Source organism: Dactylosporangium sp. NPDC049525 (assembly GCF_040676755.1).
Lineage (GTDB): Bacteria > Actinomycetota > Actinomycetes > Mycobacteriales > Micromonosporaceae > Dactylosporangium.
Genome location: NZ_JBFAPO010000019.1, coordinates 115,344 through 170,741, shown reverse-complemented (window position 1 = coordinate 170,741; position 55,398 = coordinate 115,344). Strand labels below are relative to the sequence as shown.

Annotated in this window: 54 protein-coding genes and 1 tRNA gene (2 of these 55 running past the window's edge); 34 read left to right on the top strand and 21 right to left on the bottom strand. The window is 69.5% G+C overall.

Annotation, left to right across the window (positions count from 1 at the left end):
* Window positions 1-284, top strand: the 3' portion of a protein-coding gene (locus AB0K00_RS26785; RefSeq protein WP_363525012.1) for a hypothetical protein. The gene continues 115 nt to the left of window position 1, outside the view; 284 of the gene's 399 nt are visible here — the last part of the coding sequence; its start codon lies off the left edge, out of view; its stop codon occupies window positions 282-284.
* Between the two features lie 12 nt (window positions 285-296).
* On the opposite strand, the gene AB0K00_RS26780 is transcribed toward AB0K00_RS26785, so the two are convergent.
* From AB0K00_RS26780 to AB0K00_RS26765, 4 genes are all read right to left on the bottom strand, one after another.
* Complete coding sequence (locus AB0K00_RS26780; protein WP_363525009.1) at window positions 297-938, bottom strand: restriction endonuclease subunit S; 642 nt, start codon at window positions 936-938, stop codon at window positions 297-299.
* The gene (locus AB0K00_RS26775) at window positions 926-2,671 is read right to left on the bottom strand and encodes an N-6 DNA methylase (protein ID WP_363525006.1); all 1,746 of its coding nucleotides are present in this window, start codon (window positions 2,669-2,671) and stop codon (window positions 926-928) included. The genes AB0K00_RS26780 and AB0K00_RS26775 overlap by 13 nt, the downstream gene beginning before the upstream one ends.
* Window positions 2,664-2,873 carry a hypothetical protein gene (locus tag AB0K00_RS26770; RefSeq protein ID WP_363525003.1) on the bottom strand — a complete coding sequence of 70 codons (210 nt, stop codon included), beginning with the start codon at window positions 2,871-2,873 and terminating at the stop codon, window positions 2,664-2,666. Before AB0K00_RS26770 ends, AB0K00_RS26775 begins: the two co-directional genes overlap by 8 nt.
* Window positions 2,874-3,680: 807 nt before the next feature.
* Window positions 3,681-5,351, bottom strand: coding sequence for a pentapeptide repeat-containing protein (locus tag AB0K00_RS26765; RefSeq protein WP_363525000.1), 1,671 nt, complete (start codon window positions 5,349-5,351; stop codon window positions 3,681-3,683).
* 672 nt (window positions 5,352-6,023) lie between these two features.
* On the opposite strand from AB0K00_RS26765, the gene AB0K00_RS26760 reads away from it, so the two are divergent.
* Window positions 6,024-7,460: a hypothetical protein gene (locus AB0K00_RS26760; RefSeq protein WP_363524997.1), complete on the top strand. Its 1,437-nt coding sequence runs from the start codon at window positions 6,024-6,026 to the stop codon at window positions 7,458-7,460.
* Between the two features lie 509 nt (window positions 7,461-7,969).
* Here the strand turns inward: AB0K00_RS26760 and AB0K00_RS26755 are convergent.
* The gene (locus tag AB0K00_RS26755) at window positions 7,970-9,028 is read right to left on the bottom strand and encodes a DUF3644 domain-containing protein (protein ID WP_363524994.1); all 1,059 of its coding nucleotides are present in this window, start codon (window positions 9,026-9,028) and stop codon (window positions 7,970-7,972) included.
* A gap of 275 nt (window positions 9,029-9,303) precedes the next feature.
* On the opposite strand from AB0K00_RS26755, the gene AB0K00_RS26750 reads away from it, so the two are divergent.
* A complete protein-coding gene (locus AB0K00_RS26750; protein WP_363524987.1) occupies window positions 9,304-9,432 on the top strand; it encodes a hypothetical protein in 129 nt (42 codons plus the stop codon).
* Between the two features lie 571 nt (window positions 9,433-10,003).
* Here AB0K00_RS26750 and AB0K00_RS26745 read toward each other — a convergent pair.
* The 3 genes from AB0K00_RS26745 to AB0K00_RS26735 form a co-directional block, all read right to left on the bottom strand.
* A tRNA-Arg gene (locus AB0K00_RS26745) sits at window positions 10,004-10,075 on the bottom strand.
* Window positions 10,076-10,119: 44 nt separating this feature from the next.
* The gene (locus AB0K00_RS26740; RefSeq protein ID WP_363524984.1) at window positions 10,120-10,749 is read right to left on the bottom strand and encodes a DUF305 domain-containing protein; all 630 of its coding nucleotides are present in this window, start codon (window positions 10,747-10,749) and stop codon (window positions 10,120-10,122) included.
* A 10-nt stretch (window positions 10,750-10,759) separates the two neighbouring features.
* A complete protein-coding gene (locus AB0K00_RS26735; RefSeq protein ID WP_363524982.1) occupies window positions 10,760-11,683 on the bottom strand; it encodes a DUF3105 domain-containing protein in 924 nt (307 codons plus the stop codon).
* 178 nt (window positions 11,684-11,861) lie between these two features.
* Between AB0K00_RS26735 and argS the strand changes: the two genes are divergently transcribed.
* From argS to thrC, 4 genes are read left to right on the top strand one after another with little or no spacing between them, the layout of a single operon-like run.
* Entirely contained in the window at window positions 11,862-13,520 is a 1,659-nt protein-coding gene (gene argS, locus AB0K00_RS26730; RefSeq protein WP_363524979.1) for an arginine--tRNA ligase, read from the top strand.
* Window positions 13,521-13,523: 3 nt separating this feature from the next.
* Window positions 13,524-14,909, top strand: coding sequence for a diaminopimelate decarboxylase (lysA, locus tag AB0K00_RS26725; RefSeq protein WP_363524976.1), 1,386 nt, complete (start codon window positions 13,524-13,526; stop codon window positions 14,907-14,909).
* An 8-nt stretch (window positions 14,910-14,917) separates the two neighbouring features.
* Entirely contained in the window at window positions 14,918-16,189 is a 1,272-nt protein-coding gene (locus AB0K00_RS26720; protein WP_363525070.1) for a homoserine dehydrogenase, read from the top strand.
* A 4-nt stretch (window positions 16,190-16,193) separates the two neighbouring features.
* Window positions 16,194-17,243: a threonine synthase gene (gene thrC / locus AB0K00_RS26715; protein ID WP_363524973.1), complete on the top strand. Its 1,050-nt coding sequence runs from the start codon at window positions 16,194-16,196 to the stop codon at window positions 17,241-17,243.
* A gap of 554 nt (window positions 17,244-17,797) precedes the next feature.
* On the opposite strand, the gene AB0K00_RS26710 is transcribed toward thrC, so the two are convergent.
* Genes AB0K00_RS26710 through AB0K00_RS26700 form a run of 3 tightly spaced genes read right to left on the bottom strand, consistent with a single transcriptional unit; the run spans window position 17,798 to window position 20,099 of the window.
* Window positions 17,798-18,010 carry a hypothetical protein gene (locus AB0K00_RS26710; protein WP_363524971.1) on the bottom strand — a complete coding sequence of 71 codons (213 nt, stop codon included), beginning with the start codon at window positions 18,008-18,010 and terminating at the stop codon, window positions 17,798-17,800.
* Between the two features lie 11 nt (window positions 18,011-18,021).
* Entirely contained in the window at window positions 18,022-18,873 is an 852-nt protein-coding gene (locus AB0K00_RS26705) for an SPFH domain-containing protein (RefSeq protein WP_363524968.1), read from the bottom strand.
* A gap of 29 nt (window positions 18,874-18,902) precedes the next feature.
* Window positions 18,903-20,099, bottom strand: a complete 1,197-nt coding sequence (locus AB0K00_RS26700) for an MFS transporter (RefSeq protein WP_363524965.1) — start codon at window positions 20,097-20,099, stop codon at window positions 18,903-18,905.
* A 47-nt stretch (window positions 20,100-20,146) separates the two neighbouring features.
* On the opposite strand from AB0K00_RS26700, the gene thrB reads away from it, so the two are divergent.
* The 3 genes from thrB (at window position 20,147) to AB0K00_RS26685 (ending at window position 25,499) form a co-directional block, all read left to right on the top strand.
* Window positions 20,147-21,088, top strand: a complete 942-nt coding sequence (gene thrB / locus AB0K00_RS26695; RefSeq protein ID WP_363524963.1) for a homoserine kinase — start codon at window positions 20,147-20,149, stop codon at window positions 21,086-21,088.
* Window positions 21,089-21,378: 290 nt separating this feature from the next.
* Window positions 21,379-23,550: a transcription termination factor Rho gene (gene rho, locus AB0K00_RS26690; RefSeq protein WP_363524960.1), complete on the top strand. Its 2,172-nt coding sequence runs from the start codon at window positions 21,379-21,381 to the stop codon at window positions 23,548-23,550.
* Window positions 23,551-23,987: 437 nt separating this feature from the next.
* Entirely contained in the window at window positions 23,988-25,499 is a 1,512-nt protein-coding gene (locus AB0K00_RS26685; protein ID WP_363524958.1) for a carbohydrate-binding protein, read from the top strand.
* A 71-nt stretch (window positions 25,500-25,570) separates the two neighbouring features.
* Here AB0K00_RS26685 and AB0K00_RS26680 read toward each other — a convergent pair whose 3' ends face one another.
* From AB0K00_RS26680 to AB0K00_RS26670, 3 genes are read right to left on the bottom strand one after another with little or no spacing between them, the layout of a single operon-like run.
* Window positions 25,571-26,470 (bottom strand): AAA family ATPase, encoded by a 900-nt coding sequence (locus tag AB0K00_RS26680; RefSeq protein WP_363524955.1) that lies wholly within the window; start codon window positions 26,468-26,470, stop codon window positions 25,571-25,573.
* A complete protein-coding gene (locus AB0K00_RS26675; RefSeq protein WP_363524952.1) occupies window positions 26,470-27,528 on the bottom strand; it encodes an RNA ligase in 1,059 nt (352 codons plus the stop codon). The genes AB0K00_RS26680 and AB0K00_RS26675 overlap by 1 nt, the downstream gene beginning before the upstream one ends.
* 43 nt (window positions 27,529-27,571) lie before the next feature.
* Complete coding sequence (locus AB0K00_RS26670; RefSeq protein WP_363524949.1) at window positions 27,572-29,611, bottom strand: histidine kinase; 2,040 nt, start codon at window positions 29,609-29,611, stop codon at window positions 27,572-27,574.
* An 86-nt stretch (window positions 29,612-29,697) separates the two neighbouring features.
* Between AB0K00_RS26670 and AB0K00_RS26665 the strand changes: the two genes are divergently transcribed.
* The 6 genes from AB0K00_RS26665 (at window position 29,698) to AB0K00_RS26640 (ending at window position 33,411) form a co-directional block, all read left to right on the top strand.
* Window positions 29,698-30,354: a response regulator transcription factor gene (locus AB0K00_RS26665; RefSeq protein WP_363524946.1), complete on the top strand. Its 657-nt coding sequence runs from the start codon at window positions 29,698-29,700 to the stop codon at window positions 30,352-30,354.
* A 336-nt stretch (window positions 30,355-30,690) separates the two neighbouring features.
* Entirely contained in the window at window positions 30,691-30,852 is a 162-nt protein-coding gene (locus AB0K00_RS26660) for a hypothetical protein (protein WP_363524943.1), read from the top strand.
* A 12-nt stretch (window positions 30,853-30,864) separates the two neighbouring features.
* Window positions 30,865-31,539, top strand: coding sequence for a DUF998 domain-containing protein (locus tag AB0K00_RS26655; protein WP_363524940.1), 675 nt, complete (start codon window positions 30,865-30,867; stop codon window positions 31,537-31,539).
* Window positions 31,540-31,629: 90 nt separating this feature from the next.
* Window positions 31,630-31,863 carry a 50S ribosomal protein L31 gene (gene rpmE, locus AB0K00_RS26650; RefSeq protein WP_363524937.1) on the top strand — a complete coding sequence of 78 codons (234 nt, stop codon included), beginning with the start codon at window positions 31,630-31,632 and terminating at the stop codon, window positions 31,861-31,863.
* 105 nt (window positions 31,864-31,968) lie between these two features.
* Entirely contained in the window at window positions 31,969-33,075 is a 1,107-nt protein-coding gene (gene prfA, locus AB0K00_RS26645) for a peptide chain release factor 1 (protein WP_363524935.1), read from the top strand.
* Window positions 33,076-33,165: 90 nt separating this feature from the next.
* Entirely contained in the window at window positions 33,166-33,411 is a 246-nt protein-coding gene (locus AB0K00_RS26640; RefSeq protein WP_363524932.1) for a hypothetical protein, read from the top strand.
* 150 nt (window positions 33,412-33,561) lie between these two features.
* On the opposite strand, the gene AB0K00_RS26635 is transcribed toward AB0K00_RS26640, so the two are convergent.
* Entirely contained in the window at window positions 33,562-35,100 is a 1,539-nt protein-coding gene (locus tag AB0K00_RS26635) for a GGDEF domain-containing protein (RefSeq protein WP_363524930.1), read from the bottom strand.
* An 85-nt stretch (window positions 35,101-35,185) separates the two neighbouring features.
* Here AB0K00_RS26635 and prmC point away from each other — a divergent pair, with 85 nt between their 5' ends.
* The 3 genes from prmC to AB0K00_RS26620 are packed head-to-tail and all read left to right on the top strand — an operon-like array spanning window position 35,186 to window position 37,229.
* A complete protein-coding gene (prmC, locus tag AB0K00_RS26630) occupies window positions 35,186-36,013 on the top strand; it encodes a peptide chain release factor N(5)-glutamine methyltransferase (RefSeq protein ID WP_363524927.1) in 828 nt (275 codons plus the stop codon).
* Window positions 36,014-36,020: 7 nt separating this feature from the next.
* Window positions 36,021-36,656, top strand: a complete 636-nt coding sequence (locus AB0K00_RS26625) for an L-threonylcarbamoyladenylate synthase (RefSeq protein WP_363525067.1) — start codon at window positions 36,021-36,023, stop codon at window positions 36,654-36,656.
* Window positions 36,657-36,659: 3 nt separating this feature from the next.
* Window positions 36,660-37,229 (top strand): phosphotyrosine protein phosphatase, encoded by a 570-nt coding sequence (locus tag AB0K00_RS26620; RefSeq protein ID WP_363524924.1) that lies wholly within the window; start codon window positions 36,660-36,662, stop codon window positions 37,227-37,229.
* Here the strand turns inward: AB0K00_RS26620 and AB0K00_RS26615 are convergent.
* Window positions 37,219-38,715 (bottom strand): SDR family oxidoreductase, encoded by a 1,497-nt coding sequence (locus tag AB0K00_RS26615; RefSeq protein WP_363524921.1) that lies wholly within the window; start codon window positions 38,713-38,715, stop codon window positions 37,219-37,221. The two genes, AB0K00_RS26620 and AB0K00_RS26615, sit on opposite strands and share 11 nt — an antisense overlap.
* Window positions 38,716-38,758: 43 nt before the next feature.
* Between AB0K00_RS26615 and glyA the strand changes: the two genes are divergently transcribed.
* Window positions 38,759-40,009 carry a serine hydroxymethyltransferase gene (glyA, locus tag AB0K00_RS26610; RefSeq protein ID WP_363524918.1) on the top strand — a complete coding sequence of 417 codons (1,251 nt, stop codon included), beginning with the start codon at window positions 38,759-38,761 and terminating at the stop codon, window positions 40,007-40,009.
* The gene (locus AB0K00_RS26605; RefSeq protein ID WP_363524915.1) at window positions 40,006-40,404 is read left to right on the top strand and encodes a hypothetical protein; all 399 of its coding nucleotides are present in this window, start codon (window positions 40,006-40,008) and stop codon (window positions 40,402-40,404) included. The genes glyA and AB0K00_RS26605 overlap by 4 nt, the downstream gene beginning before the upstream one ends.
* Here the strand turns inward: AB0K00_RS26605 and AB0K00_RS26600 are convergent.
* On the bottom strand, window positions 40,401-40,850 hold the full coding sequence (locus AB0K00_RS26600; protein WP_363524912.1) for a hypothetical protein: 450 nt from the start codon (window positions 40,848-40,850) through the stop codon (window positions 40,401-40,403). The two genes, AB0K00_RS26605 and AB0K00_RS26600, sit on opposite strands and share 4 nt — an antisense overlap.
* A 235-nt stretch (window positions 40,851-41,085) precedes the next feature.
* Between AB0K00_RS26600 and AB0K00_RS26595 the strand changes: the two genes are divergently transcribed.
* The 8 genes from AB0K00_RS26595 to atpD all read left to right on the top strand — a co-directional run bounded on the left by AB0K00_RS26595 (window position 41,086) and on the right by atpD (window position 47,882).
* Window positions 41,086-41,301, top strand: coding sequence for an AtpZ/AtpI family protein (locus AB0K00_RS26595; protein ID WP_363524909.1), 216 nt, complete (start codon window positions 41,086-41,088; stop codon window positions 41,299-41,301).
* Between the two features lie 32 nt (window positions 41,302-41,333).
* The gene (gene atpB / locus AB0K00_RS26590) at window positions 41,334-42,110 is read left to right on the top strand and encodes a F0F1 ATP synthase subunit A (RefSeq protein WP_363525064.1); all 777 of its coding nucleotides are present in this window, start codon (window positions 41,334-41,336) and stop codon (window positions 42,108-42,110) included.
* Between the two features lie 95 nt (window positions 42,111-42,205).
* On the top strand, window positions 42,206-42,436 hold the full coding sequence (gene atpE, locus AB0K00_RS26585; RefSeq protein ID WP_363524906.1) for an ATP synthase F0 subunit C: 231 nt from the start codon (window positions 42,206-42,208) through the stop codon (window positions 42,434-42,436).
* A gap of 44 nt (window positions 42,437-42,480) precedes the next feature.
* The gene (locus AB0K00_RS26580; RefSeq protein WP_363525061.1) at window positions 42,481-43,029 is read left to right on the top strand and encodes a F0F1 ATP synthase subunit B; all 549 of its coding nucleotides are present in this window, start codon (window positions 42,481-42,483) and stop codon (window positions 43,027-43,029) included.
* Window positions 43,029-43,847 (top strand): F0F1 ATP synthase subunit delta, encoded by an 819-nt coding sequence (locus AB0K00_RS26575; protein ID WP_363524903.1) that lies wholly within the window; start codon window positions 43,029-43,031, stop codon window positions 43,845-43,847. The genes AB0K00_RS26580 and AB0K00_RS26575 overlap by 1 nt, the downstream gene beginning before the upstream one ends.
* A 40-nt stretch (window positions 43,848-43,887) precedes the next feature.
* Window positions 43,888-45,525, top strand: coding sequence for a F0F1 ATP synthase subunit alpha (gene atpA, locus AB0K00_RS26570; RefSeq protein ID WP_363524900.1), 1,638 nt, complete (start codon window positions 43,888-43,890; stop codon window positions 45,523-45,525).
* 3 nt (window positions 45,526-45,528) lie between these two features.
* The gene (locus AB0K00_RS26565) at window positions 45,529-46,455 is read left to right on the top strand and encodes a F0F1 ATP synthase subunit gamma (RefSeq protein ID WP_363524897.1); all 927 of its coding nucleotides are present in this window, start codon (window positions 45,529-45,531) and stop codon (window positions 46,453-46,455) included.
* On the top strand, window positions 46,455-47,882 hold the full coding sequence (atpD, locus tag AB0K00_RS26560; RefSeq protein ID WP_363524894.1) for a F0F1 ATP synthase subunit beta: 1,428 nt from the start codon (window positions 46,455-46,457) through the stop codon (window positions 47,880-47,882). The genes AB0K00_RS26565 and atpD overlap by 1 nt, the downstream gene beginning before the upstream one ends.
* 64 nt (window positions 47,883-47,946) lie before the next feature.
* On the opposite strand, the gene AB0K00_RS26555 is transcribed toward atpD, so the two are convergent.
* A complete protein-coding gene (locus AB0K00_RS26555; RefSeq protein ID WP_363524891.1) occupies window positions 47,947-48,837 on the bottom strand; it encodes a calcium-binding protein in 891 nt (296 codons plus the stop codon).
* Between the two features lie 217 nt (window positions 48,838-49,054).
* Between AB0K00_RS26555 and AB0K00_RS26550 the strand changes: the two genes are divergently transcribed.
* The 3 genes from AB0K00_RS26550 (at window position 49,055) to AB0K00_RS26540 (ending at window position 51,461) form a co-directional block, all read left to right on the top strand.
* Window positions 49,055-49,339 (top strand): F0F1 ATP synthase subunit epsilon, encoded by a 285-nt coding sequence (locus AB0K00_RS26550; RefSeq protein ID WP_363524889.1) that lies wholly within the window; start codon window positions 49,055-49,057, stop codon window positions 49,337-49,339.
* A 16-nt stretch (window positions 49,340-49,355) separates the two neighbouring features.
* Window positions 49,356-49,811, top strand: a complete 456-nt coding sequence (locus AB0K00_RS26545) for a DUF2550 domain-containing protein (RefSeq protein ID WP_363524886.1) — start codon at window positions 49,356-49,358, stop codon at window positions 49,809-49,811.
* Window positions 49,812-49,901: 90 nt separating this feature from the next.
* Complete coding sequence (locus AB0K00_RS26540) at window positions 49,902-51,461, top strand: PQQ-binding-like beta-propeller repeat protein (RefSeq protein WP_363524883.1); 1,560 nt, start codon at window positions 49,902-49,904, stop codon at window positions 51,459-51,461.
* Here the strand turns inward: AB0K00_RS26540 and AB0K00_RS26535 are convergent.
* Window positions 51,449-52,030, bottom strand: a complete 582-nt coding sequence (locus AB0K00_RS26535; RefSeq protein WP_363524880.1) for a cob(I)yrinic acid a,c-diamide adenosyltransferase — start codon at window positions 52,028-52,030, stop codon at window positions 51,449-51,451. The two genes, AB0K00_RS26540 and AB0K00_RS26535, sit on opposite strands and share 13 nt — an antisense overlap.
* A 28-nt stretch (window positions 52,031-52,058) precedes the next feature.
* Here AB0K00_RS26535 and murA point away from each other — a divergent pair, with 28 nt between their 5' ends.
* Window positions 52,059-53,342: a UDP-N-acetylglucosamine 1-carboxyvinyltransferase gene (gene murA, locus AB0K00_RS26530; RefSeq protein ID WP_363524877.1), complete on the top strand. Its 1,284-nt coding sequence runs from the start codon at window positions 52,059-52,061 to the stop codon at window positions 53,340-53,342.
* 331 nt (window positions 53,343-53,673) lie between these two features.
* Here murA and AB0K00_RS26525 read toward each other — a convergent pair whose 3' ends face one another.
* Window positions 53,674-53,988, bottom strand: coding sequence for a hypothetical protein (locus AB0K00_RS26525; protein WP_363524874.1), 315 nt, complete (start codon window positions 53,986-53,988; stop codon window positions 53,674-53,676).
* An 88-nt stretch (window positions 53,989-54,076) separates the two neighbouring features.
* Between AB0K00_RS26525 and AB0K00_RS26520 the strand changes: the two genes are divergently transcribed.
* Window positions 54,077-54,928: a 3-hydroxyacyl-CoA dehydrogenase family protein gene (locus AB0K00_RS26520; RefSeq protein WP_363524871.1), complete on the top strand. Its 852-nt coding sequence runs from the start codon at window positions 54,077-54,079 to the stop codon at window positions 54,926-54,928.
* On the opposite strand, the gene AB0K00_RS26515 is transcribed toward AB0K00_RS26520, so the two are convergent.
* Window positions 54,913-55,398, bottom strand: partial view of an ATP-binding protein gene (locus AB0K00_RS26515; protein WP_363524868.1) — the final stretch only. It continues 1,707 nt past the right edge of the window; the window shows 486 of its 2,193 coding nt (coding positions 1,708-2,193); its start codon lies beyond the right edge, outside the window; it ends in the stop codon at window positions 54,913-54,915. The two genes, AB0K00_RS26520 and AB0K00_RS26515, sit on opposite strands and share 16 nt — an antisense overlap.

Below are 55,398 nucleotides of genomic sequence, written 5' to 3'. Positions count from 1 at the left end.
CCGTGAACCGGCCGGCTGTCGGTGAGTTCGTCAAGGTCGACCAGGACGGCGCTGTCGCGCTCGCGGAGGAGATCCTGCGCGGTGCCGGCCAGGACATCGTGGCGCGGCGGTTGCGGCCTCGGCCGTTCGGTGCGCGGGGCGCGAGCTACAACCCGAATACGTGCACCGGCTGCGACATGCAGCCGGACTGGCATGACTTCGACGCCGTGGTGGACAGCGCGATCTACGGTGGGCGTGTCGAGATGGCGCGCGGACGGGTCGGCGTGCGCGAGTCTGATGACTGAGGTCACGACCCCCTACAAGGCTGTGACCTCACCGGAAACAAGCTGCGGGATCAGCGCGTCTCGGAGTTGGCGTGCGGCTTGGATGACCTGTTCGTGCGCCTGGATCTTGTCGTGAATGGCTGTGGCGACCTCGACCACGCTGTTCTGGATCTCCAGCGGGGGTAGGGCGAGGGGTAGCCTGCTGACGATTTCGCTGGTGAGGCTGGGCACGAGGCCTTGCTGGATCTGGCGGGTGAGGAACTCGTGGACCGATGGGTGTCTCAGGTAGCAGTCGAGGTAGCGCGGTAGGAGAGCCGAGCGGGCGGCGTCGGTGACGCGGATCCGGATGGTGGAGCTGCCCATCAGCCACCGCGATTCGGCTGTGGTGATAAGGGCGTGGCTGGTGGTGGCGCGGAGCCGGGCGAGCAGGATGTCGTCTTCGGCAAGCTCGTACCGTTTGAGGTGTAGTTCTGCCTTGTCATGGCTCACCATGTAGGTCGGTGTTGGCGTGATGCGGCCGTCGCTGATGTCGGTGGTGTTGACGACAGGGATGCCGGAGGGGACCCGGTCTGTGGCCTTCAGGACTGACCCGCCGGGTCCGGTTTGCACGGTGCATACCTCGTCGAGTCGCCGATGCTGCCAGTTGGCGGGGGTGGGGCTGATCAGTGGTTCCATGGGTGCAACCGATCGAGATGGTGGTCCAGGGCGCGGTCGGCGGCGGCGGCCGCGATGTCGAGCGTTCGGAGGTTGGCGCGCAGGTCGACGACGGTCGTCGCTCGCGGTTCCTGCGCGGTGTCCGGCACGGCAGGGCGGAGGTAGGCCGCGGCCCGTAGGTCGTAGCCGGTCGGTTCGAGTCGGTCGAGGGCGACCGCCGTCGCGGTCACGTTGTTGACCCGCTGGAGCAGGTCGCCGCCGCCTTCGAGCCATTCCTGGTAGAGGTCGACGATGGTGTCGCTGCCGAGGTCGGTTAGGACACGGTGTGTGGCGCCGTCGGGTTCTGTGGCCGCTTTCCCGTCGATCAGCAGGACCTCATGGTGCGGTCGCTCCTCGGGACGGCCGAGAATCCACAGCGTGATCGGGCTCGCTGTCTCCCGGAACAATCGGCCCGGCAGTTCGATGACGCAGTGCACGGCGCCTCGCGCCACCATGGTGGCGCGGATCTGCTTGTCCTTGGGGTTCCGGCTGGAGGCTGCGGTGTTGGGCATGACGACGACGGCCCGGCCTGCCGGAGCCAGGGCCGTTACGGCTAGTTGCAGCCAGGCGAAGTTCGCGTTGTGGCGGGGCGGCTCGCCGTAGGACCAGGCTGCCGCCGGGAAGCCTGCCGAGGGCTGCCAGTCGTCCATCTTGAACGGTGGGTTCGTCACGATGACGTCGTAGGAGCCGACACCCATGTCGATCACGGTGGGGTGGTCGGGCGGCTGGTCGCCGAGGTCGATAGGCGCGCCGTGGACTGCGGCATTCATGACGGCGAGCCGCCAGGTCCGTGCGGCTAGGGCGCGACCGCTGACCCAGCCCGGCGACATTAGGCCGAGTCCGGACCGTCGCTGATGTGCCAGCACCGCAGTCAGGATCTCGCCGGAACCGCAGCACGGGTTGTACACCCGGTCGACCGGCTCGGGATCAGCGAGCCGCGCCATCAGCCGGGCCACTTCTGCCGGGGTCAGATATTCGTCGGTGCTGCGGTGGCGGGCTTGCGCGAACCGGTCGAGGAGGAAGTCAAACGTGTCTGGCGCTGTCATCCGGCCGGCCTTCTCGAGCGGTTGCGGATCAAGGCCGGGCAGGACATGCCTCCGCAGAGCGTTGACGATGGCGCTGAGACGGTTTTGCCGCCACCCGTCCTCCGTAATCTTCTTCATCATGTCGGTGCGCATGATGTGGGCAAACGGCTGCGCATACCACACGTGACGGAAGTCCTCAGAGATCCGCTGCGCAGGCGCGGTCGCGATCCGTGCCCATCCCTCCGGAGTGACCGCCTGCACGCAGACCAGCGACATGACCAGTTCCTGGTACATGCCGGGGTCTTCGCTCTGGTTGTAGCCGGATTCCAGGAGTTTCCACAGGCCAGCCTTGAGCCCGGCGACCGGTGTGCGGACTGCGGGTTCCGCGCGGAGAACGGCAATATGAAGGCCGGCCGCGCCGCGGAACCGGTGACCATACGTCACGCCGGGTGCCTCGTCCGCCCACAGGTCACCCTTCTGGACCTTGCGGCTGTCCAGCCATACCGCGACGTCGACGGCGGGAAACGCCATCTGCTGATCTCCCTGGATCGGCTTGGGAAAGTCGGGGTGCCGATGCGCCCAGTTGCTGACGGCCTGCTCCTTGACCCCGGCCGCCTGGGCGATCTGCGCCCGGGTCATCAACGGCTGTTCTCTGGGGTTCTCCGGCACGCGCCGGCTGCGGTCAGCCATCGTCGCTGTCTCCCTTGTTCGGACCTCGGAAGGCGCGGATCAGCCGCTCCAGGCGGTGGGTGCGACCCTCGTTCAAGATCACCCACCCGAGGAAGCCGACGAGCAGCACCACCATCGGGACAACAGTCCGTGCGTCAACGGTCCCCATCACGTCGATCAATCTGGCAACCATGCCTGGCTCCTCCTCTGATGTGCTTGCCACGGAGTTGACCGTAGGCAAAGCAGCCTCACGCGGCGAGCGCGCAGCCATAGTACGCGGCAAATCTGTTTCCTCACCGAGCCGAAGCCGAGGCCGTTCATTCCAGTCGCCGTCTGTGCAAACGGGCGTTGATGCACCCAGCTGCGGCAGTTGGGCGCAGCTGGGTCAGGTCATTCGCCGATGACCCTCACGGTGATGTTGCCTCCGTTCGGGCCTGGGAAGGCTGATTCGACGATCAGCTTCCCAGTGCTGGCCGGCGGCTGTACCCGCGCCCGTCCATCCGGGTAGACGATCAGCGTCCAGCCGTCGAGCCGGACTCGGCGGTTTCCTTGGGGAGTGAGCTCAACATCGCTCGACTCCTGACGCAGTTTTTCGGTGTCGACGAGCTTGACAGGGTTTGCCTGTCCCTAACGTCGACGAGGGTGAGGCCGAGCCGGGTGTGGAAGACAGTGAGCCCCGGGCGCGGCGGGTTCGAGCGCGCGGCAGACCCGCGAACCTCTGCGGAATGCTCCGGATCATGAGGCAGGCGCGAGGATGCCCCGGGATTTCTCCCGGGGCATCCTCGTTCGTTAGTTCATATGATCGCGAACGCTGCTTCTACGATTAGTGATTTACCAGCTACGTTGTGCGTTTGCAGTTCTGTGACGTGCCCCCGGCAAGAGACAAACCTGCACCAGTCAAGCGTGCCCTGAGTTGGTCTGAACTGCACTTTCAGAGTAGATGGCCTGCGATTTCAGCGTTTCTAGCGGTTGCAGGTTGGTCCTTCTGGTCGTCTTGTCTCCGATTTTTGAAATTTGACCCCTTTTGGGTCTACGGTCTGGTAAGACGGCGGGTGAGGCCCGCTATAGCGGTTGTGGCGAGGAGCCAGCCGGTGAGTGTGCTGGCCCAGGCGACCCATTGTGTGGCGCCGACGGGTACGAAAGCGCGTTCTTGGCGTAAGTCGAGGACGGGCAGGATGAGGTCCAAGGCGTAGACAACTGGCTGGAACGGTGGTCCGCTGGGCTGGGCCGGTTGTGGCGGATTTGCGGCGAACACGACGGTTACGGCTGCGGTGAGTGCCGTGAGCCAGCCGAGCGCACGGTTGGCCCGGTATCCGTAGCCGATGGTGGCGTCTTCGATGTAGCCCCAGAAACGCCGTATTGGTGGAAGGCCGTTGCGGCGGCGCTGGTGGCGGGCGACGGCGGTGGTTCGCGCCTCGTCGTCGTGGCCGATGCGGCGGTAGTGATTGGCGAGTTCTTCGTAGGGCTGCGGGTGGTACGGGTCGGCTGTTCGTTGCAGCCAGGTCAGTCGCTCCGTTGCCGGCAGCATTGGGTGCAGCGTCTGGTAGGTGCACATGGCGAACCTGATGTGTGTCGGCCAGGCGGTCGGATCATCGTCGATGGTGCCGACAGCGGCGTTTCTGAGGTCCAGGACGGCCGGTGGAGGGCTGAGCGCGGTCATGTCCAGCTTGCCGACGACGGCGTGGCGGAGGTCGACGGTGCTGTCCTCGGTGAATTCGACGGTCGCGAAGCTGAGGGTGCCGTTGATCTCGCTGCGGGAGAGGGTGACAGCGCCAGCGATGCGGGAGCGGTCGTCAAGGGACATCCGTCCGCCAATTCGGATGGCGGGTGCGCTCAGCGCTTGCCGGTGTTGACCTGTCAGGGTAGCTGCGGGGAGTTCGATGGAGGCGCCGATCGAGGCGCCAGCCAGATCGATGCCGCCGTCAGCGGTCAGGCCGCGCCCGTAGATATTGCCGCCTACGGTGAGCATGGGGGCGTGGACGGCCCAGCCATTCGCGTTGCGAAGGGCGGCGTGTTCGAACCGTAGCTGGCCGCCGATCTTGGCGCCGAACAGGTCGACACCGCCATCGGTGATGCTCAGGTGGCTACCTTCGAGGTTCTGTTCGAGTTGGATGCCGGTCGTCCGTAACGCCAGGCCGTCGTCGGAGGCTAGCGACGCGTGGTCCAGTTCAAGGGTGAAGGCGCGTGCGCCCCAGAGGTTCACTCGTCCTCGGGCGTTCATCGATTTGGCGTAGATGCCGCCTTTGACGGTGAGTTGCGGACCTCTGAGGGGACCGTCGATGTGTGCGCCGGTAAGCCACAGGTTGCCTGCGACGTTCGCGCCGAACAGCGAGACCAGACCGGTGTTGACGTGGTGGAGGGTCAGGTCGCCGTCAATCCGGAGCCCGTCAGCTTCGAGCGCTGGGAACTGGCTGCCGGTGAAGTCCATGGCCCGCACCGTGGCGCCGTCGAGCTGCACCGGCTGGTCGAACCGGCAGTTCGCGATGGTGACCGGCACATCGATCGACGCGTAACGCATGCACAGGTGCCCGGTGACATGCGCACCGATGAGATGGAGTGCTCGGACCGCGCCGGGGACAGCGGTCGGTGGTTGAAGGACCAAACGCATCAGAACTTCCGCGGCGATTTCGACGGCGCCTTCGCCAGGACCGGTCGGGCCCGCTTCACCTGTCGTCAGGTCGAGTGAAACACCCTCCCGCATGGCTTGCCATAGCCTGCCTTCGGCAGCGGACCAACCTGAAGGCGGAGATGAGGGCATTGTCCTTCTGTACACCGCCCGCGGCCGGGTCACAATCCGTTAGCCCGCTGCTCGTCACGCACAGAGAGGCTTCACGTGCGACGGCGCAGTGACGCGGGCACTCCGTTTGCTGCTCAAGAGCTAAACGTGAGGATAGCTCGGAACCCTATTTTGCCGTGCAAGGCCGCCGGCGCAAGATCGTAAGCCCGCTCGTGGGGGAGCGGAATGGAGCCGAACTGCCGAAACCGACCATCATCCGAGCGTGGAAGCGAGCGCGCGAGCGCGCGTTCACCGAGTCAATCGCGGCAACTCCATTGGCGAAGACCCCATACGACCTTCGTCATGCGGCGGTGTCGACATGGCTCAACGGGGGAGTGCCTGCGACCCAGGCGGCCGAATGGGCCGGCCACTCCGTAGAAGTCTTGCTAAAGATCTACGCCAAGTGTCTGGATGGAACCGGGTATCAGCTTCGACAGCGGATCGAGCAGGCGCTTGGCTCCTAGGTTGGTACGGAAACGTTCCTAACGTAAGGGTCGAAGTTGGGGGCGTCTAATGGTGTCGTAAGTACATTCGCATGCCGGTACCCTGTCCTGGGTGCGCCTGGCGTCGTGGGGTGCCGGTTGAAGGGAACGCAGCGTGTATGAAGATGGCGGCGAGGTCGTCGGCGACGAAACTGTTGTCGTGGGAACGCCCCTGGCCGGCGATTCCCGCGACTCCAGCACCAAATCGCGGCGATCCTCTGCAAAGAAGAAATACGATCTTCCGAGCACGGATGGACTTGATTCTGCACGCCGAGTTGCCGCGAGTAGTGCAAGCTTGAGTGTCGGTCGCGATGCTCAGTCGGCGGTGGCCAATCTGGTTCGGGTGAGTGGGCCAACCTTTTCGCAGAGTCTGATGAAAACCCTTGGTCCGAGTGTATCTCTCTTCGCTCAGTTGGCCGTAACCGATCTACTTCGAGCGAATGGCACGAGTTTTTCGCAGAGTTTGATGAAGGCAATTGGGGCAAATGCTTCCAGCTTTACTCAGTCGGCGATGGTTGATCTAGTTCGGATGGGTGCGCCCATAATTTCACAGGGTGTCATTGAGGCGTTTCGTCTGAGTGCCTCCCGCGCCATTCAGCCTTCATTCTTGCATGCATCTAGTGAGCATCAAGACCGGATTTCTCGGATGCTCGCCCCAGGGTTGACCGCTGCGCTCGCTCTACAGCAACGCCAGCTCGGTGGGATCGTAGAGCCTGGCTACGATGTTTGGCGCAATAACGAGCAGCAACTTGCCGGCCTCGTCAGTGCGGGCCTAGGGCAATCTCTCTTGCGGCATCAACCTGGCCTGGTTCGTTTGGCAGAATCTGCGGGTACGGTTTCTGCCTCCGGTCTTGCGATCCAAAACGCCTACCTGGCATCGCAAATGTTTGAGCTAGGAAGAGTTGATCACCTGCGGCTGGCTCCGCGGGTGGTACAAGCAGCAAAAAGCTGGTCTGTCGGGACTCGCCCAACTCGGTTAGAGCGCGACGGTGCCGACTCTGAATCGTTGCTACATCTTGGTTTCAGCGCGCAAAGTGTGAATTCGGCCGCACGTGTGATCGAGGACGAAGATAGCGACGATGAGCGCCCTCCGTGGGTACTTGCGCGTATTCAAGAGACGAATTTGCTACTTGCCTGGCTTGAAGAGTTGGACCCAAAGCTTCCTCGGAAGTACAAGGGTGCTTGGCATGCAGTAAGCCAGCGAGGGCCGGACTGGATCTCGCAAGCTGCTAACTCGGGCGTCGAGGCACTCGACTGGTCTTTGAGGAGTCTGGCGCCACCGGACCGCGTTTTGGAATGGCAGGCAAGCGTAGGCAACTATGCGAAGGAGATCGTGAATGGGAAGCCGACCCGAGCGCTGAAAGTTCGCTTCATCGCCCACGACCGCGGGTTGCCAGCGTCCTCGGTTGACCTGATGGTCAAGGCGGTCAATGGAACGCTTGGGGATCTTCAGAAGCTGAAGCATGCCGACGATGACCGCATGGCTGAAGCGATGACCGCCGCCTTGGTGGCTCTTGAGCACTGCTTGATGATGTTGTGGCGCGGCCTGTAGGTCGGTGCTGCTCTCGGCAGGAAGACATGCACCAAGCAGGCGGGGGCAGCTGTGGCTCCTTGGGCACGCACTAGGCACAGACGGTCGGTGGCGGCCGATCGGAGTCGCCGACAGCCGTACACAGCAGCGAAGCCCTGGGCAGCGTAATCGCTGGTCCAGGGCTTCGCTTTGGCTGGTGAACCGCTGTCTTGCGGATGGTGCCCCCGGCTAGAGACAAACCTGCACGGCTTGACCGTCACGTTGCCTGGGTTGAGCTGGGTCAATGCGCGGGTTGACCTCGTGTTCGAGCTGCCAAGGCGGTTGCAGGTTGGCGGTTCCGAACGGGGCTTCGCGCGCTGACGACTGGCCCGTTGCCAGTGCTCGCACCATGCCCTCACCGTGATGGTCACGTACTCACTCATCTGCCGAATTGAGCGCACTCAAGCTCGGCGAGAAAGTGCACGGAATCGATCCCTTCCGGCCGCGCCGAGGTGGGGGTCACTCGACAGTAGTTTTTAACCCTGCGCAACTCAGGGCCGTTTCGGCGGCCAGCCGATTACGCGCTGAAATTCGGCAGCGTCAGACAGTTCGGCCACAATGTAGTCAACATAGGCTTGCGAGTAAAGATAGTCATCATGAGCCTCGTCGTATCGGCAATACTTCGCGTTCGTTTTGTTTCGCTGCTTTCCAGTGGAATTCCTGTCTGGGCGAACTCGGTAGTGCCGCCAAGCACGGGGGAACTCTGCGGAAGGACTGAATCTAAATGAAAGCCCTGTCTGGATAGCAGTCGACGCGACGGATGGCTTCATCCACCCGAAATTTGCGACATCGCGGTCTTTGTCCCGCAGGATCACCCGCCCCACGCGCTCCAGCTGTTTATATGCCTCCAACTCTTCGTCGGCCAGATCGTCTTCACGAACGAATGAGACGGCCAGATCTGCCTCGGTCTTAGGGGAGCGCTTCTGGACAATCTCGATGCGCATCTCGAATGCCTGGTCGTTAAGAAGGCTGTCATCCAGGCGTGCCCTGTAGTCAATAAAGAAATCACGCAAACGTTTAGGCAGAAGCAACTGGCTGCTTGCCATCGCGGCCGCACCTTCACGAGAGAAAGTGCTTAACGCGACGGGAATGTGCACACGATCCGCGATAGAGTAGCCGGCGCCAAAAATGCCTACTAACTCGGCTTCATAGTTCATTATTAGCGCTTGCGCGAATCCCGAAGCTGCTACCATCAGGCCGCGCTCGAAGCGGTGCTCGATCTTATTGCGCAGTTGAACCGTAAGTTCGAGATTTTGGCGCACTGGCTCTTTGATGGATGGCCATCGCACTTCAATGCATTTCTGAAGCTCCCAGCTCTTCTTCTCGCCGTCAACCCGAACATATCTTCCAGTCTTCGGATCCTTATAGTGATAAGGCGTTTTGGCCTTATCAAACGTGGCGTGAAGAAGGTAAAGCCAAGCGACATGCATATGGACGAGGAAGCCCTCTAGTGGCCGCAGTGAGGTGGGGCTGTTGTAGATCTCAACAGCAGTCAGCGCCTCGGCTTGCGCTGCGGTCAGCGTGTGATGCCAGCGAGGTCGCGGTGCCATGGATAAGAATATAGGCCGACGGCGCCGCCTGACGCTTGCAATTTTGCGTCGTGATACCCGATGGAACGAAAGGGCTCGATCGGATGTCGATGATCGTGTGCACTCATCTGCGGTCCGCGCGGCGCGTGACCGTCTGTGGGCACCGGTTATTGACGATGGCTGTCACGCTGTCGTCGCGGACCTGACGACTCGAAGCCCACCCATGCGGTCAGGTACACCTCAAGGAGGCGGCTGCTCGGGGAAAACGGCGATGACGGCTACGGAAGGGTGCAGACATGATCGAGGTCGTCGTCGCGCTCATCTCGACGGGCGGGGCGCTTGCGGGGGTGCTGGTTGGCGGATTGTTGTCAGCCCGCGCTCAGGGACGGGTATGGCAGCTACAGGAGGGCGAACGGTTCGTCTAGGAGCGGCGTCGGGTCTACGCTGACTACCTTGCCTCTGCACGAGTCTGGCGCGCTACCACCATGAATCCTCAGGTTGTCATCGTCGATGCATCAACCTTCTCGACGAGGCCACATGCTGAGGCCGGCGACGTCGCCCTCAACGTGCTGCGGCTGAGAATTGAGATCGGTCTCGTCACACAGTCCCATAGCACCGCCGTGTGCGCCGAGGACGTGCTTAGAGCGAACCGAAGTCTTGCGGAAGCTCGGGCCGAGCATGCCGCTGGCCGGATTCCGGACGAGTTCGTCGACCGGTGCCGGAGCGCAGAACGTGCGTTTGCGGCCGCTGCACGGGCCGAACTGAGTGGCACAACCTTGGAGTGGGCAGGCTGGCCCATCGGTGGCACCGACGCGCCTTGATCGGCTGCGCACGCATGCCGCGATCAGGGCGCGTTCAGTGCCGGTACATCGAGCCACGACAAGGATGGCCCCGGCCGCTCGGCCGGGGCCATCCTCAATCGTCTACTCGAACGCGAAACTGGCTTCGACGATCAGTGATCGGCCGGTCGCGCTGCGCATTTGCAGTTCTGTGACGTGCCCCCGGCAGGATTCGAACCTGCGCCCCCGCCTCCGGAGGGCGGTGCTCTATCCCCTGAGCTACGGGGGCCTTGCGGCCTCGCAAAGGATAACAGATCGGCTGTGGCGCCTGAGTCAGGAGGGGAGGGGTTGCGCGCCCAGGTCCTGGAGCTTCTCTGACAACGCCGTGATGTCGTACTGCTGGGACACCCGGATCTTCTCGGCGGCGTCGCGGACCTCGCTGGTGGAGGCCTTCTCCGCTGCTGTCTCGGACATGTGGATGCCGCCCAGGTGGTGGCGGAGCATGAGCTGGCACCACATGGTGTCGAAGTCCTTGCCGGTGGCGGACTTGAGCTTCTTGAGCTCGTCCTGGGAGGCCATGCCCGGCATGCGGCCGTCGCTCTGGAGGGCGTTCTTGCCGTCGGGCATCCAGGCCATCGGGGTGTTGTCCGTGTTGGGGGACAGGTGCCACTGGGTCAGCCAGGTCTGCATCTGGCCGATCTGCCACTGCTGGCTGGTGGCCATGTCGTAGCCCAGGGTGCGGATGTCGTCGGTGGAGCCGAGGCGGTACGCGAACATCGCCATCTCGACGGCCTGGGTGTGGTGGACGCTCATGTCGCGGGCGAAGCCGGCGTCGACTGAGTCTTCGCCGGGGGCGCGCAGGGTGGGGATGAGATACCCGACGGAGACGCCCACGGCGAGCAGGAGAACGGCGGCGAGCACGCCCAGGGTCAGGCGTGCCCGCGCCGAGAGTTGTCCGAACATCGTCTGGTGCTCAGCCGCCCGCTGCCGGCTGCTGCTGCTGGCCGTCCTTGCCGAGGTCACGCGGCGTGGTGCCGGTCTCGGTGATGATGTCGCCGCTGGAGCAGGGGGTGCCGGGCTCGAGGCTGGCGTTCTGGCGGAGCGCCTTGATGAACTCGTCGATGCGGCCGTCGCTGGCCTTGTCGACCTTCAGCTGGAAGCCCCAGGCCTGCAGCGAGATCGGCTTGTCGAGGCCCTCGTAGGGGCTCATCATCATGTAGTCCTTGCCGCGGACCTTCTTCGCGAGCGCTTCGACCTGGTCGGCCGGCAGGTCGGGGCGATACGTGATCCAGACCGAGCCGTGCTCCATGGCGTGCAGGGCGTGCTCGGTGGCGATCGGTGCGGTGTAGACGTCGCCGAGGCAGCGCTGCCAGTTCTGGTTGTGGTTGCCGGCCACCGGCGGGTTGGCGATGCTCAGGTCGTACTTCTGCGGGCCCCACACGTGGCTGCGCTCGTCGGTGTACGCCTTGTTGATCTTGAAGTAGTCCTTGATGCCGTCGATCCGGTCGGCCCGCTCGCGGACGGTGAGACCGTTTTCGTTGACCTGGTAGACGGCGAAGCCCACGATGCCGAGGGCCAGCAGGCCGACCACGGAGAACAGGATGATCGGGCCCCATGCGGCGCCCTGCTTCACCTTCACCGGGGCGACCTTGCGGGCCGCGGGGCGACCCGCGGGGGCGCGCTTGCCGGCCGGCGTGGTCTTGCGGGCCGGGGCGGACTTGCGGGGGCTGGCCTTCGGCTTGCCCAGGGAGACCGGCTCGGCCTCCTCGACCTCGGTCTCCTCGACCGCGTCGATGTCGACCTCGTCCTCGTCGCCGCCCTGCTTCGGCTTGGCGCCGGCAACGGGCCTGGTCGATGGCTTGCGGTTACCGCCACCGTGCTGGGTGCTCATGCTCATGTCGTCGCCTCGCAACGCTCAGCGTTGTGCTCGCTCATCGGGCCTCGTCTGGTCAACGGTCGGGGGTCGGGCGGGACACGGCGAGGCCAGGGGGCCACCGGAACGGTCCGTCCCGCATTGTGACCAGCAGAACGGGCCGCCGCCAAGTACCGGAGTCTACCCCCGATAGCATTTGTCGGTGACTCCCGCTGAACTCGCCGTAGCAGTCCTCGAAGCCGCCCGGGCGGCGCTTACTGAGCGTGACCTCGACGCGTCCGTTCTTCCTGCGACGACCAGCGTGGAGCGACCGCGAAACCCGGAGCATGGTGACTATGCGTCGAATATCGCCCTGCAGGTGGGCAAGAAGGTCGGGCTGAGCCCGCGCGAGCTCGCCGCGGCGGTCGCGAAAAACTTGCAGGAAACTCCCGGGATCGATGCCGTGGAGATCGCCGGTCCGGGGTTCCTCAACATCCGGCTGTCGGCGGCGGCGGCCGGTGGGCTGGCGCGGATCGTGGTGGAGGCCGGCCGCGCGTATGGGCGTAGCGAGACCCTCGCCAAGGAGAAGGTCAACCTGGAGTTCGTCTCGGCGAACCCGACGGGGCCGATCCACCTGGGGCACACCCGGTGGGCGGCGGTCGGTGACGCGCTGGGGCGGATCCTGTCCGCGGCCGGGGCCGACGTGACCCGTGAGCACTACATCAACGACGCCGGCGTGCAGGTGGCCCGGTTCGGCGAGTCGGTGCAGGCGGCGGCCAACAACCAGCCGACGCCGCCGGACGGCTACCCTGGCGAGTACATTCAGGACATCGCCCGGCAGATCGTGACGAACAACCCCGAAATCACCAGCAAGAGCCCGGAAGAGCAGACGGCAGCCTTCGAGCAAGAGGGCTACAAGGCCATGCTCAAGGAGATGCAGGACAGCCTCGAGCGGTTCGGCGTGCACTTCGACGTGTGGTTCTCCGAGAAGACGCTGCACGACGGCGGCGCGGTCGAGCACGCCCTCGACGAGCTGCGCAAGCAGGGGCACATCTTCGAGGCCGACGGCGCGATCTGGCTGCGCACCACGGACTTCGGCGACGACAAGGACCGGGTGCTGATCCGGTCCAACGGGGAGAAGACCTACTTCGCCGCCGACGCCGCGTACTACATCAACAAGCGCGAGCGCGGCTTCGACCGCTGCATCTACATGCTCGGCGCCGACCACCACGGATACATCGGGCGGTTGAAGGCGATCGCGGCGTGCGCCGGCGACGACCCGCAGCGCAACATCGAGGTCCTGATCGGGCAGCTGGTCAGCCTGCTGCGCGGTGGCGAGCCGGTCCGGCTCAGCAAGCGCGCCGGCACGCTGATCACGCTCGACGAGCTGATCGAGGTCGTCGGGGTCGACGCCGCGCGGTATTCCCTCGCGCGCTCCTCGACCGACTCGCCGCTGACGCTCGACATCGAGGTGATCACGCGGCAGAAGAACGACAACCCGGTCTTCTACGTCCAGTACGTGGGTGCCCGCACCGCCTCCGTCGCCCGCAACGCGGCGGAGCTCGGGCTGCTCAGGACCGACGACTTCCAGCCCGGGCTGCTCGTGCACGAGAAGGAGCTCGACCTGCTCAAGGCCCTCGGCGACTTCCCCGCGGTGGTGGCGACCGCGGCGGAGCTGCGCGAGCCGCATCGCGTGGCACGCTATCTGGAGGAGCTGGCGGGGTCCTACCACCGCTTCTACGACAACTGCCGGGTGTTGCCCCAGGGCGACGAGCCGATCACGGAGACCAACCGGGCGCGGTTGTGGCTCAACGACGCGACGCGTCAGGTCATCGTCAACGGGCTCGACCTGCTCGGCGTCTCAGCACCGGAACGGATGTAGGCAATGCGTGCACATGAGGCCGGAGCGCTGCACGGGGACCTGGGCTTCAGCGGTCCCTCCTGGCTGCGCACCCCGCAGGACGTCAACGCTCTCGTGCCCCAGCTCTGGTCCAAAACGGTCCAAAGGCGGGCAGATGGCGAAATGACCGTCGGTGAGGTGAACGTTCGAAAGATCGCCGACGAGCACGGTACCCCGGCGTACGTGCTCGACGAGGCGGACTTCCGCGCCCGCTGCAAGGCGTTCAAGGAGGCCTTCGGCGGCGCCGAGGTCTTCTACGCGGGCAAGGCGTTCATCGCCACCGCCATCGTGAGGATCCTCGTCGAGGAGGGCCTGTCGCTGGACGTCTGCACCGGCGGCGAGCTCGCCGTGGCGCTGCGCGGCGGCATGCCCCCCGAGCGCATCGGCCTGCACGGCAACAACAAGTCCGTTGCCGAGCTCACCAGGGCCGTCGAGGCGGGCGTGGGCCGGATCATCGTCGACTCGTTCGACGAGATCGACCGGCTGACCGCGATCGCCCAGGAGAAAAACACCCGGCCGAAGGTCATGGTCCGGGTTACGGTCGGCGTCGAGGCGCACACCCACGAGTACATCGCCACGGCGCACGAGGACCAGAAGTTCGGCTTCTCGCTGTCCGGCGGCGCCGCCGCGAAGGCAGTCGACAAGATCCTGACCGAAGACGTCCTCGAGCTGCGCGGCCTGCACTCGCACATCGGCTCCCAGATCTTCGACACGTCCGGGTTCGAGGTCTCCGCCCGGCGGCTCCTGTCACTCCAGGCCGCCATCCACGACAAGCACAAGATCGAGCTGCCCGAGCTGGACCTCGGCGGCGGCTTCGGCATCGCGTACACCACCCAGGACACCCCGGCCGAGCCGCGGGACCTGGCCACGGACCTGATGCGGATCGTCAAGCAGGAGTGCGCGGCGCTGCAGCTCAGCGTGCCGCACCTGTCGATCGAGCCGGGCCGGGCGATCGTCGGGCCGGCGATGTTCACCCTCTACGAGGTCGGCACGGTCAAGGACGTCGACGGCATCCGCACGTACGTGAGCGTCGACGGCGGCATGAGCGACAACATCCGCACCGCGCTCTACGACGCGGCCTACTCCGCGACCGTCGCCAGCCGCGCGTCCGAGGAACCGCCTATTCTCGCCCGCGTGGTGGGAAAACATTGCGAGGCCGGGGACATCATCGTGAAGGATGAGTTCCTGCCGGCCGACGTGCGGGCCGGAGATCTTCTCGCGGTGCCGGGCACAGGGGCCTACTGCCGCAGCATGGCGAGCAACTACAACCACGTCCCCCGTCCGCCGGTCGTGGCGGTGGTTGACGGGGAATCGCGGGTCATCGTCCGCCGGGAGACCGAGGACGACCTGCTCAAACTGGACGTGGGGTAACCATGAGTGTGAAGGTGGCGCTGCTCGGCTGCGGGACCGTCGGGGCGGAAGTGGTCCGGCTCCTCCACGAGCACGAGCGGGACCTGACTGCCCGCATCGGCGCGCCCCTGGAGCTCGTCGGGGTCGCCGTGCGCCGCGCCGGCCGCACCCGTGACCTGCCGATCGACCCGGCGCTGTTCACCACCGACGCGCTCGGTCTGGTCAAGCGCGACGACGTCGACGTGGTCGTCGAGGTCGTCGGCGGCATCGAGCCGGCCCGCACCTGGCTGCTCGAGGCGCTGCACGGCGGCAAGAGTGTCGTGACGGCCAACAAGGCGCTGCTCGGCGAGGACGGCGCGACCCTGCACAAGGCCGCCGCCGAGGCGGGCGCCGACCTGTACTTCGAGGCCTCCGTCGCCGGCGCGATCCCGCTGCTGCGCCCGCTGCGCGACTCACTGCACGGCGACCGCATCACCCGGGTCACCGGCATCGTCAACGGCACCACCAACTTCATCCTGTCCTCGATGGACAGCACCGGCGCCGGCTTCGCCGAGGCCCTGGAAGAGGCGACCGCGCTCGGCTACGCCGAGGCCGACCCGACCGCGGACATCGAGGGCTTCGACGCCGCCGCCAAGGCCGCGATCCTGGCCTCCATGGCGTTCCACACCCGGGTCACCGCCGCCGACGTGCACCGTGAGGGCATCACCGAGGTCACCGCCGCCGACATGGCCAGCGCGAAGGCCATGGGCTGCACGATCAAGCTGCTGTGCATCGCCACCAAGCTCGACGACGCGGTCTCGGTGCGCGTACACCCGGCGATGATCCCGCGCACGCACCCTCTCGCCGGCGTCGGCGACGCGTTCAACGCCGTGTTCGTCGAGGCCGAGGCCGCCGGTCAGCTCATGTTCTACGGCCGCGGCGCGGGCGGCGCGCCCACCGCGAGCGCGGTGCTCGGTGACCTGGTCGCCGTGTCGCGCAACCGGCTCGCCGGTACCCACGCCGCCTCGGAGTCCGCGTATGCCGACCTGCCGATCCGCCCGATCGGCGACGCGCTCACCCGCTATCACATCTCGCTGGACGTCGCCGACAAGGCCGGCGTCCTCGCCGCCGTCGCGGGCGTCTTCGCCAAGCACGGGGTCAGCATCGCGACCGTGAACCAGTCGGGCCGCGGCAACCAGGCCGTGCTGGTCATCGTCACGCACGCCGCCGCGGACCGCGCCCTCGCGGCCACCGTCGCCGAGCTGCGGGCCCTGGACATCGTTCGCGCCGTGGCGAGCGTCCTGCGTGTCGAAGGGGAGTAGCGCCATGTGGCGTGGATTGATCGAAGAGTTCCGGGACCGGTTACCGGTCGGACCGCAGACCCCGGTCGTGACCCTGTATGAGGGCAACACGCCCCTCCTACCGGCGCCGGAGCTGTCCTCGCGGACCGGCTGCGACGTGTACCTCAAGGTCGAGGGCGCCAACCCCACCGGCTCCTTCAAGGACCGCGGCATGACCGTCGCGGTCTCCAAGGCCGTCGAGGAGGGCGCGAAGGCGATCATCTGCGCCTCGACGGGCAACACGTCGGCCTCCGCCGCCGCGTACGCCGCCCGCGCCGGCATCACCTGCGCCGTCCTCGTCCCCACCGGCAAGATCGCCCTCGGCAAGCTCGCCCAGGCCCTCGTCCACGGCGCCCGCCTCCTGCAGGTCTCCGGCAACTTCGACGACTGCCTCGCCCTCGCCTCGAAACTTTCCCTCGACTTCCCGGTCTCCCTGGTCAACTCCGTCAACCCGGACCGCCTCGAAGGCCAGAAGACCGCCGCCTTCGAGATCGTCGCCGGCCTCGGCGACGCCCCGCACATCCACTGCCTCCCGGTCGGCAACGCCGGCAACATCAGCGCCTACTGGATGGGCTACCAGGAGGACTTCGCGGCCGGCAACGCCACCCGCCGCCCGCGCATGTTCGGCTTCCAGGCCTCCGGCGCCGCCCCCATCGTCAACGGCGCCGTCGTCCGCGAGCCCTCGACGATCGCCACCGCGATCCGCATCGGCAACCCCGCCTCCTGGACGAAGGCCGTCGACGCCCGCGACGAGTCCGGCGGCGTCATCCAGGCCGTGACCGACCGCGACATCCTGCAGGCGTACCGCCTCCTCGCCCGCTCCGTCGGCGTCTTCGTCGAGCTGGGCAGCGCCGCCTCCGTGGCGGGCCTGCTGCAGGCCAGCGCCCAGGGCCTCGTCGAACAGGGCCAGACCGTCGTCTGCACCGTCACCGGCCACGGCCTGAAGGACCCCGAGTGGGCCATCTCGACCGCCCCGGCCCCGACCACGATCCCCGCCGACGCCCTCGCCGCCGCGAAGGCGCTTGACCTGGCCTGATGCAGGCTCGGGTCCGCGGTGGTCCGGACCGCCGCTCCCGCCAGACACCGGGCCGGGGCCCAGCTCGCGCTGGCCCTGGCCCTGCCAGGCCCGCCGATAGTTGCGCGGCCGCGACCTGCGGCCGCGACAAGCCCGCGGCCGCAGCCGGCCGCGACGAGCGCGCCGGTTGCTTTGCGGACGTGGCCGGGCTCGACGCAGTTGACCTTGGAAGATCCGACTGGTCCTGGGCAGTCAGATCTTCCAAGGTCAGCTGCAACCCCGCTGGGACCGTCAGGCCGTGAGCACCGCCGCCAGCAGCCCGAGCAGGCCGATCGCCAGCGTGGCGAACGCGATCCGATCCGACGTGGACCAGCTCGCCCAACCCGAGCGCGGCAGGACGCCGGCGATCCAGATGACCGTGCGGTTCCGCGCCGCGCGGCTGCGGCCTGCCCCCGCCGTGCAGGAGCATCTGCCGGATCTGCTCGGCGCGCCCGATCGCCCACGCGCTGTCGATCGCCTCGAAAAAGTTGACCTTGGAGACTTTGGCCCGTTGGAGCGAGCCGAAGTCTCCAAGGTCAACTGGCGGAAGGGTCGTCGAGGTCGGCATCAGAGGGATCGGCAGGGTCGGCGGGGGAGGCGCGGGCGGGGCGGCCGACCTGGCGCAGCGCCAGGCGCAGGGCGAACTCGATCTGCGCGTTGACGCTGCGCAGGTCGTCGGCGGCCCAGCGGGCGACCGCGTCATAGACCTGCGGGTCGAGGCGCAGCAGCAGCTTCTTGCGTTCGGCCACGGCTGCGATCCTCAGCTGTACAGCGAGCCGGTGTTCACGACCGGCTGCACGTTGCGGTCGCCGCAGAGCACGACGAGCAGGTTCGCGACCATCTGGGCCTTGCGCTCCTCGTCGAGCTCGACGACCTCCAGCTCGCGCAGGCGCTCCAGGGCGATCTGCACCATCCCGACGGCACCCTCGACGATCTTGAAGCGGGCGCCGACGATGGCGCTGGCCTGCTGGCGGGCGAGCATGGCCTGGGCGATCTCCGGTGCGTACGCGAGGTGGGTGATCCGCGACTCGAGGACCTCGACGCCGGCGAGGGCGGCGCGCTCGCCGAGTTCGGTGGTGAGCTCCTCGCTGACCAGGCTGCCCTCGCGGAGGCTGGTGCGGCCGTCGTCGTGCGACTCGTACGGGTAGCTCGTCGCCAGGTGCCGGACGGCGGCCTCGGCCTGGACGGCGACGTAGGAGATGTGGTCGTCGACGCCGAAGGACGCCTTGAACGTGTCCACGACGCGCCAGACGACGACGGCGGCGATCTCGACGGGGTTGCCGTCGGCGTCGGAGACCTTGAGGCGGGCCGTCTCGAAGTTGCGGACACGCAGCGAGACGCGCCGCTTCGAGCTGAACGGGACCGTCCAGTGGAACCCGGCGGTCTGGACGGTGCCGATGTAGCGGCCGAAGAACTGCACGACCCGCGACTCGTTCGGGTTGACGACCGTGAAGCCCGTCATGGCCAGGACGGCGATGGTGATCGCGAGGGCGACGAGAGGACCGGCGGTGTCCTCGGGCTCACCGGCGACGACGGCGACGGTCGCGCCCACCAGGACGACCAGCAGCAACAGGATCAGGAACCCGGGCACGCGGAACGCTCGTCTTTCCATGACAGCCTCCAGCTATCGAAGTGATATCACTACGATAGCGCACGGCGCTGTCGATTGGTGACCGCCGCCCAGCCGGCCGCGTAGACGAGCGTCACAGCCCCGCAGACGGCGATCAGCAGGCGCGGATCGACGCTGTCGACGAACGCGCCGACGATCAGCTGCGACACCCCGACCGACAGCAGGGCGAGCATGACGTCGGTGGCGAAGACCCGGCCCCGCAGCTCGTCGGGCACCTCGGTCTGCAGCGCGAAGTTGGACATCATCCAGTTGCCGCCGGCGGCCAGGTGCGCGAGGACGACGCCGGCGAGCACGAGCGGGAACCACGGGGCGGCGCTGACGGCGAGGTAGGTCAGGCCGTAGACCGACATCGACACCGCCAGGCCCGGCAGCAGCCACGACGGATGGGTGAGCACCCGCCGCAGCACGAACGGGCCGATCAGTGCGCCGAGCCCGCGCGCCGCGAAGAGCAGGCCCACGCCGAGCGGGCCGACCCCGTACGCCGCGGCCAGCAGCGGAAACGTGGTCAGCACGCCGTTGCCGAGCCCGACCGCGGCCTTGACCGTCACGAGCGAGGCGACCCGCGGGTGCTTGCGGATGTACCGCACGGCCTCGCCGATCTCGGGCTTCGTGGCCGGGCGGGAGGCCTGCAACGGGCGGCGGACCCCGGCCACGAGGACGGCGGACAGGAAGCACAGTGCGCTGGAGACGGCGAAGCACCAGTACGGGCCGAACACCGCCGACGCGATGCCGCCCAGGGACGCCCCGACGACCAGCATCGTGCCCCAGGCCGAGCCGGACAGTGCGTTCGCCGCGGGCAGGTCCTCGGCGTCCACCACGTTGGGCAGGGCGGCCGATGCGGCGGGCACGAAGAAGGCCTTCGCCACGGCGATGACCGCGATCGCGGCAACCGCGAGCCACGCCGTCGCCGCGGTCCGCACGACCAGCAGCGCGAGAGTGGCGACGGCCATCGCGACCTCGGCGATGATCAGGATGCGGCGCCGGTCGAAGCGGTCGGCGATCACCCCCGCGTAGGGCTGCAGCAGCGCGATGACGCCGACGTCGGCGGCGAGGATCAGCGCGCCCCACACCCCGGAACCGGTCAGCTGCAGCAGGAGCGAGAGCAACGGGATCTGCACGAACCAGTCGGCGCCGAGGCCGATCAGGTCGGCGCAGAACAGGCGGCGGAAGTCACGGTTGCGGACCAGGATCGACAGTGTGGGCGGCACCGGCCCACCTTAGGGTGGCGCGCGGACCGCGTGATCTCATTATCCGTATGGCCCTGCTGTCCACCCCGGTCACCGTCCGCGTGCCGGCGACGAGCGCGAACCTCGGACCCGGCTTCGACGCGCTCGGACTGGCGCTGTCGCTGCACGACGAGGTCGAGGCCCGCGTCGCCGCCGGCGGGGTGACCGTCGAGGTGACCGGTGAGGGCGCCGGCGACCTGCCCGGCGACGGGACCCACCTGGTGGTGCGGGCCATGCGGCGGGTGTTCGACGAGCTGGGGGAGCAGCCGGCCGGGCTGGCCCTGCGCTGCCGCAACCGCATCCCGCAGGCCCGCGGCATGGGCTCGTCGTCGGCCGCGATCGTGGCCGGGGTGACCCTGGCCCGCGCCCTCGTCACCGACGGCGCCGAGCGGCTCGACGAGCGGGCCCTGCTCCGCGTCGCCGCCGAGCTCGAAGGTCACCCGGACAACGTGGCGCCGTGCCTGCTGGGCGGGATGACGATCGCCTGGACGGAGGATGCGGGTGCGTCCGCGGTACGGGTGGAGCCCGCCGCCGCGATCCGCCCGTTCCTCTTCGTGCCGCAGGAACGCGGGCTGACCGAGGTGGCCCGGGCCGCCCTCCCGGCGACCGTGCCGCACGCCGACGCCGCGCTCAACGCGGGCCGGGCGGCGCTGCTCGTGCACGCGATCACCGTCGACCCGTCGCACCTGTTCGCGGCGACCGAGGACCGCCTGCACCAGGGGTATCGGGCCGAGTCCATGCCCGGCAGCGCCGAGCTCGTCGGGTCGCTGCGGGCCGAGGGCGTCGCGGCCGTCATCTCCGGCGCGGGGCCCAGCGTCCTGGCGCTGACGACCGGTGGCTGGGCGCCGTCACCGCTGCCGGGTTGGCGTGTATTGCCGCTCGACGTCGATGTGGTGGGTGCCCTCGTCGGGGTTGACCTGGTGTGGGGTACGCTGGAACACGCCGATCGGGACCCTGTTGCCGCTGGCTAGGCGAGTTGATTACTCTCTAGTCCTACAGCAGCCGCTCCGTGCGGCGATCTCATGCGGGGCGGCGTGCTCCGATTTCCGTGGCACCCCTTGCGCACGCCCGGCCGCCAACCCGCGTCTCCTGTGGTCGCGCGCGCACGGCTGGGCCAGGCCGCAGATGGTGGCGCCCGGCTCACCGCACAGCGCTGCAACACCTTCCGCTCCGCTCTTTTGTAGCGAGGCGGGAGCCCCCGGGCCGCCCGGCCACCGTGTCTCGTCTCCGGGCATCCCGGCCTAACGAGGGAAGGAATCCATTGAGCGACACCACCGACGTCACGTCGGATGTCTCGAGCGACCGCGCCGCGGTCGAGGCCGACGGCTCCGAGGCCGGGGCGACGCGTCGGCGCCGCTCTGGCGCAGGGTTGTCCGGCATGCTGCTGCCTGAGCTGCAGAGCCTGGCCGCGTCGTTGGGCATCCCTGTCGCCGCGCGGATGCGCAAGGGTGACCTGGTGACGGCCATCCAGGAGCGTCAGGCCGGCGAGTCGCGTCCGGCCGCCGCCCCCGCCGCCACCGCCGCGCCGGCGCGGACCACCGCGGCCCGGGCCGAGGCCCGCGCCGAGGCTCCGGAGCAGGAGTGGCCGTCCGCCACGCAGGGCGCCGCCGAGGCGCCGGTCGCCCGTTCCCCTCGCCGGGCAACCCGGGCCGCCGGGCCGCCGGAGCCGCGCGCGGCCGCCACGGCCGCCCCCGCCGCCGAGGCCCACGCCACCGAGCAGGCTCCCGCCGCGGTGGAGAAGGCCGCCGAGCCTGCGGCCGAGAAGGCCGAGCGTCCGGCTCGCGCCAGCCGCGCCGAGCGGGCCGCCACCACCGAGCGTCCGGAGCGCGCCGAGCGTTCCGAGCGCGTCGAGCGGACCGAACGTCCCGAGCGGGCCGAGCGGGCCGAACGCCCTGAGCGGGCCGAACGCGCCGAGCGTCCCGAGCGGACCGAGCGCGCGGAGCGGGCCGAGCGGCCCGCCGAACGCGGTGAGCGGACCGAGCGGAGTGAGCGGGCCGAACGTCCCGAGCGGGGCGAGCGGACCGAGCGCAACGACCGGGCCGAGCGCACCGGCGAGCGCCCCGCGGAGCGCACCGACCGCAACAGCGGCGGCGACCGCGGTGACCGCACCGGCGGCGACCGCAACCAGCGCGGCAACTTCAACCAGGCCGAGGACGACGGCGACGACGACGGCACGGGCCGCCGCGGGCGCCGCAGCCGGTTCCGGGACCGCCGCCGGGGCCGCGACCGGGACGGCGTCGAGCCGCAGCCGGCGGGCGCCGCCAGCGCCCGCGGTGGCAATGAGCCGCAGGTCAGCGACGACGACGTGCTCGTGCCGGTGGCCGGCATCCTCGACGTGCTCGACAACTACGCGTTCGTGCGGACCACCGGCTACCTGTCCGGCTCCAACGACGTGTATGTCGCGATGTCGCAGGTCAAGCGCTATGGGCTGCGTCGCGGCGACGCCGTGACCGGTGCCGTGCGCCAGCCCCGCGACGGTGAGCAGCGGCGCGACAAGTACAACCCGCTGGTGCGCCTCGACACGGTCAACGGCATGGACCCGGAGGAGGCCAAGCGCCGCCCCGAGTTCTACAAGCTGACCCCGCTCTACCCGCAGGACCGCCTGCGGCTGGAGACCGAGCCGCACATCCTCACCACCCGCGTCATCGACCTCGTCATGCCGATCGGCAAGGGTCAGCGGGCGCTCATCGTGTCGCCGCCGAAGGCCGGCAAGACGATGGTGCTGCAGTCGATCGCCAACGCGATCACCCGCAACAATCCGGAGTGCCACCTGATGGTGGTCCTGGTCGACGAGCGGCCCGAAGAGGTCACCGACATGCAGCGGTCGGTCAAGGGTGAGGTCATCGCCTCGACCTTCGACCGCCCGCCGACGGACCACGCCACGGTCGCCGAGCTGTCGATCGAGCGGGCCAAGCGGCTCGTCGAGCTGGGCCACGACGTCGTCGTGCTGCTCGACTCGATCACCCGGCTCGGCCGCGCGTACAACAACGCGTCGCCGGCCAGCGGCCGCATCCTGTCCGGTGGTATCGACTCGACGGCGCTCTACCCGCCGAAGCGGTTCCTCGGTGCGGCCCGCAACATCGAGAACGGTGGCTCGCTGACGATCATCGCCACGGCGCTGGTCGAGACCGGCTCGACCGGTGACACGGTCATCTTCGAGGAGTTCAAGGGCACGGGCAACGCCGAGCTCAAGCTCGACCGGAAGATCGCCGACCGGCGCATCTTCCCGGCGATCGACATCGACCCGTCCGGCACCCGCAAGGAAGAGATCCTGCTGGCGCCCGACGAGCTCGCGATCGTCATCAAGCTGCGCAAGGTGCTGCACGCGCTCGACTCGCAGGAGGCGCTCAACCTGCTGCTGGACCGGCTGAAGAAGACCCGGACCAACGTCGAGTTCCTCATGCAGATCGCCCAGACCACACCGGGCGAGTAAGCGGATCCGACAACGGCGGTGCCCCTCGCGGGGGCACCGCCGTTTGTCGTCTGCAGTGACAACCTCGCAGCCTCGCCTCCCTCGTGATCGTTGATCTCCGCGGCGTTCTGCGCGCTGAGAGAGCGCTCTCTCGAAGGTCAAATTCGTCACCCGAGGTCGATGACACAAGAGTTTCAAAACGGTCACTGCCGAACTTTCGCGCGGCATATTGGCTGGTAAGAGGACTATCGAAAAGTACCTGTTAACAAACGTTGACAATCCGCGTTGATGGACCCGATGCTGAGAGCGCTCTCACGCCGCCAACCTGAGGGCGACTTGCACGCTGAGTGCACCCGACCGCCTCCGGGTCTCCATCGGCGTCGGCGACCCACCCCGGACCACGCTGCCGTTGAGCTGATGAACCGCCCCGGAGCTTCACACCCCCGGAAGAGGTATCCATGAACACGGACCACGCGAGTCCCGCACGCGGCAGGACCGGCAGGCGGCTCAGACACCTCACCATCCCGATCGCCGCCCTCCTCCTCGGCAGCACCTGGCTGGTCAACGCGCTGCACGCCGAGGCGGCCGCCCCGCCGGCCCAGGCCGGCTGGAGCCAGACCTTCCTCGACGACTTCAACGGCACCGCCCTGAGCGGCGACTGGCGCCACGCCGAGGGCACCAGCTATCCGGGCGGCCCGGCCAACTTCGGCACCGGCGAGGTGCAGACGAACTCCCGCAACAATGTCTCCGTGTCCAACGGGATCATGAGCATCACCGCCCAGGGCAACGGACTCAGTGGCTGGACCTCCGACCGGATCGAGACCAACCGGCAGGACTTCCAGCCGCCCGCGGGCGGCAAACTGCGGGTCGAGGCGCGGCTGCGGCTGCCCGAGGCGGCCAACGGCCAGTCCAACGGCTATTGGCCGGCGTTCTGGATGTTGGCCGGGGCCTACCGTGGCAACTGGTGGAACTGGCCGACGGTCGGCGAGATCGACATCATGGAGAGCGTCAGCGGCCTGAACCAGACCTGGCAGACCATGCACTGCGGCTGGCTCGATCCCGCACAGGGACCGAACGTGTGCAACGAGAAGAACGGTGTCGGCAACAACGGCGCGGCCGGCCCGTGTGGGCAGGGCACGCAGTCGTGCACCAAGGCGTTCCACACCTACACCGTCGACTGGAGCGACGCCGACAAGTCGGTGACCTGGTACATCGACGGACGGCAGGTGTGGCGCACCCAGCGCGGGGTCAACATCCGCGCCGACGCCTGGGACCTGGGATTCCAGCACGGGTTCTTCATCGTGCTGAACCTGTCCATCGGCGGGGAGATGCCGGCCAACAACGGTGTACCCCTCAACGGCGCGACCACCGGCGGCGGGCACTACGACGCCGACTACGTCGCGGTGTACACCGGCGGGGCGACGGCTCCGTCACCCGGCGGCACGAGCCCCACGGCGAGCCCGACCCCGAGCCGGACCGCAAGCCCCACGGCAAGCCCCACGCCCAGCCGGACCGTCAGCCCCACGCCGAGCCCCACGCCGAGCCGGACGGCGAGCCCGACGCCGAGCCCGGTCACCGGCCGCGACGCCTACGGCACCATCCAGGCGGAGTCGGCCAACCAGGTGCAGGGCACGACCACGGCGGGCACCTACGTCGGACCCGGCGGCAACGGAGACTACCTCCGATTCGACGGGGTGAACTTCGGCGCCACACCGGCAACGCAGTTCAAGGCGCAGGCGGCCTCCGGTGCCGCGGGCGGAGTGTCGGGACTGGTCGAGGTCCGCGTCGACAGCCCGACCGGCCCGGTGCTGGGTAGCTTCGCCATCGCGAACACCGGCGGCTGGACGGCCTTCCGCAACATTCCGGCGAACATGACCGCCGTCACCGGCACCCACACGGTCTACGTCACGCTGACCAGCGGCCAACCCGCCGACTACGTGACCATCGACTGGATCACCTTCGGTCGCTGACCGGGCGCCTGGCCCATGGGCCGAGGGGCGGGCGCAGCGCTCGCCCCTCGGCCCACCTGCGAAAGGCGGGTCTAGAAATTGCCCTCCGCGACCTGGAAGACGGTCAGGCCCAGGGCCCGCCACATCCGCACCACCTGCTGCCGGTCGTCGAAGACGCCGACCACGTGGTAGCGGCTGCGGATCTCCTTGTCGAAGATCTCCTGCTTCACGATGCTGTCGCGGCGCTGGTCGCCGGTGACGCGCATGAACAGTGCGGTGTACGGCACGCCCACGTGCTCGTCCAGCCACGCCGCGGTGTCCTCGCGGCAGTCGTCGGTGCGGCCGGAGCAGTACACGATCTCGTGCCCCGCGGCGTGCATCGCCCGGACCGCGGCGATCACCGGCGCGTTCGGCAGGTCGGTGCGGACCCGGGTCACGTCGTACGGGCTGCGGTCGGCGATCAGCGCGACCGTGCCGTCGATGTCGACGAGCACGACCCGGGGCGCGTCCGGCGGCGGCTCGTACACCACACTCGCGGAGTCGAGCACCGGCAGCGGCAGCGGCAGGGCGCGGCCGGCCAGGTACCGCTGGTGCATCGACCGGATCGCGTCCTCGCCGACGTGACCGTCGCCCTCGCGCAGCGCGTCGCGGCTGACGCACTCGTCGACCGGCACGTCGGTGAAGTCGCGCACCGTGAAGGACGCGCCGTGCTTCGCGGCCAGCTCGGCGAGCTCCCGCACCACCCGGGACCGCAGGTTCGTGTCGTCGCAGATCACGTCGGCGCCGCCGAGCAGCAGCGCGTCGATCGCCGCGTGGTGGGCCTGGGTGACCTCCTTCTCGGCCCGGCCGCGCCGCGCGTCGTCGGCGACCCGGCCGCCGTGCAGCATCTTGCGCAGGTCGTCACGGTTCACCCGGACCAGGCCGGCCTGCTCACGCGCCCAGGTGGTCTTGCCCGAGGCGGGCAGGCCCCGGGTGATGGTCAGCGACGCCATCAGCTCTCCTCCGTCACCTTGGGCCGGACCCGCTGCCACAGCAGGCCCCGGTAGTCCCGGTCGTCGAGGCGCAGGAACAGGCAGCTCCGCGCCGGGTGCTTCGCGACGGCGATCGCGAACTCCTTGCGACCCCAGCCCTCCGGCAGGGACGCGAGGGTCGCCTCGTATGCGGCCTCGACCTCGACGGCGAGCGCCGCGGCCTCCTCGCGCAGCCCGTCGGCGATCTTCGTCGCCCACGCGTGGAACTCGTCCGGCAGCGGCTCCAGCAGCGCGTCGAGGGTGCCGTCGCCGGCCGCCTCCCACACGACCCGGGCGTTGAGGCCGGTCACGATCCGGTGCAGCCGCACGTACTCCGCATACTTGATCTTCAACCGGGTGTCCGGGACGGTGAAGTGCACGACCATGCCCTCGCGGTTGTCCCGCGGCGGCGCGGCCAGGGCGTCGGCGAGCGTGGCGTGCTCGAACGTGTCGACGACCGGCCCCGGCCAGCCCGGCACCGCCTCCGGGCCGTGGCTGCGACCGGTGACGATGTCGACCGCGCCGAGGAGCACGAGGTCGTCGAGGTCGCCGTAGTCCAGCACGATCCGGTTCGACGGGTAGATGATCTCCACGAGCACGGTCAGTCCTTCGGGCGGCGTGAAGCGCGCGGCGTACCGGTCGCGGAACACCGCCGTCGCGTGCCGCGCCTGCTCCGAGTCGAACGAGCCGCGGGTCGCGAACGCCCAGCCGTCCGGCGTCGGAAACATGATGCCCAGCGAGCCGTCGGCCTTGTCGGTGACGCGCACCGGACCGTCGAAGTCCAGCTCCGGCACGCCCGGCTGGCCGTGGTTGAAGAACTTCGTGAACGGCCGGGCGAGGACCGTGCCGGTCTCGGCGTGCACGACGAGGCCCCGGCACGCGAGGGTCGCCGCGTTCCAGACGTTCTCGTACTGCGCCTTCTCGGTGTAGTTGTGGATCAGCAGGGGCAGCGAGGGGTGGCGCTGGGTGCGCAGGTATCCGCCGCCGGCCATCTCGGCCAGCAGCGCCGGGTCACACAGTGCGTCGATGTGCAGGCTCATAGCACGGGCCAGCGTAGGTGAGCCGTGCATACAGCCGCGAGCGCTATAACGGGAGCAAAACGGTGATCGCGGTGCCCGGCCCGGTGCCGTCGATCGTGAACGTGCCGCCCGCCGCGCCGACCCGGTCCGCCATCCCGAGCAGTCCCGTGCCGCCGCTCGCGGGCGCGACGAAGCCGGGCCCGTCGTCGACGATGCGCAGCGCCAGCCGGTGGTCCCGCTCGTCGAGCGACACCGTCACGTTCGAGCCGGGCGCGTGCTTCGCCGCGTTCTGCAGCGCCTCCAGGGCCGTGAAGTACGCGGCGAGCTCGACCGCGGGGCTGAACCGCTGCCCGTCCACCGTCGAGCGCACGGTGATGCGCAGGTTGCCCGCGCTGGAGCGGGACCTGCCCTTCAGCGCGGCGGTCAGCCCCCGAGCCGCGAGCACCGGCGGGTAGATGCCGCGGGCCAGCTCCCGCAGGTCGTCGATGCAGGTGCCGAGCTCGGCCCGGCAGGTGACGATAGCCGCCCTCGCCTCGTCGGAGCCGGCCAGTTCCTCGGCCTTCTGCAGGTGTACGGCCAGCGCGACGAGCTGCTGCTGCGCGCCGTCGTGGATGTCGCGTTCGAGCCGCCGCCGCTCCTCGACCTGGGCCGTGGCGAGCCGGGTGCGGCTCTCGGTCAGCTGCTCCAGCCGGGCCCGCAGCTCCGCGGCGAGCGCCACCCCGCGCAGGGCCGGGCCGGCCTGCGCGGCGAGGTCGGCAAGCAGCCGCCGGTCGGCGCCGCTGAGCGACCGGTCCGTCGGCGGGCGCACCGCGACGTCGCCGACCTCTTCGCCGAGGTGCCGGACCGCGACGACGAGCAGGTCCTCGTCCTGCGGCGGCGCCTCCTCGGTGCCGGACGACCAGGACACCAGCGGGGGCGCGCCCGGCACGAACGCGCGGACCCGGGCCGCGGTCACGCCGAGCCCGTCGGCCAGGGCGCGCGCGGTGCGCGGCAGCACCTCGTCGACCACCGGCGCCTCCGCCAGGTGGTGTGGCAGCGCGGCGAGGGCCTGGTACGGGGTGGCGCGGACCCCGTACACCAGGCGCCGTGCGGCACGTTCGAGGCCGGATTTCACCGGGGACACGCCGACCGCCACGAGTGCGGTCGCGAGCACCGACGGCAGCAGCGCCGGGGTGTCGCCCCGGCCGGCGAGATGCGCCGCGGCGACCACGATGCCGACATAGGTGGCGGCGATGAGCACGGTCAGGGCCGTGTAGACGAACGTGCCGACCAGCACCCGGTCGAACTCCCACACCCGGTAGCGCAGCGCGCCGATCGCCAGCGCCGCCGGCAGCCCCGCGCAGATGACCGCGACGACCAGCACCTGCCCGGTCTCCCGCAGCGCCGGGAACGACTGGATCAGCAGCGACAGCACCGCCGCCGACCCGACCAGGGCGAGGGGCTTGACCGGCTGGCGGTCCGCGGCGCCGAGCTTCCGGTACCGCACCAGGAGCCGAATCACACTCGCCAGCAGGATCAGCAGCCCGACGTTCGTGAGCGGGTCCAGCAGGCCGCCGACCCGATCACCGGCGACGGCCCCCCGCCACGCGATGGCGTAGTTGTACGTCTCGTCCTTCAGCGGGCCGTCCACGACCGCGTGCAGGACGACCTGCGTCGCCGTCGCCAGCATGCCCAGCGCCACGACCGGCCGCCACCAGCGCGACGGCAGCCGCCCGTCGGGGAACAGCAGCAGCGTCAACGCGATCGTCAGCGGGAAGAACAGCGGGTCGAGCACCAGCCCGAACCAGCCGGCCGGCGCCGCGCCCGGCAGCGAACCGGGGAACAGGACCAGGCCGCGGAAGGCGTACTCCCGCAGCGAGAACTCCAGCACCAGCGCCCCGCCGCCGGTCAGCAGCACCGGCCCGAGCAGGTTGCCGGGCCGCAACGCCACCAGCAGCGCCCCGACGAACGCGAACGCCAGCCCCGCGAGGACCGACTGCAGCCAGAACGCGACCTTCACCTCGGTGCCGGCCGCGCCGTGGTCCAGCAGCGACACCGCCGCCGTCAGCCCGATCAGGGCGAGCAGCGTGTACCCCGCGACAACCAGGCGGCGACGTGTCCTCATGACGGCATTCTGCGGGTGCCGACCGGCCTCCGGGAGGGGTGCCAGCACCCCTCTGCCGGCTGGTACGCGCATCTATCCTGCTTCGCATGACCGTGCGCGTGGTGCTCGCCGAGGACAACCTGCTCACCCGTGAAGGACTGCGCAGCATCCTGGACCGGGCGCCCTCGTTGACCGTCGTCACCGTCTGCGACGACTACGACGCGCTGCTCGCCGCCGTCGACGAGCACCGCCCCGACGTGGTCCTCACCGACATCCGCATGCCGCCGACCAACACCGACGAGGGCGTGCGCGCCGCGGCCCGCTTTCGCCGCACGCACCCGTCGATGGGTGTCGTGGTGATCAGTCAGTACGACGACCCCGAGTTCGCCCTGGCGCTGCTGGAGGACGGTTCGCGGGCCCGCGCCTACCTGCTGAAGGAGCGCATGTCCGACCCGGCGCAGCTGATCTCCGCCGTCGTCGAGGTCAGCCGCGGCGGCTCGGTCGTCGACCCGAAGGTCGTCGACGCCCTGGTCCGCGGCCGCGGCACCCGCTCGCCCCTGGCCCTGCTCACCCCGCGCGAGCAGGACGTCCTCGCGGAGATGGCGACCGGCAAGGACAACGCCGCGATCGCCGCCACCCTCGTCCTCACCGTCCGCGCGGTCGAGAAGCACATCAACGGCATCTTCGCCAAGCTCGGCCTCGCCGAGGAGCGCGAGGTCCACAAGCGGGTCAAGGCGGTGCTGCTGCATCTAGCGGCCGGTTGAGGTGGTGCTGGTATCACCTCGGGTTGACGGGGCCGCATGATGGGTCGGAGCGCCGAAATCTCCGACGCTGTAAGGCATGCAGCACACCTCGCTCGCCAGCACGGTCCTCATGGCCGCCGGCGCCGTCCTCTTCTGCGCGCCGCCCGCCTCCGCGGCGGTGCCGGAGCTGCCCTGGACCGGCTGCGGCGACAACCTCCAGTGCGCGGACGCCAAGGTCCCCGTCGACCATGACCGGCCGGCCGGCCCGAAGATCAGCCTCGCGCCGGCCCGCCGCCTGCCCACCCCATCGGCACCACCTGGCCGGTTCGCGACCAGGACCGCGCCGCCGCGGGCGCGATGCCCGGCGCGCGGCTGCTCGTCGTCGACGGACCCGGCCACCCGGCTTCGTTCATCCCGGACGGCTGCCTGCGGGCGGCGACCACCGTGTGCCTGATCGACCCTCGGCCGCCGGCCGAGGGTGCCACCTGCACGCCCGACCTGATCCCCTTCGAAAACTGAGGACCCACGACCATGCTTGCCAGAATCTCCTACGCCGGTGCTGCCCTGTTCGTCGCAGCCGTCGTCGTCGCCGGGGCGCTCTACCCCGGCTACAGTCACCTGAAGGAGGCCGCCAGCCAGCTCGCGGCCACCAACTCGCCCAGCGCCCCCATCATGATCGTCGGCTTCTTCGCGCTGGCCACCAGCACCGTCGCCGCGGGGCTCGGCCTGTTCCAGCACCTGCCGGTCGGCGCCGCCGCCAAGATCGCCGGGGTGCTGACCCTGATCTCCGGCGCCCTGCTGGTCGTCGCCGGGCTGGCCCGCAACTCGTGCTCCGAGTGGATCGGTGCCTGCAAGGCGGCCGAGGAAGCCGGCACGATCCCGCTGCACCACGTCGTGCACGACCTGGTCTCGCTGCTGCTGTTCCTGCTGCTGATCGCCGCGGTGTTCACCCTCGCCCGAGCGGTTGCCCGCAACGGCGCCCGGAAGCTCGTCTGGCCGTCGATCGCGGTCGGGGTGGTGTCGTTCGTCACGATGGTCGCGATGGTCAGCGGCGCCGTGCCGGCGGCGTCCGGCCTGCTGCAACGGGTGTTCCTCCTGGTGCTGTTCGGCTGGATCATCGCGGTGGGCCCGCTCACGGCGCGGATCCGGGCGGCGGGAATGCCGGCGGCCGGTGCGGCGTTGCAGAGACCGGTTGAGGTGCTGTGACCCAGTCATGGCAGACTTGACCGACGGCCAGACCAGGTTCCGGTTCACGCCACACGGCGACCCGGCGACCACGACGAAAGGACCGCGGCCATGAAGCCGGACATTCACCCGCAGTATGCGACCACCGAGGTCACCTGTTCCTGCGGTAACGCGTTCACCACCCGCAGCACCGCCAAGGGCGGCACGATCCACGTGGAGACGTGCTCCGTCTGCCACCCGTTCTACACGGGCAAGCAGCGTGTGCTTGACACCGCCGGCCGGGTCGCGAAGTTCCAGCAGAAGTACGCGAAGGCTGCGGCGAAGAAGGCTGAATCCGCCAAGTAGCTGCACGTCCGGCGCCCGCACCACCCCGCTCGACGGGGTTCGGTGCGGGCGCCGATTTCGTCCTTGGCCGTTTCTTCCTTTGTTTCTCTGTTTGGGGCGCGAGACATGAGCACCGACACCTCCTCCGGGCAGCGCCTCCGCGCGCTGCTGGCCGAATACCAGGAGCTCGAGCAGAAGCTCGCCGACCCGGGCATCCACGCGGACCAGAACCTGGCCCGCAAGACCGGCCGGCGCTTCGCCGAGCTGTCGCCGATCTCGAAGACCTCGGTCGAGCTCGAGGCGGCCCGCGAGGACCTCGCCGCGGCCCGCGAGCTGGCCGCGGAGGACCCGGCGTTCAGCGGTGAGGCCGACGAGCTCGAGGCGCGGATCCCGCACCTGGAGGAGCGTCTCGCCGAGCTGCTCGCCCCCCGCGACCCCAATGACGCCAAGGACATCATCCTGGAGGTCAAGGCGGGTGAGGGCGGCGAGGAGTCCGCGCTGTTCGCCAGTGACCTGCTGCGGATGTACATGCGATATGCCGAGCGGCACGGCTGGCAGACCGAGATGCTCGACTCGCAGGAGTCGGACCTCGGCGGCTTCAAGGACGTCGCCGTCTCGATCAAGACCCGGGGCATCCCGGAGGCCGGCAACGGCGTCTGGTCCAGGCTCAAGTGGGAGGGTGGCGTCCACCGCGTCCAGCGGGTGCCGGCCACCGAGTCGCAGGGCCGCATCCACACCAGTGCGGCCGGTGTCCTCGTGACGCCCGAGATCGAGGAGGCCGGCGAGATCGAGGTCGACGCCGGGGACCTGCGCATCGACGTGTTCCGCTCGTCCGGCCCCGGCGGCCAGAGCGTCAACACCACCGACTCGGCGGTCCGGATCACGCACCTGCCGACCGGCATCGTCGTCTCCTGCCAGAACGAGCGCTCCCAGCTGCAGAACAAGGACCGGGCGATGCGCATGCTCAAGGTCAAGCTGGCCGCCCTCGCGGAGGAGCAGGCGGCCGCCGCGGCCGGTGACGCCCGTCGCTCACAGGTGCGCACCGTCGACCGCTCCGAGCGCATCCGGACCTACAACTATCCGCAGAATCGGATCTCCGACCATCGGATCGGTTACACGGCGTACAACCTTGACCTGGCCATGGCTGGTGACCTCGACAGCGTCCTGGACGCCCTGGCCGACGCCGACCGCAAGGCCCGGCTCGCGGGTGACGACCAGCTCAGCCGAGGGTGACGCGGGTCTAACGCAGACGTCACACAGCGGAAACGATGCACCGGCACGCTTGGTTCAGGTAGCGTTTCGACCCGAACGACCTTACCGATCGTGATCATCGCTGCCGACCCGATCTTCCGGAGGGACGCCATGCCATCGTCGCCCGTCGACCTTTCCGCGGCTCCGCGCGTCGTCGTCGGCACCGCTGCCGACCTGATCTACAAGGTCGGCCTGTCGATGCTGGGCGCCGATCGCGTCCCGACCGCGAAGGCGAACGCGTGGGCGGCGGTCTGTGCCGACCAGGAGCGCGCCCGCATCCGCGAGGAGAACGCGCGGATCCTGCACGCCTTCCGCTGACCGGACGGCGCGCCGGGCAGTCGTGCCGAAGCGGGCACGAAAGCGGGTAAATTCCGCGAAGGCGCTCCTACGGTACCCTTGGCGCAAATCCGAAAAGTCGGGCATGACCTGCGACGTCGGACCCGTCGGGCGGCTGGCGGCCCCATGGGGTCAGGAGGCGGCGCGGGGGCGGGGCGTCTTCGCGCGCAGCATTGCGTGGTCGGCGGCCTCGAACGCCTCGGCGACCGACTCGAAGTCCTCGCCCGACAGGCCGGCCCAGCCGATCGTCACGCCCACCGGCGTGCCGGGGACCAGGGCGTGCCAGTCCTCCGCCGCGACGGCGGCCGTGATGCGGCGCTGGATCTCGCGCGCCTCGGCGGCCGACGTGGTGGGCAGGACGACGACGAACTCGTCGCCGCCATACCGCGCCACGAAGTCGCCCTTGCGCATGACCCGGTTGAGCACCCCGGCGACCCGCTGCAGGACGAGGTCGCCGGAGAGGTGGCCGTGGCGGGTGTTGACCTGCTTGAAGCCGTCCAGGTCGCAGACGCCGAGGGCGGCGTGGCCGCCGGCGGTGAACAGCTTGGTGACGTGCTCCTCCAGGTAGCGCCGGTTGGGCAGGCCGGTGAGCGGGTCGGTCTGGGCCTCGCCACGGTGGAAGTCGACGCGCCGGACGAGGTCCTCATGGTCCAGCAGCGCGGCGACGCCCTCGACGAAGAGGTCGCGGAGCCGGTCGGGCTGGATGTTGGCGACGCGGAAGGCGTTGCGGTCGGCGTGATACGCCGAGCGGTAGTCGCCGGTGCCCAGGTGCGCCAGGGCGCGCAGGCGGTGCTGCTCGGCCGGGCCGAGCGAGTCGTCGCTGACGTGGGCGGTCTCCAGGCGGGCGACGGCCTCGATCGGGCGGCGCTCGGCGATCGCCTTGCACACGGCGCCGAGGGTCCGCAGGTCGCGGGCCCGCTTGGACATGCCGGCGGACTCCAGCAGCGGCCACGGGTCGACGTCGGTGACGAGGCCCTGGATGCCCAGGGTGCCGAGGCGCAGGACCGCGTAGCCGAGCGCGCCGCGGGCGATGGGGCGCAGGTTGTCGAGGTCGTTGTCCTTGTGCTTGCGTTCCAGGTCGTAGACGACGTCGCGGAGGATGCGCTGGCAGCCCTCGCTGTCGCCGCGATGGTCGAGCTCGACGGCGTGCAGGAGGCGGATCTGCGGCGTGGCGAAGTCGGTGTTGGCGGTCTCGACGCCGACCTCGGCGGCCACCTCGCGGGCCTTCTCCATCGCCGCGTTCGCGTGCTCGTGGAAGCCGGTGTAGGAATACGCCATCGCCAGGTTGTGCCAGCCCCACGCGGTGGTCTCGTCGAAGAGCTCGACGGCGCCGAGCGCGCGGGAGCCGTGCACGAGGGCGCGGACGCAGCGGTCCAGCGAGCCGGCGCGCAGGGCGACGATCGCCGCGAGGGCCTGCAGCTCACCGTATTGCGCAGGATCCTGGACCTGACGGGCGGCGGCGAGCCCGATGTCGAGGGCCGCGGGATAGTCGTCGGCGCGGCCCAGGTTGATCAGTGCGATGAGCCGTAACGTGAGCGCCTCGACGCGGTCGTGCGGCGACTGGTCGCCGGCGAGAACGCGGTCGATGACCGTCATCGCCTCACCGAGCTGGTCGTCGAAGATCATCCGTCGGGCGCGGGACAGCTCCGACGTGCGGTCTGCCACCGCCATCGGACCCTCCTTTCGCACGCCCCATGATTATGGGGTGCACAGCACCGAAGATGACATGCCCGGAGGGCAGTTGCCCACGCTTTCGATGGTGATCACAGCCGCCACCCGCGTGCTCGCCGGCGCCGGGGTGGCCTCGCCGAGAGTCGACGCGGAGCTGCTCACCGCGCATGTGCTCGGGGTGTCCAGGTCGCGGCTGCTGACCGCGCCGCCGCCGGACGCGGCGCAATGCGCCGAAATCGACCGTCTCGTCGCCGCCAGAAGGACGCGGATCCCGCTGCAGCACCTGACCGGGACGGCACCGTTCTACGGTCACGAATTCGAGGTCGGTCCCGGGGTCTTCGTCCCACGGTTCGAGACGGAGCTGCTGGTGGAGTGGGCGCTGCAGCATGTACCCGGGGAGAAAACGAGAATCGTGGACCTGTGCGGAGGGTCGGGCGCCATTGCCGTCGCTGTCGCACAACAGCAGTCCGAGGTGTACTGCGTGGAGCAGAGCCCCGCCGCGCTGCGCTGGCTGCGGCGCAACGTGGCGCGGCTGGCGCCGGACGTCCGGGTGGTGGAGGGCGACGCGACCGACCCGGCCGTCCTGCGCGGCCTGGACGGGACGGTGGACCTGGTGCTGAGCAACCCGCCGTACGTTCCTGAGGGAGCGCCGGTCGACGTCGAGGTCGCGGTGCACGATCCGCACGACGCCGTGTTCGCCGGCGCGGACGGGCTCGCGCTCATGCCGGGCCTGGTCGGCCGGGCCACGGACCTGCTGCGACCCGGCGGATGGCTGGGGATCGAGCACGACGACACCCAGGGCGCGTCGCTGCCGGAGCTGATCCGGGCGACCGGACGCTTCGACGCGGTGACCGACCACCGGGATCTGGCCGGGCGCCCGCGCTTCGTCACCGGCAGGCGGATGGCAGACTAGCCGCGTGATGCTCTACGACTGCAGCCAGCTTGCCGAGCGCGAGCGCGGGATCGCCGCCGCGATCGAGGCGGTGGGCCGGGGCGACCTGGTCGTCCTGCCGACCGACACGGTCTACGGCATCGGCGCCGACGCCTTCAAGTCCTGGTCGGTCACCGCGCTCAACAACGCCAAGGGCAGCTCCGCGCCCGTGCCGGTGCTGGTCGGCTCGCGGCACACCCTCGACGGGCTCGTGTTCGGGCTGCCGCAGGCGGCGCGGGACCTGGTCGACGCGTTCTGGCCGGGCGCGCTGACGATCGTCGTGGAGCACGCGCCGAGCCTGCAATGGGACCTCGGCGGCGGCGACGGCACGGTCGCGGTGCGCATGCCGCTGCACCCGATCGCCCTCGAGGTGCTGCGCGAGACCGGCCCGATGGCGGTCTCGTCGGCCAACAAGCAGGGCCAGCCGGCGGCGGAGACCGCGGGCGAGGCCCGCGACCAGCTGGGCTATGCGGTGAGCGTCTACCTGGAGGGCGGCCCGTGCCCCGAGCCGGTCGCCAGCACGATCATCTCCGTGACCAACAGCGAGCACCGGGTGCTGCGGGCCGGCGCGATCCCGATCGAGAAGCTGCGCGAGGTCGTGCCCAGCCTGATCGGCCTGGACTAGCCGGTGGCGCCGTTCAGCGTGCTGTGCGTCTGCATGGGCAACATCTGCCGCTCGCCGATGGCGGAGCGGCTGCTCGTCGCCGACCTCGCCGCCCTCGGCGCGGCGCCGGACCTGGTCTATGTCCACGGCGCGGGCACCGGCGGCTGGCACGCGGGGGACCCGATGGACCCGCAGGCGGCGCGGCAGGTCCTCGCCCGCGGCGGGGACACGGCGGGCTTCCGCGCCCGCAAACTCCTGGCCGAGCACGTCGACGCCTCGGATCTGGTGTTGACGGCGACCGCCGAACAGGTCGACTTCGTGGTGTCCCTGCGACCGGACGCCGCACCCCGGACGTTCGTGTGGGGACAGTTCGCCCGGCTGCTGCCGGCCGCGGCCGCGACCCTGCCTGCGGCAGGCGACGTGTATGACCGGGGCGTGGCGCTGGTCGACCTGGTGGACAAGGCACGCGACGAGGTGCGCGCCGAGGACGACCTCGCCGACCCGTGGGGCCGCCCGGACGCCTTCTTCGGAGTGGTCGCCGACCAGGTGCAGGCGCTGACCCGCCCCCTGGCCGCGGCGCTGCTCAACCGCTGAGCTTCGCCGGTGCCGGCGATGGCTGCCGCTGCGCGGACCTGGCGATGTTGCGCGCCATGCCGCCGAAGACGAACGCGTGGAAGGGCGCGACGCCCAGCCAGTACAGGTGCCCGGCGAGACCACGGGGCAGGAACACGGCGCGCTGCTCGAGCACCGCGCGGCCCCGCTCGTCCGGCGTGACCCGCAGCTCCAGCCAGGCCCGCCCCGGCAGCTTCATCTCCGCGCGCAGCCGCAGCAGCTCGCCGGGCACGATCTCCTCGACCCGCCAGAAGTCCAGGGCCTCGCCGACGAAGAGCCGCTCGGGGTCGCGCCGGCCGCGGCGCAGCCCGACCCCGCCGACCAGCCGGTCCAGCCAGCCGCGGACGGACCACGCCAGGGGGAAGGAGTGCCAGCCGTTCTGCCCCCCGATGGCCTCGACGACCCGCCACAGCCGCTCCGGTGACGCGTCGACGTGCCGGGTGCGCTCGTCGCGGTACGCCGTGCCGCCGGACCACGAGGGATCCGACGGCAGCGGGTCGCTGGGCGCCCCGGGCAGCACCGCATTGGCCCAGCGGGTCTCCACGTCGGCGTCGCGGATCTTGCGCAGGGCGAGCCGGACCGCGAGGTCGAAGCCGGTGAGCCCGTCGTGCGGGTCGGGCACGAACTCGGCGATGCCGTGCTCGCGGCAGACCGCCTCGTGGATGAGGCTGCCGACGAGCGGCCGGGCGATCCGGTTGGGCACCGGCGTCACCAGGCCCACCCAGTGCGAGGACAGCCACGGCGTCAGCGGCCGCACCGGCAGCAGGACCCGCCGGGGCAGGCCCGCGACCCTCGCGTAGCGGCGCATCATGTCGGCGTAGGTGAGCACGTCGGGCCCGCCGATGTCGAACGCGCGGTTGACCTGCACCGGGAAGACCGTCGCCGCCGACACCAGGTACCGCAGGACGTCCCGGATCGCGATCGGCTGGATCCGGTTGCGCACCCATCTGGGGGTGACCATGACCGGCAGCCGTTCGGTGAGGTACCGCAGCATCTCGAACGACGCGGAGCCGGAGCCGATGATGACGGCGGCGCGTAGGACCACGGTCGGCACGCCGCTGCGCAGGAAGATGTCGGCGACCTCGCCCCGGGAGCGCAGGTGCGCGGAGGTGTGCTCGTCCGCCGTCTCGTCCGCGGCCGGTCCGCCGAGGTACACGATGCGCCGCACGCCGCCGTCGAGGGCGGCGACGGCCAGGTTGAGCGCGCTGAGCCGGTCGACGTCCTCGAAGGACGCCTGCCCGAGCGCGTGGACCAGGTAGTAGACGACGTCGACGTCGCGCACCGCCTCGGCCAGGCCCTCGTCGCGGGCGACGTCGCCGGTGGCGACCTCGACCCGGCCGGCCCACGGCACGTCCCGCAGCCGCCGCGGATCGCGGGTGAGGCAGCGCACCTCGTGCCCCGCGGCGAGGAGCCGGGGCACCAGCCGCCCGCCGACATATCCGGTCGCGCCGGTCACGAGGCATCGCATGACTTCATGCTTACCCTGCGCTGATGCGCCCTAGACTCGTTTCATGGGCGACACCTACTGGGGGCCGGATTTCGACGCGCTCCGCGAGACGGACCCGCAGATCGCCGACGTCGTCCTTGACGAGCTGCAACGCCTGCGCGGCGGCCTGCAGCTCATCGCGAGCGAGAACTTCACGTCGCCCGCGGTGCTCGCCGCGCTGGGTTCGACGCTGACCAACAAGTACGCCGAGGGCTACCCGGGCCGCCGCTACTACGGCGGCTGCGGCGCCGTCGACCGGGCCGAGGAGCTCGCGATCGAGCGGGCCAAGGCGCTGTTCGGGGCCGAGCACGCCAACGTGCAGCCGCACAGTGGCGCGGGCGCCAACCTCGCCGCCTACGCCGCGCTGCTCATGCCCGGCGACACGGTGCTGGCGATGGAGCTGCCGCACGGCGGGCACCTGACCCACGGCAGCAAGGTCAACTTCTCCGGGAAGTGGTTCAACACCGTCGGCTACCCGGTCCGCCGCGACGACGAGCTGATCGACTACGACGAGGTGCGCGACCTCGCCCTCACCCACCGACCGGCGATGATCATCTGCGGGGCCACCGCGTACCCGCGGCTGATCGACTTCGCCCGGTTCCGCGCGATCGCCGACGAGGTCGGCGCCTACCTCATGGTCGACGCGGCGCACTTCATCGGCCTGGTGGCCGGCAAGGCGATCCCGTCGCCGGTCGAGCACGCCGACGTGGTCAGCTGCACGACGCACAAGGTGCTGCGCGGTCCCCGCGGCGGCATGCTGCTGTGCCGGGAGGCCCTCGCGCAGCGCATCGACAAGGCGGTCTTCCCGTTCACCCAGGGCGGCCCGCTGATGCACGCGATCGCGGCGAAGGCGGTGGCGCTGCACGAGGCCTCCCAGCCGGCGTTCGCCGACTACGCCGGCCAGGTCGTGCGCAACGCGCGGGCCCTCGCCGCCGGCCTGGAGGCGCAGGGCATGCGGCCGGTCTCCGGCGGCACCGACACCCACCTGGCCCTCATCGACCTGCGCGAGCTGCGGATCACCGGCCGCGACGCCGAGGAGCGCTGCGACGCCGTCGGGATCACGCTGAACAAGAACGCCATCCCGTACGACCCGGAGAAGCCGATGACCGCCTCCGGCGTGCGGGTCGGCACGCCGTCGGTGACGACGCAGGGGATGGGCGAGACGGAGATGGCGCAGATCGCCGCGCTGATCGGCGCGGCCGTGCGCGGGGAGTCCGTCGGCGACCGGGTGACCGACCTCGTCGGGCGGTTCCCGGCGTATCCTGCTCCATTGTGAAGAAGCGACTGCAGCACCTGCCCGCCGCGTTGATCGCGATGGGCGTCCTGCTCGTGGTCGTCGCGCCACTGGCCGGCTGGCGCGACGGCGCCACCGGTGCGCTGGGCGCCCTGGCCGGGGTCGGCCTGGTCGCGTTGAGCTACACGCTGTCGACGCTGATCATCGCCGTGACCGACCTACGGGCCAGGCACCTGCTGATGCCGGTGGCGCTGAGCACCTACATCCTGAAGTTCTCGCTCATCGGCGTGGTCATGTGGATCGTCGCGGCCACCGACTGGGCAGGGCTGCCCTGGCTGGGCGTGCTGGTGATCGCCGGGACCCTGGTGTGGGTCGCCGCGCAGGCCGTCTGGCTCTGGCGGGCCAAGATCCCCTACGTGGAGATCGAGCCCTCCTAGCAGGGGTTCTTGCGCTCGCCGCTGGTCCGCGACAGCGGCGTGCTGCGCTTGTTGTCGAACAGGGACCCCTCGACCAGGGTGCGGAACGTGCCGGGCGCGCACGCGACGCTGACCCGCCGCGTCCTGGCCTCCGCGGACTCCTCGCGGGTCGTGTAGACCGAGTTGCTGACGAAGGTCTCCTTGGCCAGCGTGGTCCAGGTGCCGCCGTCGTTGCGCTGCAGATGGACGGTCATGGTGAGCCCGTCCGGGCCGGGGGAGTCGCAGCGGAACTGCGTGGCCGCGACGATCCTGTTGTCCTTCTCCACCGGCCGCTGCGGTGAGACCGAACACACGACGCGGCCGCCGCCACCGCTGCCCGAGGTCGCCCGCGGCGTGTCGCCGGTGCCGGTCTTGGTGACCACGATCGCCGCCAAAATCAAGAAAAACGCGAAGACAGTGTTGCGCAAGGTCATCACCCCAACACGCATTGTTATCCTGAGCGTTCAGCTAACCGTCTGGGGGTGACCGTGCGCAACATTCACTCACGCATCAGTCGTGTAGTTGACGTTTGCCAAGCGTTAGGCGTAGTAACGTTGACGGCCGTCGGTTGATGGCACCCGGCCCTCAGAGCAACCCCCGCGCGACGAGCACGCGGGGGTCGATGCACGGGTGCTCCCGGCAGGCTGATATGGTCACCGCGTCATGGCCGGTAACCAGACACCCAAGCAGTCCGGAGCGAGTGGCGCCAACGAAGGTTGGGCCGCCGTCGGATACCTCATCTCGGGCATTGCCGTGTGGGGCTTCGTCGGCTGGCTGATCGACGAGTGGCTCAACGCCGGAGGCATCATCACCGCAATCGGGTGTGTGCTCGGCGCCGCTGGTGGCATCTACCTGGTCGTCAAGCGCCTCGGCGCCTGACACCCGGTTGTTTTTATAACGAGAGGGACGTGGTGAGCGGTCTGGTTTTGGCGGAGACGCCTTTTCCGCCCAGCGTGGACGACATCTTCCCCCCCAGTCTCTGGGAGGCGGCGCCCTGGCTGACGAAGTTCAGCCTCTTCCTGTGGCTGGCCGTCGCGGTGGTGCTCGTCTACTTCCTGGTGTCCTACCGCTCGCCCAAGATCGTTCCGACGAAGAAGCAGTGGCTCGCCGAGTCGATCTACGGATTCGTGCGGGAAGGTGTCGCGAAGGACGTCATCGGCCACCACGGGCTGAAGTTCGCGCCCTACCTGGCCTCGCTGTTCTGCTTCATCCTGGTCGGCAACGTCTTCTCGATCGTGCCGTTCATCCAGGTCTCGCCGAATGCGCACATCGCGTTCCCGGCGGTCCTGGCCATCTGCACCTACGTGCTCTACCTGTACCAGGGCTTCAAGAAGCACGGCTTCGCCGGCTACATCAAGCATGCCGTCTACCTGCCCGCTCCGTGGTACATGCAGTTCCTGCTGATCCCGATCGAGGCGCTGCAGGCCTTCATTCTCCAGCCGGTCACGCTCGCCCTGCGTCTGTTCGCCAACATGTTCGCCGGGCACATGCTGCTGCTGGTCTTCACGCTCGGTGGCTTCGCGCTGCTCAACGCGGAGAGCTTCTTCCTCAAGCCCATCTCGCTGGTCTCGTGGGCGATGACGATCGCGCTCACCTTCTTCGAGCTGCTGATCGCCGCCCTTCAGGCGTACGTGTTCGTTCTGCTGACGGCCAACTACCTCGCCGGGACCCTCGCCGAGGAGCACTGAGCCGTAACCCCCCGCTTCGAAATTCGAAAGCGAACGCACCACCTTTTTCAGTTGTCCCGCGTGAGCGTCACGCGAGATCTCAGGAGGAATTCCACATGGACCTGCTGGCAGCGGTCAACATCAACGGCAGCCTCAGCGCCATCGGCTACGGCCTCGCCGCCATCGGCCCCGGCATCGGCGTCGGCATCATCTTCGCGTCCTACATCCAGTCGACGGCTCGCCAGCCTGAGTCGGCGGGTCTGACCCGGACGTACATGTTCCTCGGCTTCGCCGTGGTCGAGGCGCTCGCCCTGCTGGGCATCGCCTTCGGCTTCGTCTTCAAGTAAGCCCCCCGCCTCCACCTACACCTGAAGCGGGAGGTATCCCCATGCTGCAGTTCCTGGCTGAAGAGGGAGCTGAACACAACCCGATCTTTCCGATCTGGCAGGAGATGGTCCTCGGCGTCATCGCCTTCGGCGTCCTCTGCTACGTGCTGATGAAGTTCGTCTTCCCACGCATGGAGGAGACCTTCCGCGCACGGGTGGACGCGATCGAGGGTGGCATCAAGCGCGCCGAGGAGGCGCAGGCCGAGGCAAACCGGCTGCTGGAGCAGTACAAGCAGCAGCTCGCCGAGGCCCGCACCGAAGCGGCCAGCATCCGTGACGAGGCGCGCGCCGACGCCACGGGCATCCGTGAGGACATCCTCGCGAAGGCCCGTGAGGAGAGCGACCGCATCATCGCGGCCGGCCGCGAGGCACTGCAGACCGAGCGGCAGACCATCGTCCGCCAGCTGCGCGCCGAGATCGGCTCGCTCGCCGTCGACCTCGCCGGTCGCATCGTCGGGGAGTCCCTCGAGGAAGAGGCCCGCCGCCGTGGCACGGTCGAGCGGTTCCTCGACGAGATCGGTGACGGTGCCGCCGGCACCGCCGGGCGGCGTTGATGGACAACATCAACCGGGAGTCCTACGGAGCCGCCGCCGACAAGCTCGCCGCCTTCGCGGCGAGCGCTGACGTTCAGCGCATCGGTCCGGTCGCCGAGGAGATCCTTTCGGTGGCCGACGTGCTGCGGCGTGAGCGGCGGCTGCGCCGGGCCCTGGCCGACCCGGGTCGATCCGGCGAGGACCACGCCGCCCTCCTGCGCTCTGTCCTTGCGGGCAAGGTCAGCGACGAGGCGGTCGACATCCTCGCGACCCAGGTCACGGGCCGCTGGTCCGGCCCCGGTGCACTGCTGGACGGCGTCGAGCTGCTCGGCGTCACCGCGCTGCTGACCGGCGTGGACCGCGCCGGCGACCTCGGCGACGTCGAGGACGAGCTGTTCCGGTTCGGCCAGGTCGTCTCCGGCGACACCCGCCTCGCCGCGGCGCTCGCCGACTCCACCTCGCCGCTCGAGGCGCGGGTCCAGCTCATCCGGGACCTGCTCAAGAACAAGGCCAAGCCGGCGACGGTCCGGCTGGCGGAGCTGGCGGCCGCCGGCTTCGGCGGCCGGGGCTTCGAAAGCTCGCTGACCCGCCTCATCGAGCTGGCCGCGAAGCAGCGCGACCACTCGGTGGCCTACGTGACCACCGCGGTCCCGTTGACCGAGGCCGACGAGCAGCGCCTGGCCGGGCGTCTCGCACAGCTGTACGGTCGAGAGGTCTCCCTGAAGATCGACGTTGATCCACGCATCATTGGTGGCGTGCGGGTCAAGGTCGGTTCGGACCTGTATGACGGCACGGTGTCGCGACGTCTCGCCGAGGCGAAGACGGCGCTCGCCAACTAATCCCCGAAGCTTGATTCACTTCCAGATAGAAGGTTGAGGAATGGCCGAGCTGACCATCTCCTCGGACGACATTCGGGGCGCACTCGAGCGCTACGTGTCGTCCGTTGATTCACGGATCTCCCGCGAGGAGGTCGGCGTCGTCTCGTACGCCGGCGACGGTATCGCCCAGGTCGAGGGACTTCCCTCGACGATGGCCAACGAGCTGCTCGAGTTCGAGGACGGCACGCTCGGCGTCTCGCTCAACCTTGACGTCCGCGAGATCGGTGTCGTCGTCCTCGGTGACTTCGAGGGCATCGAGGAAGGTCAGCAGGTCAAGCGGACCGGCCGGGTGCTCTCGGTCCCGGTGGGCGACGCCTTCCTGGGCCGCGTGGTCAACCCGCTCGGCGAGCCGATCGACGACCGCGGCGAGATCGCCAACGAGGGCTTCCGCGAGCTGGAGCTCCAGGCGCCCAACGTCATGGCCCGCCAGCCCGTCAAGGAGCCCCTGCAGACCGGCATCAAGGCGATCGACGCCATGACCGCCATCGGCCGGGGCCAGCGCCAGCTGATCATCGGTGACCGTAAGACGGGCAAGACCACGGTCGCCCTCGACACGATCATCAACCAGCGCGACAACTGGAAGTCCGGCGACCCGAAGAAGCAGGTCCGCTGCATCTACGTCGCCATCGGCCAGAAGGCCTCGACGATCGCCGCGACCCAGGGCGTCCTCGAGGAGCAGGGCGCGATGGAGTACACGACCATCGTCGCGTCCCCGGCGTCCGACCCGGCCGGCTTCAAGTACCTGGCGCCCTACGCCGGCTCGGCCATCGGCCAGCACTGGATGTATGGCGGCAAGCACGTCCTGATCGTCTTCGACGACCTGACGAAGCAGGCCGAGGCCTACCGCGCCGTGTCGCTGCTGCTGCGCCGCCCGCCGGGCCGTGAGGCCTACCCGGGCGACGTCTTCTACTTGCACTCCCGGCTGCTGGAGCGCTGCGCGAAGCTGTCCGAGGAGCTCGGTGGCGGCTCGATGACCGGTCTGCCGATCATCGAGACCAAGGCCAACGACATCTCGGCCTACATCCCGACCAACGTCATCTCGATCACCGACGGTCAGGTCTTCCTCGAGTCCGACCTGTTCAACCAGGGTGTGCGTCCCGCCATCAACGTCGGCACCTCGGTGTCCCGCGTCGGCGGCTCGGCCCAGGTCAAGGGCATGAAGGACGTCGCCGGCCGGCTGCGGCTGGACCTCGCGCAGTATCGCGAGCTGGAGGCCTTCTCGGCGTTCGCGTCCGACCTGGACAAGGCGTCGCGGGCCCAGCTGGACAAGGGCGCCCGCCTGGTCGAGCTGCTCAAGCAGGCGCAGTTCTCCCCGTTCGCGGTCGAGGACCAGATCGTCTCGGTGTGGGCCGGCACCACCGGCCAGCTCGACGACATCCCGGTCAGCGAGGTGCGCCGCTTCGAGAGCGAGTTCCTGCAGTACCTGCACAGCAACCGCAAGGACCTCATCGGCGGCATCGCCGAGTCGAAGAAGCTGCCGCAGGACGCGATCGACGGGCTGCTTGCCGCGATCAAGAGCTTCAAGCAGATCTTCACGGTCAAGGGCGCCGACGCCCCGGTCAACGAGGCGCCGGCCAAGGCGCTGCAGGGTGAGCAGGCTCGCGAGACCGTCACCCGCCAGGTCCGGAAGTCGGGCTGAGCCATGGCCGGTCAGGTACAGGCACTGCGCCGGAGGATCCGCACGGTCAAATCGACCAAGAAGATCACCAAGGCGCAGGAGCTCGTCGCCACGAGCCGCATCGGTAAGGCGCAGGAGCGGGTCGCCGCGTCGCGCCCCTACGCCGAGGCGATCACGGGCGTGCTGACGGCACTGGCGACCAACACCAACGTCGACCACCCGCTGCTGGTGCCGCGCAACCCGGTCCGTCGGGCCGGGGTGCTGGTGGTCACCAGCGACCGGGGGCTCTGCGGCGGCTACAACGCCAACGCGATCCGTCAGGCCGAGCAGCTCATGGCGCGCCTGCGCGCCGATGGCAAGCAGGTCGCCCTCTACGTGTCCGGCCGCAAGGGCGTGGGCTACTACCGGTTCCGCGGTCGCGAGATCGCGGGCAGCTGGACCGGCTTCTCCGAGCAGCCGCGCTTCGAGAACGCGCGGGAGATCGGTGAGACGCTGATCCAGGCCTTCGTGAACGGTGCCGACGACACGATCGACGGCCCCGGCCCGGACGGCATCTACGGTGTCGACGAGCTGTACATGGTCCACACCCAGTTCCGCTCGCTCATGACGCAGACCCCCGTCGCGCGCATCGTCGCTCCGATGGAGGTCGAGGAGCAGCAGGTCGCAGGACCCCTGCCGGCGTACGAGTTCGAGCCGGAGGCCGAGGAGCTGCTCGAGGCACTCCTGCCGAAGTACATCAACACGCGGATTTTCGCGGCGTTGCTGGACTCGGCGGCGAGTGAGTCGGCGGCCCGCCGGCGCGCCATGAAGAGCGCCTCAGACAACGCCGACGACCTGCTGAAGCGGTACACCCGTGAGATGAACTCCGCACGGCAGGCGGCGATCACCCAGGAGATCAGTGAGATCGTCGGCGGCGCCAACGCGCTGGCGGCGGCGGGAAGTGATGTGTGATGACTGCACCAGCCAAGACCGCGGTCGGCCGCGTCGTCCGGGTCATCGGCCCGGTCGTCGACGCCGAGTTCCCGCGCGACGCCATGCCCGAGATCTACAACGCGTTGCACGTCGACGTGACCCTGTCCGAGGGCACGAAGAAGCTGACGCTCGAGGTTGCCCAGCACCTCGGTGACAACCTGGTGCGCGCCATCTCCATGCAGCCGACGGACGGTCTCGTCCGCGGTGCCGAGGTGCACGACACCGGCTCCGGCATCTCGGTGCCGGTCGGCGACATCACCAAGGGCCACGTGTTCAACGCCCTCGGCGAGGTGCTCAACGCCGACGAGTCGAAGCTCGAGATCAACGAGCGGTGGGAGATCCACCGCAAGGCTCCCGCGTATGCCGAGCTCGAGCCGAAGACGGAGATGCTGGAGACCGGCATCAAGGTCCTCGACCTGCTCGCGCCGTATGTGCGCGGTGGCAAGATCGGCCTGTTCGGCGGTGCCGGCGTCGGCAAGACGGTCCTCATCCAGGAGATGATCATCCGGGTCGCCCGGAACTTCGGTGGCACCTCGGTGTTCGCTGGCGTCGGCGAGCGCACCCGTGAGGGCAACGACCTCATCCTGGAGATGGCCGAGGGTGGCGTCCTGGACAAGACCGCGCTGGTCTTCGGCCAGATGGACGAGCCGCCGGGCACCCGTCTGCGGGTCGCGCTGTCCGCGCTGACCATGGCGGAGTACTTCCGTGACGTGCAGAACCAGGAGGTGCTGCTCTTCATCGACAACATCTTCCGGTTCACGCAGGCCGGCTCGGAGGTCTCGACGCTGCTCGGCCGTATGCCGAGCGCCGTCGGTTACCAGCCGACCCTGGCCGACGAGATGGGCCAGCTCCAGGAGCGCATCACCTCCGTGCGGGGCAAGGCCATCACCTCGCTCCAGGCGATCTACGTGCCCGCCGACGACTACACCGACCCGGCGCCGGCCACCACGTTCGCCCACCTGGACGCGACGACCAACCTCGAGCGGTCGATCTCGGACAAGGGCATCTACCCGGCGGTGGACCCGCTCGCGTCCTCCTCGCGGATCCTCGCGCCGGAGTTCGTCGGGCTGGAGCACTACTCGGTGGCCCGCGAGGTGCAGCGGATCCTGCAGAAGTACAAGGACCTGCAGGACATCATCGCCATCCTGGGCATGGACGAGCTGTCCGAAGAGGACAAGGTCACCGTCGCCCGGGCCCGGCGCATCGAGCGGTTCCTGTCGCAGAACACCTACGCGGCGGAGCAGTTCACCAACGTCCCCGGTTCGACCGTCCCGCTCAAGGAGACGATCGAGTCGTTCAAGAAGATCTCCGAGGGTGAGTACGACCACTTCCCCGAGCAGGCCTTCTTCATGTGCGGCGGTCTTGAGGACCTCGAGCGCAACGCGCACGAGCTCATGAAGGACTGACGTTCCGGTCCAGTGGGTCCAGTGAGCAGGGGTGCCTCCCGACGGGGGCACCCCTTCTTGCCGTCTAGGTGACCACCAGGCCGCAGTTCACGGTCGTGCCGCCGTCCGCCTCGGTGTAGCACCAGTCGGAGGCGGGGCCGCCGTCCAGGGCGTCGAAGTCCGCGCCGCCGCGCAGCGTGTCGACGCCGCCCTCGCCGTACAGGCTGTCGCTGCCGCCCTGCCCGCGCAGCAGGTCGTTGCCGTTGCCGCCGCGCAGCGTGTCGTTGCCTGAGGTCAGGAAGCAGACCATGAACAGGCAGACGGTGCCGGTGCCGCCGTCGAGCACGTTGTTGGAACTGTTGCCGGTGAGGGTGTCGCCGCCGGCGCCGCCGGTCAGGTTCTCCACGCCGCTCACATAGGTGTCCTCGGCCCCTCCAGTGGCCACTGCGGCCACCACGGCGCCGATGCGTCCCTCATAGGACACCGTGTCGTTGCCGGCGCCGGCGGCGATCCAGTCCTTGCCCGGGCCGGAGTAGATGAGGTCGTCGCCGTCGCCGCCCGCGACCTCCTGGTTCGTGCTGCCGTTGCCGCCGGTCCGCACGACGTCGTTGCCGGCGCCGACGTTGAGGTGCCCCGGCCGGGTGGTCTGGTTGTCCAGGGTGTCGTCCAGGTCGCCGAGGTCCACGTCCCAGAAGGTGAGGTTGCGCTCGCAGTCCATGACGGTGTCGTCGCCGAGGACCGGGTAGACGCAGTCGTCCTCATCCGACGTGATGGGCACGACGTCGTCGAGGCGGTACAGGTTGACACCCACCGTGCTCAGCACCAGCGCGTTGGCCTGGCCGGCCGGTGCCTGGTAGACGATCTCGCCGCCGTTGAACCAGATCTCGGCGGCGGGGACGTCCGCGTGGGCCGCCTGCGGGAGCGCCAGAACGGCGGCCCCGATCACGACAGACACCGCCGCGATCGTTCCTCGCATGAAAATCACCTCCGTCTTTTTCAGTGGATGCCCCACGGTGACAGGGTGACGTGCGTCACGCTCTGGAGTGTCGGATACCCACCTTCCACCCATTCGCAGGCCGCTACTTCATCGGCATTTCATCAGTTGTGCCAACGTGGCGAGGCCCACTGCTCGCCGCGTCGGATCATTGACTACACTCGGCAAAACCGAATCGCGCACACGAGGAGTAACTAGCGTGGCGAGGCAGCTGCACGTCGAGCTCGTAGCCGTCGAGGAAAAAGTCTGGTCCGGTGACGCCGACATGGTCGTGGCGCGCACGACGGAGGGCGAGCTCGGTGTGCTTCCCGGCCACGCGCCGCTCCTCGGTCAGCTCGCTGAGCCCGGTCAGGTGCGCATCAAGCACTCCGGTGGGCAGGAGACCGCCTTCGACGTCTCGGGCGGGTTCCTCTCCGTCACGGAGACCGCAGTGACGGTGCTCGCCGAGAGTTGCACCCCCGCATCCGCGCAAGCCGCGCACTGACCCGCGGGCGGCGTCGGTGAGGATCGTCGAGGGAATCGGCATCGGGGTCCTCATCCTGCTCGCCGCGCTGGCACTGCTGTTCCTGCGCCGCGTCGTCATCGCCCGGCAGGGCGGCACGATCGAGCTGGGTGTCCGGCTGAGCACCATGGTGCCCGGCCGGGGCTGGTCGGCGGGCTTAGCCCGCTTCGCCGGCGACGACCTGCGGTGGTATCGCATCTTCAGTTTCTGGCCCGGCCCACGTCTGGTGCTTTCCCGGCGTGGGCTCTCCGTCGACCGCCGGCGCACCCCGGACCCGGCCGAGCTGCTCGTCCTCCCGCCGGACTGGGTGATCGTGCGGTGCGTCAGCCGTCAGTCGCCGGTCGAGATCGCGATGGCGGAGCGGGCGCTGACCGGCTTCCTGTCGTGGGTGGAGGCGGCGCCTCCGGGTGAGTCGACCCCGGAGACCCGGCCCTACCGGTATCGCACAAACTAAGCAGAAATTGACGGTTGTCTTCGTCCTAGGGGACACTGGCGCGGTCTGAGAGCGCTCTCCCAGTGGCCGTCACCCCTAGGAGACCCCTTTATGTCCAGAATGCTCGCTGCCGTGGTGCTTGCCGCGGCGGTGCTGTTCGCGGTGCCGACCGCCGCGGCCGCCGCTCCCGCCGCCTGTGGTGCCACGAACGTCGCGCTCAACAAACCCGCCACCGCGTCCTCCACCGAGAACGGCAGCCTGCTGCCGGCCAAGGCGTTCGACGGCAACCCCGCCACCCGCTGGTCCAGCGCGTTCAGCGACCCGCAGTGGCTGCAGGTCGACCTCGGCACCGCCCAGCAGCTGTGCCGGGTCGTGCTGCGCTGGGAGGCCGCCTCCGCGAGGACCTTCACGGTGCAGGGCTCCCCGACCGGCACCGACAGCTGGTCCGACCTGATGCCGCCCGCCTCCGGTACCGGTGGCACGCAGACCCTCGACCTCAACGCCGTCCGGTACGTCAGGCTGACCGGCCTGACCCGCAACACCCGCTACGGCTATTCGCTGTTCGAATTCGAGGTGTACCCGGCCGCGACGCCCCCGGCCGTCCCGGCGGCCTGGCCGACGTGGGGCGGCGGTCCCGGGCACGCCGGCTTCAACGCGGGGGAGCGGACGCTGACCACCACCACCGTGGAGACCCTGCACCGGCTGCGGCTGACGGCCGGCGACATCGACGTGCCGGTGGTCGCCGACGGCATCGTCTACGGGCCGTCGCGCACGACCCTGCAGTTCGTCGCCGCCGACCTGGCGACCGGCGCGGTGCGCTGGACGACGCCGCCGGCGACGGAGCCCGCGCTGCGCTACACCACCGGGGGCACCGTCGGCAACGGCCTGGTCTACGCCGGGACCTCGACCGGCTTCATCCACGCGTTCGACGCCGCGACCGGCGCGGAACGCTGGAGCTTCCGGATCGACGGCAACCAGCTGTTCAACGCGCCGATCGTGGTCGGCGACACCCTGTACGCCAAGGGTGACGCCCAGGGCGACAACACGCTCGTGTACGCGTTCAACGCCGCGACCGGCGCCGTGCGCTGGACCCGCGAGCTGACCGGCTACACCACGGCCACCCTGGCGTACGACAGCAACCGGCTCTACGTCGCCGGCGGCAACTCCGGCCTGCTGACCGGCCTCGACGCGGGCACGGGCGCCGTCCTGTGGTCCGTGCCGGCCAGCCAGTCGCAGCTCACCCCGGTGGCCGCCGGGGGACGGGTCTACCTCGCCGTCAACGGGCTGGTCGCCTATGACGGGGCCACCGGGCGGACGCTCTGGACCCGGACCGGCTCGTTCGCCTTCCCCGCGGTCCTGGACGGGACGCTCTACAGCGTCGAGCTGTCCACCCCGCCGGTCCTGCACGCGATCGCCCCGCCGACCGGCGCGGACCGGTGGACCTTCGCCACCCAGCCCGGCGGCCCGGCCCTGATCAGCCCGCTGTTCACCGCGTTCCCCGCCGTGGCCAACGGCGTCGTCTACGTCAACCTCGGCCGGGTCCTCGCGATCGACGGGCTCAGCAAGCGGCCGCTGTGGACCGGCCCCGAGGGCGCGGTCGCGGCGCCGGTCGTGGCCGACGGCCGCCTGCTGATCCGCGGGCCGGAAGGGCTGGGGGTCTACGGCACCTGACGGTTGGCCCCCGGCACCCACGTCACGTCGCCGTCGGGGTTGGCGATCCGGCCGAGGATGAACAGCAGGTCCGACAGCCGGTTGAGGTACTGCACGGCCAGCTCGTTCGTGTGCTCCGGGTCGAGCTCCACCAGCGCCCACGCGCTGCGCTCGGCCCGGCGCGTCACCGTCCTGGCCACGTTGAGCAGCGCCGCGCCCGGGGTGCCGCCCGGAAGGATGAACGAGTCGAGCTTCGGCAGGCGTTCGTTGAACTCGTCACACCAGCGCTCCAGGCGCGTCAGATACTCCTCGGTGACCCGCAGCGGCGGGTACTCCGGCGCCTCGGTGATCGGGTTGCACAGGTCGGCGCCCACGTCGAACAGGTCGTTCTGCACCACGTGCAGCACCGCCCGCAGCTCTTCGGCCAGGTCACCCAGGGCCACGGCGACACCGAGCGCGGCGTTCGCCTCGTCCACATCGGCGTAGGCACCGATGCGCGGATGGGTCTTCGGTACCCGGGAGAAGTCGCCCAATCCGGTCGTGCCGGTGTCGCCCGTCTTCGTGTAGATGCGGGTGAGGTGAATGGCCATGGGTTTCACGGTACGGAATGCCCCTACGATGACCGACGTGGACGTGATCCGTGTGATGGGCGGCGCCAGGCTCGCCGGTGACGTGTCGGTCGTCGGTGCCAAGAACTCCGCACTCAAGCTCATGGCGGCCGCGTTGCTGGCCACCGGTCGGTCGGTGCTCACCAACGTGCCCCGCATCACCGACATCGCCATCATGGCCGAGGTGCTGCGCCGGCTCGGCTGCGAGGTCGAGCAGGACGAGGACCGCGTCATCATCGACGTGCCCGAGCGGCTCGGCACCGAGGCCGACTACGACCTCGTACGCCGGCTGCGCGCCTCCATCTGCGTGCTGGGCCCGCTGCTGGCCCGCTGCGGCCACGTCCGCGTCGCGCACCCCGGTGGCGACGCGATCGGCTCGCGCGGGCTCGACATGCACGTGGAGGGCCTGCGCCGGATGGGCGCGGACATCTCCGGCGAGCACGGCTTCGTCATCGCCACCGCGCCGAAGCTGCACGGCGCCACCATCTGGCTCGACTTCCCCAGCGTCGGCGCCACCGAGAACCTGCTGATGGCGGCGGTCCTCGCCAACGGCCGCACCGAGATCGACAACGCGGCCCGCGAGCCGGAGATCGTCGACATCTGCCGCATGCTCATCGACATGGGCGCCGACATCTCCGGCGCCGGCTCCTCCCGCCTCGTGGTGGAGGGCGTCGCCGAGCTGCGCCCCGTCGAGCACCGCACCGTCGGCGACCGCATCGTCGCCGGCACCTGGGCCTTCGCGGCCGCCATGACCCGCGGCGACGTGACCGTGCACGGCATCGACCCGAGCTTCCTGGAGATCGCGCTGGACAAGGTCGCCACCGCCGGCGGCCAGGTCGACACCGCGAAGGACTCCTTCCGCGTCCGCATGGCCGACCGCCCGCGCGCCGTCGACGTGGTCACCCTGCCGTTCCCCGGCTTCGCCACCGACCTGCTGCCGATGGCGGTCGGCCTCGCCTCGGTGAGCGAGGGCTCGTCGCTGGTCACGGAGAACATCTTCGACGGCCGGTTCATGTTCATCAACGAGATGTCCCGCCTCGGCGCCGACATCCGCACCGACGGCCACCACGCCGTCGTCCGCGGTGTCGAGCGCCTCTCCGGCGCCCCGGTCACCGCGACGGACATCCGCGCCGGCGCCGGCCTGGCGATCGCGGGGCTGTGCGCCGACGGCATCACCGAGATCCGCCACGTCCACCACATCGACCGCGGCTACCCCAGCTTCGAAGCCGACCTCCGCGGCCTGGGCGTCGAGGTAGAACGCGCCCCCGCCCCCCCAGACCAATTCGATTTCTAGTTCTAGCTTCGGTCCGGCTGCCGGGCGGGCGGAAGTGTGGAGGCGTGGGCTTCGCACTTCGGGCAGACGAATCCCGCCGGGGGTTCACGTCATGGTGACCGGTCCGGCTCGGGGCTCTCTGGATGGGCCTGCCTTCGCGTCTCGCGCGCAGGGCAGGCGAATCGGACGACAGACCTGGCGCGATCCCGAACCTGGACCACCGGTCTTCAATTGCCACGCGCATGCGTGTGTTTCGGCCGCGCGAAGCGCAGGGCGTGCGAGCGAAGCGAGCATGGGGGGCTCCGGGGTGGGAACCCCCCGGCCGGCCGCGGCGCCAGCCGCCCGAAGCTAGTTACTGTGCCAGCAACAGCCTGGCGTGGTCGTATTCGTCGGCGAAGACCAGGACGCGGACCATGCCGTCGTGGCCGGTGGCGACGGTGGCGCGGACGCCGTTGTGGCGCAGGCGGTCCCGGACGTCGCGGGCGAACGCCAGGTCGCCGATCAGCGACACGGAGCGCAGCAGGCCGAAGTCGAGGGCGGTGTCGGAGTCGGCCGGGCGGATGCCGCCCGGCGGTGCGTTCCTGCGTTCGCCGAACCGGAGCAGCCGGATGATCAGGATGAGGGTGGCCAGTGCGCCGGCGGAGGCCGCCCATCCTGCGAGGTACATGAGGGGCACGCTGACAGTCTGCCACTAGAAGATCACCCTTCGGAGCCGGATAAGGTCAGCGGGTCGAGACGATGCGAAAGGAAGTCACATGGCGGGTCGACTGGCGGTCATCGGAGCGGGGCTGATGGGATCGGGCATCGCCCAGGTCGCCGCGCAGGCCGGGTGGGAGGTGACGCTGCGGGACCTGTCCGACGAGGCGGTCCGGCGCGGCGTCGAGGCGATCGAGAAGTCGCTGACGAAGTTCGCGAGCAAGGGCGTGATCGCCGAGGGCGACGTCCAGGCGGCGCTGGGACGGATCACGACCACCACGGACCTCGACGCGGCGGCCGACGCAGACATCGTGGTCGAGGCGGTGTTCGAGCGGCTGGACGTGAAGCAGGAGCTGTTCACGGCACTGGACAAGATCTGCCGGGCCGACGCGGTCCTCGCGACGAACACGTCGGCGATCCCGGTGACGCAGATCGCCACGGTGACTGCTCGTCCGGAGCAGGTCGTGGGGACGCACTTCTTCAGCCCCGTACCGGTGATGAAGCTGTGCGAACTGGTGCGTGGTTACAAGACGAGCGACGCGACCCTGGCCACGGCCCGGGCGTTCGCGGAGGAGATCGGCAAGACCTGCATCGTGGTCAACCGGGACGTCGCCGGGTTCGTCACCACGCGGCTGATCGCGGCGCTGGTGGTCGAGGCGGTCCAGCTGGTCGAGAGCGGCGTGGTGAGCGCCGAGGACCTGGACCTGGCCTGCAAGCTGGGCTTCGGCCACGCGATGGGGCCGCTCGCGACCACCGACCTGACGGGCGTGGACGTGCTGTACCACGCGGCGAAGAACATCCACACGGACACCGCCGACGCGAAGTTCTTCCCGCCGGAGCTGCTGGCACGGATGGTCGTGGCCGGTGACCTGGGCCGCAAGTCGGGCAAGGGGTTCTACACGTATTCGTGAGCGGTGACGCCGGCCGGGGCCGGCAAGGGAATCGAGGCCCCGGGCACGGTGAAGCTGAAGCGGCTGCCGCCGCCCGGGTTGTCCACGACGGTGATCGAGCCGCCGTGCCGGTCGATGACGCGGCGGCAGATCGCCAGGCCGAGGCCGGTCCCGCCGTAGGACTGGCCGGTGTGGGCCCGGTGGAAGGACTCGAAGACCTGCGGCTTGTCGGCGTCGGGCACGCCGATGCCGCGGTCGGCGACCTCGATCCGGACCCAGCCAGGGGCGGCCGGTGACGCGCTGACGTCGACCTTCGGGGTGCGGCCGGGCTGCACGTACTTGAGGGCGTTGCCGACGAGGTTGTCCAGCACGTGCCGCAGCAGCGCGGGGTCCGCCTCGACCCAGGGCAGCGGGCCGACGTAGATGTCGGGGCGGACGGCCAGGTGGTTGACCCGTTCGGCGACGACCTCATCGACCAGCGCGGTGAGGTC

Excerpts from the sequence above, each read along its gene's own strand:
- prmC (WP_363524927.1), top strand. The coding sequence starts at position 35,186 with ATGGTGATCACAGCCGCCACCCGCGTGCTCGCCGGCGCCGGGGTGGCC.
- AB0K00_RS26625 (WP_363525067.1), top strand. The coding sequence starts at position 36,021 with ATGCTCTACGACTGCAGCCAGCTTGCCGAGCGCGAGCGCGGGATCGCC.
- AB0K00_RS26685 (WP_363524958.1), top strand. The coding sequence starts at position 23,988 with ATGAACACGGACCACGCGAGTCCCGCACGCGGCAGGACCGGCAGGCGG.
- AB0K00_RS26660 (WP_363524943.1), top strand. The coding sequence starts at position 30,691 with ATGCCCGGCGCGCGGCTGCTCGTCGTCGACGGACCCGGCCACCCGGCT.
- thrC (WP_363524973.1), top strand. The coding sequence starts at position 16,194 with ATGTGGCGTGGATTGATCGAAGAGTTCCGGGACCGGTTACCGGTCGGA.
- AB0K00_RS26680 (WP_363524955.1), bottom strand. The coding sequence starts at position 26,470 with ATGGCGTCGCTGACCATCACCCGGGGCCTGCCCGCCTCGGGCAAGACC.
- thrB (WP_363524963.1), top strand. The coding sequence starts at position 20,147 with ATGGCCCTGCTGTCCACCCCGGTCACCGTCCGCGTGCCGGCGACGAGC.
- AB0K00_RS26540 (WP_363524883.1), top strand. The coding sequence starts at position 49,902 with ATGTCCAGAATGCTCGCTGCCGTGGTGCTTGCCGCGGCGGTGCTGTTC.
- glyA (WP_363524918.1), top strand. The coding sequence starts at position 38,759 with ATGGGCGACACCTACTGGGGGCCGGATTTCGACGCGCTCCGCGAGACG.
- atpE (WP_363524906.1), top strand. The coding sequence starts at position 42,206 with ATGGACCTGCTGGCAGCGGTCAACATCAACGGCAGCCTCAGCGCCATC.
- atpA (WP_363524900.1), top strand. The coding sequence starts at position 43,888 with ATGGCCGAGCTGACCATCTCCTCGGACGACATTCGGGGCGCACTCGAG.
- AB0K00_RS26740 (WP_363524984.1), bottom strand. The coding sequence starts at position 10,749 with ATGTTCGGACAACTCTCGGCGCGGGCACGCCTGACCCTGGGCGTGCTC.
- AB0K00_RS26565 (WP_363524897.1), top strand. The coding sequence starts at position 45,529 with ATGGCCGGTCAGGTACAGGCACTGCGCCGGAGGATCCGCACGGTCAAA.
- AB0K00_RS26670 (WP_363524949.1), bottom strand. The coding sequence starts at position 29,611 with ATGAGGACACGTCGCCGCCTGGTTGTCGCGGGGTACACGCTGCTCGCC.
- AB0K00_RS26780 (WP_363525009.1), bottom strand. The coding sequence starts at position 938 with ATGGAACCACTGATCAGCCCCACCCCCGCCAACTGGCAGCATCGGCGA.
- AB0K00_RS26735 (WP_363524982.1), bottom strand. The coding sequence starts at position 11,683 with ATGAGCATGAGCACCCAGCACGGTGGCGGTAACCGCAAGCCATCGACC.
- rpmE (WP_363524937.1), top strand. The coding sequence starts at position 31,630 with ATGAAGCCGGACATTCACCCGCAGTATGCGACCACCGAGGTCACCTGT.
- AB0K00_RS26765 (WP_363525000.1), bottom strand. The coding sequence starts at position 5,351 with ATGCGGGAGGGTGTTTCACTCGACCTGACGACAGGTGAAGCGGGCCCG.
- atpD (WP_363524894.1), top strand. The coding sequence starts at position 46,455 with ATGACTGCACCAGCCAAGACCGCGGTCGGCCGCGTCGTCCGGGTCATC.
- AB0K00_RS26535 (WP_363524880.1), bottom strand. The coding sequence starts at position 52,030 with ATGGCCATTCACCTCACCCGCATCTACACGAAGACGGGCGACACCGGC.
- AB0K00_RS26520 (WP_363524871.1), top strand. The coding sequence starts at position 54,077 with ATGGCGGGTCGACTGGCGGTCATCGGAGCGGGGCTGATGGGATCGGGC.
- AB0K00_RS26555 (WP_363524891.1), bottom strand. The coding sequence starts at position 48,837 with ATGCGAGGAACGATCGCGGCGGTGTCTGTCGTGATCGGGGCCGCCGTT.
- prfA (WP_363524935.1), top strand. The coding sequence starts at position 31,969 with ATGAGCACCGACACCTCCTCCGGGCAGCGCCTCCGCGCGCTGCTGGCC.
- AB0K00_RS26775 (WP_363525006.1), bottom strand. The coding sequence starts at position 2,671 with ATGGCTGACCGCAGCCGGCGCGTGCCGGAGAACCCCAGAGAACAGCCG.
- lysA (WP_363524976.1), top strand. The coding sequence starts at position 13,524 with ATGCGTGCACATGAGGCCGGAGCGCTGCACGGGGACCTGGGCTTCAGC.
- AB0K00_RS26665 (WP_363524946.1), top strand. The coding sequence starts at position 29,698 with ATGACCGTGCGCGTGGTGCTCGCCGAGGACAACCTGCTCACCCGTGAA.
- murA (WP_363524877.1), top strand. The coding sequence starts at position 52,059 with ATGACCGACGTGGACGTGATCCGTGTGATGGGCGGCGCCAGGCTCGCC.
- AB0K00_RS26655 (WP_363524940.1), top strand. The coding sequence starts at position 30,865 with ATGCTTGCCAGAATCTCCTACGCCGGTGCTGCCCTGTTCGTCGCAGCC.
- AB0K00_RS26750 (WP_363524987.1), top strand. The coding sequence starts at position 9,304 with ATGATCGAGGTCGTCGTCGCGCTCATCTCGACGGGCGGGGCGCTTGCG.
- AB0K00_RS26575 (WP_363524903.1), top strand. The coding sequence starts at position 43,029 with ATGGACAACATCAACCGGGAGTCCTACGGAGCCGCCGCCGACAAGCTC.
- AB0K00_RS26595 (WP_363524909.1), top strand. The coding sequence starts at position 41,086 with ATGGCCGGTAACCAGACACCCAAGCAGTCCGGAGCGAGTGGCGCCAAC.
- AB0K00_RS26755 (WP_363524994.1), bottom strand. The coding sequence starts at position 9,028 with ATGGCACCGCGACCTCGCTGGCATCACACGCTGACCGCAGCGCAAGCC.
- AB0K00_RS26705 (WP_363524968.1), bottom strand. The coding sequence starts at position 18,873 with ATGGAAAGACGAGCGTTCCGCGTGCCCGGGTTCCTGATCCTGTTGCTG.
- AB0K00_RS26675 (WP_363524952.1), bottom strand. The coding sequence starts at position 27,528 with ATGAGCCTGCACATCGACGCACTGTGTGACCCGGCGCTGCTGGCCGAG.
- AB0K00_RS26615 (WP_363524921.1), bottom strand. The coding sequence starts at position 38,715 with ATGCGATGCCTCGTGACCGGCGCGACCGGATATGTCGGCGGGCGGCTG.
- AB0K00_RS26525 (WP_363524874.1), bottom strand. The coding sequence starts at position 53,988 with ATGTACCTCGCAGGATGGGCGGCCTCCGCCGGCGCACTGGCCACCCTC.
- AB0K00_RS26635 (WP_363524930.1), bottom strand. The coding sequence starts at position 35,100 with ATGGCGGTGGCAGACCGCACGTCGGAGCTGTCCCGCGCCCGACGGATG.